This is a genomic window from Deinococcus aquatilis DSM 23025, assembly GCF_000378445.1.
GTDB lineage: Bacteria > Deinococcota > Deinococci > Deinococcales > Deinococcaceae > Deinococcus > Deinococcus aquatilis.
Map to the genome: position 1 here is coordinate 1 of NZ_KB899705.1, position 57,671 is coordinate 57,671.

General features: G+C 62.3%; 51 protein-coding genes. 21 read left to right on the plus strand and 30 right to left on the minus strand.

What is annotated here, in order from left to right; all coding sequences use genetic code 11:
* A partial coding sequence (locus tag F561_RS0107935) for a helix-turn-helix domain-containing protein (RefSeq protein WP_019009421.1) occupies positions 1-221 on the minus strand: 221 nt, incomplete at its 3' end.
* Between the two features lie 128 nt (positions 222-349).
* Here F561_RS0107935 and F561_RS0107940 point away from each other — a divergent pair.
* Positions 350-781 carry a M67 family metallopeptidase gene (locus F561_RS0107940; RefSeq protein WP_245556470.1) on the plus strand — a complete coding sequence of 144 codons (432 nt, stop codon included), beginning with the start codon at positions 350-352 and terminating at the stop codon, positions 779-781.
* 57 nt (positions 782-838) lie between these two features.
* Here the strand turns inward: F561_RS0107940 and F561_RS0107945 are convergent, their stop codons facing one another.
* The 3 genes from F561_RS0107945 to pulA all read right to left on the minus strand — a co-directional run bounded on the left by F561_RS0107945 (position 839) and on the right by pulA (position 5,455).
* A complete protein-coding gene (locus F561_RS0107945) occupies positions 839-1,795 on the minus strand; it encodes a nucleoside hydrolase (protein ID WP_019009423.1) in 957 nt (318 codons plus the stop codon).
* Between the two features lie 26 nt (positions 1,796-1,821).
* Positions 1,822-2,328: a hypothetical protein gene (locus F561_RS0107950; protein WP_019009424.1), complete on the minus strand. Its 507-nt coding sequence runs from the start codon at positions 2,326-2,328 to the stop codon at positions 1,822-1,824.
* Between the two features lie 82 nt (positions 2,329-2,410).
* Positions 2,411-5,455: a pullulanase-type alpha-1,6-glucosidase gene (gene pulA, locus F561_RS0107955; protein WP_019009425.1), complete on the minus strand. Its 3,045-nt coding sequence runs from the start codon at positions 5,453-5,455 to the stop codon at positions 2,411-2,413.
* Positions 5,456-5,614: 159 nt separating this feature from the next.
* On the opposite strand from pulA, the gene F561_RS0107960 reads away from it, so the two are divergent.
* Positions 5,615-5,863, plus strand: coding sequence for a hypothetical protein (locus F561_RS0107960; RefSeq protein ID WP_019009426.1), 249 nt, complete (start codon positions 5,615-5,617; stop codon positions 5,861-5,863).
* Between the two features lie 128 nt (positions 5,864-5,991).
* On the opposite strand, the gene F561_RS0107965 is transcribed toward F561_RS0107960, so the two are convergent.
* Entirely contained in the window at positions 5,992-6,324 is a 333-nt protein-coding gene (locus F561_RS0107965) for an FKBP-type peptidyl-prolyl cis-trans isomerase (protein ID WP_019009427.1), read from the minus strand.
* 145 nt (positions 6,325-6,469) lie between these two features.
* Here F561_RS0107965 and lepB point away from each other — a divergent pair, with 145 nt between their 5' ends.
* Positions 6,470-7,072 carry a signal peptidase I gene (gene lepB / locus F561_RS0107970; protein ID WP_026298702.1) on the plus strand — a complete coding sequence of 201 codons (603 nt, stop codon included), beginning with the start codon at positions 6,470-6,472 and terminating at the stop codon, positions 7,070-7,072.
* A gap of 143 nt (positions 7,073-7,215) precedes the next feature.
* On the opposite strand, the gene mnmE is transcribed toward lepB, so the two are convergent.
* Positions 7,216-8,538 (minus strand): tRNA uridine-5-carboxymethylaminomethyl(34) synthesis GTPase MnmE, encoded by a 1,323-nt coding sequence (gene mnmE / locus F561_RS0107975; protein ID WP_019009429.1) that lies wholly within the window; start codon positions 8,536-8,538, stop codon positions 7,216-7,218.
* Positions 8,539-8,655: 117 nt separating this feature from the next.
* Between mnmE and F561_RS0107980 the strand changes: the two genes are divergently transcribed.
* Positions 8,656-9,933 (plus strand): vanadium-dependent haloperoxidase, encoded by a 1,278-nt coding sequence (locus F561_RS0107980; protein WP_019009430.1) that lies wholly within the window; start codon positions 8,656-8,658, stop codon positions 9,931-9,933.
* Between the two features lie 423 nt (positions 9,934-10,356).
* Here the strand turns inward: F561_RS0107980 and F561_RS0107985 are convergent, their stop codons facing one another.
* Positions 10,357-11,022 (minus strand): DUF4258 domain-containing protein, encoded by a 666-nt coding sequence (locus F561_RS0107985; RefSeq protein ID WP_019009431.1) that lies wholly within the window; start codon positions 11,020-11,022, stop codon positions 10,357-10,359.
* A 373-nt stretch (positions 11,023-11,395) separates the two neighbouring features.
* Here F561_RS0107985 and F561_RS0107990 point away from each other — a divergent pair, with 373 nt between their 5' ends.
* Positions 11,396-12,259 (plus strand): GNAT family N-acetyltransferase, encoded by an 864-nt coding sequence (locus tag F561_RS0107990; protein ID WP_026298703.1) that lies wholly within the window; start codon positions 11,396-11,398, stop codon positions 12,257-12,259.
* A 2-nt stretch (positions 12,260-12,261) separates the two neighbouring features.
* Positions 12,262-12,678, plus strand: coding sequence for a hypothetical protein (locus F561_RS0107995; protein ID WP_019009433.1), 417 nt, complete (start codon positions 12,262-12,264; stop codon positions 12,676-12,678).
* An 18-nt stretch (positions 12,679-12,696) separates the two neighbouring features.
* Here the strand turns inward: F561_RS0107995 and F561_RS0108000 are convergent, their stop codons facing one another.
* Complete coding sequence (locus tag F561_RS0108000) at positions 12,697-13,347, minus strand: DUF305 domain-containing protein (RefSeq protein ID WP_019009434.1); 651 nt, start codon at positions 13,345-13,347, stop codon at positions 12,697-12,699.
* Positions 13,348-13,473: 126 nt separating this feature from the next.
* On the opposite strand from F561_RS0108000, the gene F561_RS0108005 reads away from it, so the two are divergent.
* Together F561_RS0108005 and trmFO are read left to right on the plus strand one after the other, a co-directional pair.
* On the plus strand, positions 13,474-14,283 hold the full coding sequence (locus F561_RS0108005) for a YdcF family protein (protein ID WP_019009435.1): 810 nt from the start codon (positions 13,474-13,476) through the stop codon (positions 14,281-14,283).
* Positions 14,284-14,371: 88 nt separating this feature from the next.
* Entirely contained in the window at positions 14,372-15,784 is a 1,413-nt protein-coding gene (gene trmFO / locus F561_RS0108010) for a methylenetetrahydrofolate--tRNA-(uracil(54)-C(5))-methyltransferase (FADH(2)-oxidizing) TrmFO (protein WP_019009436.1), read from the plus strand.
* Positions 15,785-15,875: 91 nt separating this feature from the next.
* Here the strand turns inward: trmFO and F561_RS0108015 are convergent, their stop codons facing one another.
* Entirely contained in the window at positions 15,876-16,682 is an 807-nt protein-coding gene (locus tag F561_RS0108015) for a MerR family transcriptional regulator (RefSeq protein ID WP_019009437.1), read from the minus strand.
* A gap of 111 nt (positions 16,683-16,793) precedes the next feature.
* Between F561_RS0108015 and murD the strand changes: the two genes are divergently transcribed.
* Positions 16,794-18,137, plus strand: coding sequence for a UDP-N-acetylmuramoyl-L-alanine--D-glutamate ligase (gene murD, locus F561_RS0108020; protein WP_019009438.1), 1,344 nt, complete (start codon positions 16,794-16,796; stop codon positions 18,135-18,137).
* Positions 18,134-19,252: an FtsW/RodA/SpoVE family cell cycle protein gene (locus F561_RS0108025; RefSeq protein WP_019009439.1), complete on the plus strand. Its 1,119-nt coding sequence runs from the start codon at positions 18,134-18,136 to the stop codon at positions 19,250-19,252. Before murD ends, F561_RS0108025 begins: the two co-directional genes overlap by 4 nt.
* A 34-nt stretch (positions 19,253-19,286) precedes the next feature.
* Here F561_RS0108025 and F561_RS0108030 read toward each other — a convergent pair whose 3' ends face one another.
* Complete coding sequence (locus F561_RS0108030; protein ID WP_040380187.1) at positions 19,287-19,883, minus strand: antibiotic biosynthesis monooxygenase; 597 nt, start codon at positions 19,881-19,883, stop codon at positions 19,287-19,289.
* A 172-nt stretch (positions 19,884-20,055) separates the two neighbouring features.
* Positions 20,056-22,212 carry a glutamine synthetase III family protein gene (locus tag F561_RS0108035; protein WP_019009441.1) on the minus strand — a complete coding sequence of 719 codons (2,157 nt, stop codon included), beginning with the start codon at positions 22,210-22,212 and terminating at the stop codon, positions 20,056-20,058.
* A 480-nt stretch (positions 22,213-22,692) separates the two neighbouring features.
* Between F561_RS0108035 and glnA the strand changes: the two genes are divergently transcribed.
* From glnA to clpB, 8 genes are all read left to right on the plus strand, one after another.
* Positions 22,693-24,066, plus strand: coding sequence for a type I glutamate--ammonia ligase (gene glnA / locus F561_RS0108040; RefSeq protein WP_019009442.1), 1,374 nt, complete (start codon positions 22,693-22,695; stop codon positions 24,064-24,066).
* 541 nt (positions 24,067-24,607) lie between these two features.
* Positions 24,608-25,762: a branched-chain amino acid ABC transporter substrate-binding protein gene (locus F561_RS0108045; protein ID WP_019009443.1), complete on the plus strand. Its 1,155-nt coding sequence runs from the start codon at positions 24,608-24,610 to the stop codon at positions 25,760-25,762.
* Between the two features lie 451 nt (positions 25,763-26,213).
* Entirely contained in the window at positions 26,214-27,227 is a 1,014-nt protein-coding gene (locus F561_RS0108050; RefSeq protein WP_026298707.1) for a branched-chain amino acid ABC transporter permease, read from the plus strand.
* Entirely contained in the window at positions 27,224-28,852 is a 1,629-nt protein-coding gene (locus F561_RS0108055; protein ID WP_019009445.1) for a branched-chain amino acid ABC transporter permease, read from the plus strand. Before F561_RS0108050 ends, F561_RS0108055 begins: the two co-directional genes overlap by 4 nt.
* On the plus strand, positions 28,849-29,691 hold the full coding sequence (locus F561_RS0108060) for an ABC transporter ATP-binding protein (RefSeq protein ID WP_019009446.1): 843 nt from the start codon (positions 28,849-28,851) through the stop codon (positions 29,689-29,691). The genes F561_RS0108055 and F561_RS0108060 overlap by 4 nt, the downstream gene beginning before the upstream one ends.
* Positions 29,684-30,436 (plus strand): ABC transporter ATP-binding protein, encoded by a 753-nt coding sequence (locus tag F561_RS0108065; protein WP_019009447.1) that lies wholly within the window; start codon positions 29,684-29,686, stop codon positions 30,434-30,436. The genes F561_RS0108060 and F561_RS0108065 overlap by 8 nt, the downstream gene beginning before the upstream one ends.
* A 167-nt stretch (positions 30,437-30,603) precedes the next feature.
* Positions 30,604-31,575 (plus strand): lipocalin family protein, encoded by a 972-nt coding sequence (locus F561_RS0108070; RefSeq protein ID WP_019009448.1) that lies wholly within the window; start codon positions 30,604-30,606, stop codon positions 31,573-31,575.
* Positions 31,576-31,684: 109 nt separating this feature from the next.
* Complete coding sequence (clpB, locus tag F561_RS0108075) at positions 31,685-34,243, plus strand: ATP-dependent chaperone ClpB (RefSeq protein WP_019009449.1); 2,559 nt, start codon at positions 31,685-31,687, stop codon at positions 34,241-34,243.
* Positions 34,244-34,300: 57 nt separating this feature from the next.
* Here clpB and F561_RS28745 read toward each other — a convergent pair whose 3' ends face one another.
* From F561_RS28745 to F561_RS0108090, 4 genes are all read right to left on the minus strand, one after another.
* Complete coding sequence (locus F561_RS28745) at positions 34,301-34,675, minus strand: DUF6232 family protein (RefSeq protein ID WP_157451661.1); 375 nt, start codon at positions 34,673-34,675, stop codon at positions 34,301-34,303.
* A 35-nt stretch (positions 34,676-34,710) separates the two neighbouring features.
* Complete coding sequence (gene radA / locus F561_RS0108080; RefSeq protein ID WP_026298709.1) at positions 34,711-36,063, minus strand: DNA repair protein RadA; 1,353 nt, start codon at positions 36,061-36,063, stop codon at positions 34,711-34,713.
* A gap of 32 nt (positions 36,064-36,095) precedes the next feature.
* A complete protein-coding gene (locus F561_RS0108085) occupies positions 36,096-36,386 on the minus strand; it encodes a DUF2087 domain-containing protein (RefSeq protein WP_019009451.1) in 291 nt (96 codons plus the stop codon).
* Between the two features lie 118 nt (positions 36,387-36,504).
* Complete coding sequence (locus tag F561_RS0108090) at positions 36,505-38,742, minus strand: ATP-dependent Clp protease ATP-binding subunit (protein ID WP_026298710.1); 2,238 nt, start codon at positions 38,740-38,742, stop codon at positions 36,505-36,507.
* Between the two features lie 338 nt (positions 38,743-39,080).
* Here F561_RS0108090 and F561_RS0108100 point away from each other — a divergent pair, with 338 nt between their 5' ends.
* A complete protein-coding gene (locus F561_RS0108100; protein ID WP_019009454.1) occupies positions 39,081-39,338 on the plus strand; it encodes an NADH-quinone oxidoreductase subunit NuoE family protein in 258 nt (85 codons plus the stop codon).
* Positions 39,339-39,722: 384 nt separating this feature from the next.
* Here F561_RS0108100 and F561_RS0108105 read toward each other — a convergent pair whose 3' ends face one another.
* The 11 genes from F561_RS0108105 to F561_RS28750 all read right to left on the minus strand — a co-directional run bounded on the left by F561_RS0108105 (position 39,723) and on the right by F561_RS28750 (position 48,982).
* Positions 39,723-40,097: a hypothetical protein gene (locus F561_RS0108105; RefSeq protein ID WP_019009455.1), complete on the minus strand. Its 375-nt coding sequence runs from the start codon at positions 40,095-40,097 to the stop codon at positions 39,723-39,725.
* 87 nt (positions 40,098-40,184) lie between these two features.
* A complete protein-coding gene (locus tag F561_RS0108110; RefSeq protein ID WP_019009456.1) occupies positions 40,185-40,862 on the minus strand; it encodes a glycosyltransferase family 2 protein in 678 nt (225 codons plus the stop codon).
* A 159-nt stretch (positions 40,863-41,021) separates the two neighbouring features.
* Complete coding sequence (locus F561_RS0108115) at positions 41,022-42,140, minus strand: M50 family metallopeptidase (protein ID WP_019009457.1); 1,119 nt, start codon at positions 42,138-42,140, stop codon at positions 41,022-41,024.
* Positions 42,137-43,315: a 1-deoxy-D-xylulose-5-phosphate reductoisomerase gene (gene dxr / locus F561_RS0108120; protein WP_019009458.1), complete on the minus strand. Its 1,179-nt coding sequence runs from the start codon at positions 43,313-43,315 to the stop codon at positions 42,137-42,139. The genes F561_RS0108115 and dxr overlap by 4 nt, the downstream gene beginning before the upstream one ends.
* Before the next feature lie 138 nt (positions 43,316-43,453).
* Positions 43,454-44,284 (minus strand): phosphatidate cytidylyltransferase, encoded by an 831-nt coding sequence (locus F561_RS0108125; RefSeq protein ID WP_019009459.1) that lies wholly within the window; start codon positions 44,282-44,284, stop codon positions 43,454-43,456.
* A 128-nt stretch (positions 44,285-44,412) separates the two neighbouring features.
* On the minus strand, positions 44,413-44,964 hold the full coding sequence (gene frr / locus F561_RS0108130) for a ribosome recycling factor (RefSeq protein WP_019009460.1): 552 nt from the start codon (positions 44,962-44,964) through the stop codon (positions 44,413-44,415).
* Positions 44,965-45,141: 177 nt separating this feature from the next.
* On the minus strand, positions 45,142-45,852 hold the full coding sequence (pyrH, locus tag F561_RS0108135; protein WP_026298711.1) for a UMP kinase: 711 nt from the start codon (positions 45,850-45,852) through the stop codon (positions 45,142-45,144).
* A gap of 107 nt (positions 45,853-45,959) precedes the next feature.
* The gene (gene tsf / locus F561_RS0108140) at positions 45,960-46,763 is read right to left on the minus strand and encodes a translation elongation factor Ts (RefSeq protein ID WP_019009462.1); all 804 of its coding nucleotides are present in this window, start codon (positions 46,761-46,763) and stop codon (positions 45,960-45,962) included.
* A 151-nt stretch (positions 46,764-46,914) separates the two neighbouring features.
* Positions 46,915-47,709 (minus strand): 30S ribosomal protein S2, encoded by a 795-nt coding sequence (gene rpsB / locus F561_RS0108145; RefSeq protein ID WP_019009463.1) that lies wholly within the window; start codon positions 47,707-47,709, stop codon positions 46,915-46,917.
* A 305-nt stretch (positions 47,710-48,014) separates the two neighbouring features.
* Positions 48,015-48,686 carry a YczE/YyaS/YitT family protein gene (locus tag F561_RS0108150; RefSeq protein ID WP_019009464.1) on the minus strand — a complete coding sequence of 224 codons (672 nt, stop codon included), beginning with the start codon at positions 48,684-48,686 and terminating at the stop codon, positions 48,015-48,017.
* 65 nt (positions 48,687-48,751) lie between these two features.
* Entirely contained in the window at positions 48,752-48,982 is a 231-nt protein-coding gene (locus F561_RS28750) for a hypothetical protein (protein ID WP_157451663.1), read from the minus strand.
* Positions 48,983-49,178: 196 nt separating this feature from the next.
* Here F561_RS28750 and ychF point away from each other — a divergent pair, with 196 nt between their 5' ends.
* Both ychF and F561_RS0108160 read left to right on the plus strand, forming a co-directional pair.
* The gene (ychF, locus tag F561_RS0108155) at positions 49,179-50,276 is read left to right on the plus strand and encodes a redox-regulated ATPase YchF (RefSeq protein WP_019009465.1); all 1,098 of its coding nucleotides are present in this window, start codon (positions 49,179-49,181) and stop codon (positions 50,274-50,276) included.
* 266 nt (positions 50,277-50,542) lie between these two features.
* Positions 50,543-51,340 carry an AAC(3) family N-acetyltransferase gene (locus F561_RS0108160; protein ID WP_019009466.1) on the plus strand — a complete coding sequence of 266 codons (798 nt, stop codon included), beginning with the start codon at positions 50,543-50,545 and terminating at the stop codon, positions 51,338-51,340.
* A 105-nt stretch (positions 51,341-51,445) separates the two neighbouring features.
* Here F561_RS0108160 and F561_RS0108165 read toward each other — a convergent pair whose 3' ends face one another.
* The 4 genes from F561_RS0108165 to gyrA form a co-directional block, all read right to left on the minus strand.
* Entirely contained in the window at positions 51,446-52,426 is a 981-nt protein-coding gene (locus F561_RS0108165) for an NAD(P)/FAD-dependent oxidoreductase (RefSeq protein WP_019009467.1), read from the minus strand.
* Positions 52,427-52,540: 114 nt separating this feature from the next.
* Positions 52,541-53,917 (minus strand): FAD-dependent oxidoreductase, encoded by a 1,377-nt coding sequence (locus F561_RS0108170; RefSeq protein WP_019009468.1) that lies wholly within the window; start codon positions 53,915-53,917, stop codon positions 52,541-52,543.
* A gap of 307 nt (positions 53,918-54,224) precedes the next feature.
* Positions 54,225-54,848 (minus strand): helix-turn-helix domain-containing protein, encoded by a 624-nt coding sequence (locus F561_RS0108175; RefSeq protein ID WP_019009469.1) that lies wholly within the window; start codon positions 54,846-54,848, stop codon positions 54,225-54,227.
* Positions 54,849-55,224: 376 nt separating this feature from the next.
* Entirely contained in the window at positions 55,225-57,654 is a 2,430-nt protein-coding gene (gyrA, locus tag F561_RS0108180; RefSeq protein ID WP_019009470.1) for a DNA gyrase subunit A, read from the minus strand.
* Positions 57,655-57,671: the final 17 nt, after the last annotated feature.

Sequence of the window (57,671 nt, forward strand, 5' to 3'; positions counted from 1 at the left end):
AGGCCGTCCTGTGCGTAGCGTTTGCGATTCTCCTGGACGGTTTTGACACTGATGGAGAGGGTTCGGGCGATCTCGACGTCATTCTGCGCGGCACCCTGTTCGTTCGCCATCAACAAGAGACGGGCACGCACCACCGCCTGAACACTGCGGATGCCGGTGTGGACGAAGCGGTCGAGCTCAGCGTGCTCTTCGGGCGTCAACCGCACAGGAAAACGTTTCATGCCTCATGTTATCGGTGGACACTCACCCTAATCGGTTGACGATGTACTAGTCCAAAGCTCAGGGACAATCCACCAACCGTCCCGATTCCACCCCCTCTTCAGTACAAGTGCTCTAAACTGATCCGAACTTGACCGATTCCGTTGTCCCTGTGCCCACCGTCTTCCACCTTCCCCGTGTGTTGGAGGGTGCGCTGTGGGCACACGCCCGCCGTGATGCCCCCGCCGAATGTGTAGGTGCGGTGGGCGGCCATGAGCGCCCAGACGGGCTGCACGCCCTGACGCTCTATCCGCTGCCCAATATCGCCCCCGATCCGGCGCGGCAGTATCTGGCCGATCCGGGCCACCTGCTGCGGGCGTTCAGAGCGATGAAGGCTGGGGGCCTGAGCCTCGTGGCGCTGTACCACAGCCACCCCAACGGCCCCGCCACCCCCAGCGGCACCGATACCCGGCTGGCGGCCTATTCGGTACCGTACCTGATTGCCGACCTGCATGGTGGGTCGCTGCTGGCCTACCTTCTGCCCGAAGTAACGCCCATCAGGATCGTGTCGAAATCCGTCTGAGCTTCTTCTTGGCGGCCAGTCGCGTTGACAGCCAAGCTCGTTGAGAGGCAGTTTCCGTCAGGGCAGCCGCGCCACCCGCTCCAGCAGCAGCGCAAAAAAGGCCGGATCATCCATGTCCATGCCGACCCGTACGCGCTCTTCTGGGCCGGGCTTGCCGTACAGGTCGCACACGGTTCGGCCAAAATTCAGGCCGTCCTGGGTGTCCACTTCCACGCGCATGGGCCGGAAGGTAAACAGATCAGGGCGGATGACGGCGGCCACTGCCACCGGGTCGTGCAGCGCCCCACCGTTCAGGCCGTAGCGGGCGCGGTAATGCCCGGCATAAAACGTCAGAAGCTCGGCGCACACGGCCCCGGCACGGTTGCCCAGCGCGTGCAGGGCGGCAACGCGGTCGGGCGTGGCGATAGACTGCATGGTCAGGTTCAGACCCACCATCCGCACCTGTGCGCCGGAAGTTAGCACCACATGGGCAGCGTGTGGATCGGCCAGCGCATTGAATTCGGCGGCGGGCGTGCGGTTGCCGTGCGCGGTGCTTCCGCCCATCCAGACCACCTCACGCACCTTGGCGGGCAGGTCGGGGGCCAGCCGGAAGGCGAGCGCCACATTGGTCAGCGGCCCAGTGGCGATCAGTGTGATTTCTCCGGGTCGGGCACGGATGGTCTGGATCATGTACTCGGCGGCGTGCAGGGTTTCCGGTTCACGCAGCGGTGCGGGCAGTTCGGCAGCGGGAAGGCCCGAGTCGCCGTGAACCGCCGCCGCTGTGACGGCCTCCCGGACCAGTGGGCGGTCGGCCCCAGCGTAGTGAGGCACCTGATGGCCTGCCTCGCCTGCCAGTGCCAGAATCACGCCCGCGTTGTGGCTGGTGCGCTCCAGCGGCACGTTGCCATGCACGCTGCACACGCCCAAGACCTGCACCTCTGCGGGGCTGGCAAGGGCCAGCATCCAGGCCACGGCGTCGTCCAGGCCGGGGTCGCCGTCTAAAATGATGGGTGTGGGGTGGCGGGGAATGGTCATGAACGGATTCTAGAGATCAAGAACCGTCAAAGGTCGTCGCCCCCTTGACTGAGTGCCTCCAGCCCGCCCAGACCGTACTTGTTCAGCAGGGCGTTGATGGCGTCCAGTTGGGGCCAGGGCACCGTTTCCGGCGGTAATTCCCCAGTCTGTTTCAGCGCCGATTGCCACATGCTGAAGAGGCTCTCCAGCAGAGAAGTCGGCCCACCGAACTCGTGCCAACACTTCAGCCCCGCCTGCACAAATTGAAGTTGCAGGGTCAGCACTTCCAGCGGCGCGGCGACTTTGGCATAGGCGGCGATGGCGGCCCGCGCTCCACCGGTTTTCAGCGTGGGCGTGCGCCTGCCCAGCGAAAAGGCCCGCGCTATTTCAGCCTCGGCTTTGGCCCGCAACTCGGAAGTGTCGTTGTCCAGCAGGGCGGTCAGCAGGCGCTTGTTGTCGGCGCTAGCCCTGAAGAGTTGTTCGATCAGGCCGCACAATTCCGGGCCGTCCATGTCTTGCAGACTGCGCCGCAAAGCCGTCAGGGTCAGGGGCATAGGCTCAGCATAGAGAGGAAGGACGGAACGGAAAGCCGAAGCCTCCGCCGCCGTCCTCCCTCATCTCCTCAGCTGCCGTGTTTTACTTGCCGACAAACACCGCCGTGGTCAGGCCCGGCACGCTCAGGCTGCTGCCCGCCACAGTGCTGGTTTTCACCACGCTGTCGGTGCTGGCGGCCAGGACCGGGTGCAGGCTCAGGTTCAGGCCCGCCAGCACCGGATCGCTGAACTTGACCGTCTGACCGCTGCCGTTAAAGACGACGACCACGTTGCGGTAAGGGTTGGCCGTGTTCACGGTTCCGGTCAGGCGCATCACGATCAGGCCGGGGGTCTGGGTCGGCCCGGTATTCAGGAAGGTCAGGCCCTGCTGCACCTGCGCCGCCGTCTCCATCCGGAACAGGCTGGACGAATAGCGCACCCGCAGCATGTCGCGGTAATGATCGAAGGCACGGGCGATTTCGGCGGCAGGGGGTTTCAGGGCCGGGTTGCCCAGCAGCGGGCGGTAGAGGTTCCACTGGTCTGCATTTTTCTCGGCGGGGGGCAGGCCCTTGCCAAAGCCGTTGCCCGCGCCTGTGAAGTCCAGCGTATTGAACCAGTCGCCGCTGTTGTAGCTGTCGGTGTCAAAGCTCTTGGAGCGCAGAATTTCATCGCCCGCGTAGCTGAAGGGGAGTCCCTGCCCCAGCAAGATCACGCTGTTGGCAAGGTTCTGCATCCGGGTGCGCTGGGCGGGTGTGGCCCCTGCCGGAGCCTTCAGTACCACGGCGTCGTAGAGGGTCTGGTTATCGTGGGCGCTGGCATAGTTGATGGTTTCGCGGGGGCTGGCAGCGTATCCGGCAGGCGCTCCGTTGTAGTTCACGTTGCCGCCTGTGGTCTGCTTGCCCAGCGCACTCGTGAAGGTGAAGTCGCGCAGGTTTCCGCTGAGGCCCACCCGCACGAGGTCTGTGAGTTGCAGGGCCTTGTTGCGGTCGGTGTTCTGGGGCTGCCCGTTGGGCAGGGTCGCCAGCCCGGTGGCAAAGCCCTGATCTTGCAGACCGCCAAACGGATTGCCGCCGCGCACCGCGTCCCGAATGCGGTCATTGAAGGTGCCGATCCCTTGTCCGTACAGATTGATCTGGGTGGCATTCACGCCGCGTTTGTTGCCCTGTACCTCTCCAAAATCCCATCCCTCGCCGTAGAGGTAAATCTGCTTGCCGTCCACGCCGTCTTTGGGCAGCGTGAGGGCGTCCAGCGCGGCGCGGGCGGCCTTCATGTCGGCCACCAGATGATGCCCCATCAGGTCGAAGCGGAAGCCGTCTACCCGGTACGCCTTCGCCATCAGCACCAGCGAATCCACCATCAGGCGGCGCATCATGGCGTGTTCGGTGGCGGTATTGGAGCAGCAGGTGGAGTTTTCCACGCCCCCGTTCACATTCAGGCGGTGGTAATACCCCGGCACGATCCGGTCAAGCACGCTGCGGTCATCTTGCCCGCTGGCTGCCGTGTGATTGAACACCACGTCCTGCACCACGCGCAGGCCCGCCGCGTTCAGCGCCATCACCATCGAGCGGTATTCGCGGGTCCGTTCTGCCGGATTCACGGCGTAGCTGCCTTCCGGGGTCATGTAGTGGTAGGGATCGTAGCCCCAGTTGTAGGGGTCGGCGTCCTTGATGGCGGTCACGGCGGCCTGCTGCCCGTCGCTGTTCGGCGGCAACTTGCTCAGATCGGGCGTGGCTTTCCACTTGGTTTTGTCTTCTTCAATGGTGGCAATGTCGAAGGTGGGCAGCAGATGCACGGCCTTCAGGCCCGCGTCGGCCAGGGCTTTGAGGTGCTTCATGCCGTTGCTTCCCGCCTGCGTAAAAGCGAGATAGGTGCCGCGCTGGGCGGCAGGTACGCTGGCATCTGCGGCGCTGAAATCACGCAGATGCAGTTCGTAGAAGCTCAGGTCGCTGAGGGAACGCAGCGCGGGCTTTTTCAGACCATCCCAGCCCGCAGGCTTTTGCGCGGCGTCGTTCAGGTCGGTCAGAAGACTGCGTGTGGAGTTCAGGCTCAGCGCCACCGAATAGGGATCGGTGACCAGATTGGTTTCTATTTTGCCCGTGCTGGGCGCGTAAACCTTGACCTCATAGCGGTAGCCGAGGCCCTTCCAGTTGGCCGCGCCCACCGCCGTCCAGACACCGCTCGCGTCGCGGGTCATCGGGAGGGTGCGTTCGTTGCTGCCGTCTGCGGCACTCAGGCGCAGTTTCACGTCCTGCGCGGTGGGTGCCCACAGTCTCAGCGTGGGTTTGGCCCCCTGCCAGGTGGCTCCCAGCGGGCCTGCGTAGGTGTACAGGTCGTCCAGTGCCCACGCGGTTTGCACGCCTGTGGCGTCGATCAGGGTGCCGTCGGGCAGGGCGCTGCTGACCGCCACCTGCCCGCGCAGTGCTGCGCCCACCCTGGCCCGGTCTTCCTCGCGCACTTGCAGCAGCGCGTATCCGGCCAGATAGGGGGCTTTGGCCTTCAGCGCCGCGCTCAGGCCACCCTCTACCGGGTTCAGGGTCAGGGTGCTGCCGCCGTCCACGCCCGCCGGGGTCAGTTTCAGGCTGGCATCTGCCGCCGTATGCAGGGTCAGGAAGGCTCCCGGCTGCACGAATTCAGGCTTCACGGCCACCAGATCGCGCCCCAGCATGATCGCCTGCTGTTTGCTCAGGTCGCCCACCACGCGCACACTGGTATCGGGGCGGGTGGTATTCACCGCCGCGTTGCCACTCACGATCCACGCCTGATTTCCCGCCGCGCTGCCAAGTGTCTGGTCGGGGCCGGGGTCTTTGTCGTCTCCCTTGTGCACAATAAAATTCAGTTTGCTCCAGCCTTCTCTCATAGGCACGTCCCAGTAAACGCCAAAGCTGTTTTTGCCCGTCTGGGCCAATGGCGCAGTCCATTCGGTGGGTTTGGTGGTGTCTTCCCAGATATGCAGGCCCCACCCTTCATATTTGCCGTCCGGGCGGTAGTAATTGATTCGGGCGGTGTTGGCGGGCACTGGCGTGTCGCTCAGGGGGGCAGTCTGGGCCAACAGTTGCGCCGTCACCTGTGCCGCGCCGCTGGGTAGGGAGGTTTGCGCCGCCGCCGAAGCAGCCAGCGCGAGCGTCATCAGTGTTGCCAGTCGTTTCATGTGTGCCCAGAAGTGTAGCGGTTCCAAATCGTCCGAGTCACCAAAAAGAGCGCGTTAAGCTGGCCTTTATAGAGCTTTTTGCCCTGGATTTTCCGCTCTCCCAACCTGGCTTTACGTACAACACACGCACCCGCCCGTGCCCGGTTCTAGGCTGGCCCCATGACCGGACATACCAGCAACGAGCAGATGGGCCTGACCATCGAGGGCGACGCGCCGCAGGAACGCAGCACCGATTCGGAAAGTGCGACCCGTCCGCCCATTCCCAACGATCCCGCCGAACGCGCAGGCGTGGTGCAGGACAGCCCCGGCACCACCGAAACCAACGTGATGTTGGGCGGCAATCTGGATGAGCAGGGCAATTACCGCTCTGAGAGCGACTTGGTGGAAGACAGACCAGCAGACGAGTAGGGGCTGGGTCGGCGGCGCACTCGTAACCCTCAAGGCCCTACCCTTCCAGACCAGAAATCAGAACTGAAAAAGGCGCTGGGGCCAAAAGCTCCAGCGCCGCAGTACGACCAGTGATGGTCAGCTAATTTTCAGCGTACGTCCACCAGTTCTACGTCGAATACCAGTGTCGCGCCGCCAGGGATAACGCCGGGAACGCCTGCGTCGCCGTAGCCGAGGTGGGCAGGAACAGTCAGGCGGGCTTTGTCGCCCACGCGCAACTGGGCAATGCCCTGATCCCAGCCGGGAATCACGTAGCCCACGCCCAGCGGGAATTCGATCGGCTCGCCTCTGTCGCGGGAAGAATCGAACTTCTGGCCGTTTTCCAGCGTGCCGGTATAGTGCACCCGCACCATCTTGCCGGGTTGAGCGGGCGTGCCTGTGCCCTCTTCGTATTTGTCCACAATCAATTCCTGAGCCGTCATGGGGGCCAGCCTAGCGTCCGAAGAATCTATGCCCCCCAAACCTGAAGCGGGCATGAAGAAAAACCACCTGTTCAATTAGAAGGCCGGGTCATTCTCTCTCATCTTTGCCCCACTGCTTTCCAGGCTCATCTCTGCCGCTGCTAGCATGGCCCGCGTGACATCTGCATCTTCTTCCCGCCCTGGTTCCGGGATGCGGGCTTTTGTCCGGGTATGGCTGCTGGGAGCGCTGCTGCCCGTGTATCTGCTGACCACCTTCGTGGGCACCTTTGCCCGTGTGGACGGCGAAAGTATGGATCCTACCCTCGCAACGGGCGACCTGCTGCTGCTCCTGAAGTATCCGCGCTGGTTACGGGCCTGGGGCCTGCCGACGCCCTATCCACGCCGGGGCGACCTGATCATCTTCAAAGCACCTGCCGACAGTCCCTACGCTTTTGAGACCGTCTGGGGCATAGAGCACCGCCCATACAACGTCAAGCGGGTCCTGGCCCTGCCCGGCGACAGTGTGTCAATCCGGGACGGAATCCTGATCGTCAATGGCCGGGCACTGGCCGAAAGTTACGCCAGCGAGGGCTTTATTGCAGATCAGGACGCCCAGACGCTGCCCCCCGGCAAACTGTGGGTCATGGGCGACAACCGCCGAATCGGGGCCAGCCTGGATTCCCGCGCTTACGGTTTAGTTGATCTGAAAGATGTGGCTGGGCCAGCCAATTTCCGCCTGTGGCCGAAGCCGGGGCTGGTGGGGCGCTGAGGCTGTGGACCGTGGATCGTGGATCGTGGATCGTGGATCGTGGATCGTGGATCGTGGATCGTGGATCGTGGATCGTGGATCGTGGATCGTGGGGGATGTGAAATGAATCTTTAGCGTTTGCCCCACACCCCACAACCCACACCCTATTTCCCTACACAGAAATTCCGAAATACCGCGTCTATCACGTCTTCCTGTACGTCCCGGCCTGTCAGATCGGAGAGGGCGCGTAAACCCTCTTCCAGTTCGTATCCGGCCAGATCGTCGGGCAGATTCACGGCGGCCTGGACGTGTTGCAGTGCGCGGCGTGCGGCGTCGGCCTGACGTTCGGTGGTCAGCCACGCCTCGCCGCGTGCCGCGTCTCCGATCAGGGCCGCGTGGACGGCCTCCCGCAGCTCGGGAAGACCTGCGCCTGTCACGGCGCTGACGGGCAGGCAGGCGGGATCATGCCACGCGGCAGGGAGGTCGGCTTTGGTCTGCACGCGCAGCACCCGCGCTCCATCCGGCAGGGCGGCGGGCAGGGCTTCGCGGGGTTCGCTGCCGTCTTCCAGGGCCAGCACCAGATCGGCGCGTTCGGCCAGTGCATGCGCCTGACGCACTCCCGCCGCCTCGATTTCGTCGGCGGTGTCGCGCAGCCCCGCCGTGTCGATCAGGGTCACGGGCACGCCTGCCAGTTCCAGACCCGCTTCCAGATAGTCGCGGGTGGTTCCGGCAATCGGCGTCACAATCGAGCGTTCGTAGCCCAGCAGTGCGTTCAGCAGGCTGCTTTTGCCCGCATTGGGCCGCCCGATCAGGGCCAGGCGTGCGCCCCGTGCCGAGAGTTGGCCTGCCCGTGCGCTCTGCACCAGCGCCGTCAGGTCGGCCTCGGCGGCGGCCAGCGGCGCGGCGCGGTCTTCGTCGGGGACGCCTTCTTCGGGGTAGTCCAGCATGGCCTGAATGGCGGCCAGCGTGCGCGTGATGTTGGCCGCGATCCGCGTGACCCGCACGCCCAGCGCCCCCGACAGCCCCAGACTGGCCTGCCTGCGGGCCGCGTCGGTGTGGGCTTCGACCAGTCCCAGCACGGCTTCGGCCTGCGCCAGATCCAGCCGTCCGGCGAGGTAGGCCCGCAGGGTAAATTCGCCGGGACGGGCGGGCCGTGCGCCCAGTTCCAGCGCCCGCGCCAGCACCCGCGCCAACACCGCCGGGCTGCCGTGCGTCTGAAATTCGGCCACGTCCTCGCCGGTATAGCTGCGTCCGTCGCGGAAGATCAGGCACAGCCCTTCATCCAAAATTTCACCGTCTGCGCCCACGAGTTGCCCGAACAGAAAGCGCCCGCCCGCCGTGCGTGAAGGCCGCCGCCTGCCCACGAAAGCCCCGTCGGCCACGGCCAGCGCCTGTGGCCCACTGACGCGTACGATGCCCACGCCCGCGCTGCCGGGGGCGGTGGCAATGGCAGCGATGGTATCGGTCAGTCCAGAACGAGAAGTCACGCGGGGCAGGCTAGCAGGCCTGAGGCTGGACAACAGGGCGCAGGCTTCCACCCGTTAAATGAAGACCGGAGGCCGAACGAAATGAGAAAAATTGTACACAAATGGTAATTTGGAACCATGAAGCGCCCCGTTCTTTCCCTGCTCTCTGTGGTGATGCTGCTAGGCCCGCTGGCGACAGCCCAGACCTCTGCCCCGCTCCCGGCCAACAGTGTGCCGACAGTGGAAAACACACCTCAATACAGCGGGCCGGAAGATGTGGCTCCCACCAGCCGGACATTATTGGCGTACGCCGCCCATCCCAATATTCAGCGCCGCCTCAGCCGGGTGCCTGCCGGAACTCCGACTCCACTCAGTGCCAACCTGGTGCGCGGAATCAATGCAGATACGCTGGCGCTGATCCGGGCACGCCGACTGAATCCGGTCCGGGCGGCGCGGGCTCTGGCCCTGACGCTGGCAACGGTCAGCGACGTGCAGACCATTGTGGACAGCTCTGGCCGCGCCCTGAACACCGACGCGGTGGCGGCCATCGCCGCGCAGCACCTGCAAAGTTATCTGTTTCCCCAGGATGCGGCGGCGCTGGAACGCGGCCTGCAAGAGCGGCTGGCCTCGCTGCTGCACGGAGCGAATGAGCAGGCGGTCGCAGACGTGATTGCGAACTGCGTGCTGTTGTTTGCGCGGGCCGACCATGCCGACCGTCCGGTGGCGACCCGTGCGGCAGCCAGTGCACAGGGCAAATGGCAGGCTCTGGCCGGGCAACAGGCGATGGAAGTGAACTGGGGCTGGGTCAGCCCGATTGCCATCAGTGCGGCGACCCTGCCGCAGGTCACGCCGCCGCCTGCCTGGAATGCGCCAGCCTTCGCCGCAGACCGCGCCCAATTTGCAGCTCTGCAAACTCGTCTCACAGAGGCAGACCGCGCACTGGCGCTGTACTGGGCCGCCGGAGCCGGAAGCGTGACCCCGGCGGGCATGTGGCTGGAGCGGGCCGCCACGCTCACCAGTCGGTACGCCCTCAGTGGCCCTGAGACCGCCCGTGTGCTGGCCCTGACCGCCGTGACTGCTCACGACGCTTTCATTGCCTGCTGGAGGGCCAAATTCCAGTATGTGGTGGCTCGCCCGCAACACTGGATGTCGGGGGCAGAGGCGGTTCAGGCAGGCTGGAAACCGCTGATTGCCACGCCCCCTTTTCCCTCCTATCCCAGCGGCCATGCCTCCGTCAGCGGCGCATCGGCGCGGCTTCTGGCCGCCTTCTTTCCCGGCGAGGCGGCCAAACTGACCAAGGACGCGCAGGACGCCGCCTACAGCCGGGTCGTGGGCGGTATTCACTGGGCCATAGACGGTTCCGCTGGACTGGAGATGGGCGCACGGGTCGCTGAAACGGTGTTGGCTGGGAAGTGAGCGGGCTGGAATCACAATGAACTCTGCCGAGGAAAAGAGCTGGCAAAAGACCCCAGGATGTAATCCCCTGCCGTCCAACCACTGTCCTTGCAGAGAAGCGGCGTATTGCTGTTACGGCTTGCTGTCACGGCGAAGGCGTTGATTCTGACTCCTGTTTGTATTTGCCATCCAGATTTGATTTCCGACCATCCGGGAAAGCGCCGCCAAGGTCGTCCATCGTCGTCAGCCCTCGCCGTGAACGGACGCCCAGAAGGACGCCACTGCTCCTGTACTTCCTGTCACTTGGCCCACTCTCACAATTTGGTATGAGGCGGTAGATCAACCCTGCTGCCGCCGCACAGCGGAAGGACCAGAGCAACAAGTCTCTGGCCCTTCTGTGTTCGCGCTTCTGTGTTCACGGCCTCCGTACCCCACGGCCACATGCTAGGCGCTCCGTTTCCACTTCCCTTTGCTGCGGTGGCCTGCGCGGTTGCCGACCTGCGCGGTGCGGCTGCGAATCTGTTCGTCGTCGTAGCGCAGCATGACGGCCAGGCGGGCGCGGCTGATGATGTGATGCGGATGCTTGGGCACGAAGGCCGTCACGATGTCCAGCACGGCGTCTTCTGACCCTCCATGCCCAGAACTGCGGCCATATGGATGCTGCACCACCACATGCAGCGGCAGGGCCACACCGCACGCCTCGAAGTAGCCGCACACCAGCCAGCGGCGGTCTTCGGGATACACGGCCCGCACGCGGCCAGCCAGCAGCACCTGCATGATGTCGTGTTCCAGAAATCCCTCGGCGCGGGCGTGGCCGATGGCATGGGCGCACACATGATAATGGCCCTCATATACGGCTTCACGCAGTCTGGCGTGGGCGCGGGCCAACGAAAAATCATCGGTCGCCACGCCTGCCAGATCCACCTCGCGCTGAGGTTTCACGGGCTTGGCACTCAGCTGTGCGGGCCGTACCGGAACGGGTGTGGGCGCACGGCGGGCCGCTTTTTCGGCGCGGGCCAACTGAGCGCGGAGAGTCAGCAGATCGGTGCCGCCCTGCACTTCTTTGGTGGAACTGGGTGGAGCAGCAGTTCCTGTACGGTCTGTGCCCACACGGTCTGGACGCGAACGCTGGGAACGCTGGGGGCTGACGGGCCTGCTGGACTGTTTTGTCACGGCGAAACCTCCCAAAGCTGTCTGTTGCCCCGGCTGCCTTCTCGGTTCTGGGGGAGATCCGGTCAATATGTCGTCCTGACCACCCTCAAAAAAGAAAAGGCCCCTCAAACACGGCTTCGTGTTCGTGGGGGAGGCAGGCGACGTACCCTATTCAGGGCATAAGGAAAGTGTAGCACGGCCCCGCCCGGCGCGGCGTGACTTGCTTGGCAGACAGGCGGGGCGCGGAATTCCTAGGCTGAGGGTGTTCACCGTGCTTCCGTTTTCCGCACTGTTCTTCGCTTCCCATACGCTGTTCGCCGGAGGAACGCCCATGATTCGCCCCATGCAGACCACCGATACGCCCGATGTGCTTGCGCTGCTGAACTGGATGGACGATGCGCCCCACCGCGAGGTCTTTGCACCCGACGCCCGCACTGCCGCCGAACTGCACCTGGAGTGCGAAGACAGCACGTGCCTGGTGGATACGGACGACGAGGGCAACGTGCTGGGCTACTGCGCGGTGTCGCCCTTCCGGGAAGGAGTGGTCATAGAAGGCCCGATCTCTGAGGGCGGGCATACGGCGGCCCTGCTGTCCCGCGCCGTGGCCCACGCCGAAGGTCTGCCGGTGTACGCCTTCTGTGCCCTGGACAATGTGCCCGTGCGCGAGGCTCTGGAAAAGGCGGGCCTGACGCCCATGCACACCACCGATTTTTATTCCGCGCCTCTGAGCCGCCTGACGCCTGCGGCCCGCGCTCCCGACGGGCACACCATTTCGCGCCACCTGCCCCAGACCGAATACATGGCGCTGTACCGGGCCAGCGAGGATGGTTGGGCCGGGCGACTGGACTGGACACCCGACGAGTACCGCGCTCATTTTCACCGCGACGATGTGCGCCTGATCGCCCTGATGAAAGAGGGCCGCCCGGTGGGATTTGCCGAACTGGAGCTGAATACGGAAGCCACCCGCGCCGACCTGACTTATCTGGCCGTCCATCCCGCCGAGCGCGGCCAGGGGTACGGGCGCACGCTGCTGGCCCTCGCTGCCGCCGAAGCCGACACCCATCCGGCGCTGCGTACCCTGCGTGCCCGCGCCCATGACCATGCCCGCGCCGCCCGCGCCCTGTACACCCGCGCTGGCCTGAAACCCTGCCGCAGCATCGTCACCTACCTCAAGGATTCGGACGAAGAAGCCTGAAGTTGACGGGCCTGGTCTGGCTGGCGCTGGCTGTTGTCATGTCTGTGTTTGGCCTGCGCCGGGTCGGGCGGCACAATTCTCCGGGCGGGCAGGGGCTAGGCTCGGCCCCTATGGGAAAGAAGGATCGGCACACCCCGCGCATGGCGTTCGTGACGCTGCGTGACCTCCCCGGCACCCGCATCATGTTCTGGGTGGTGGACGAATGCCCGTATTGCGGCGAGCGCCACCTGCACCCGGCAGGCAACCTCCGCACCGCCGACCCCAGCGACCGCCTCGGAGAGGTGCCCGCCGTGTGCGATCCCACCCGTGTGTACGAACTGGCCCTGCCGCCGCGCCCCAAAAAGAAGGCAGGCAAAACCGAACGCCGTCGCGAACGCCAGGGCGGAAAACGGGACGTCATCGACGACGACAAGTGGTAAGGGTCCAGGGGTGAGGGGCTAGGGGTGAGGAGATGTGCCGCCCATGTCCATCCCGTCCATACTGCCTGCTGCTGAGGGCGCGGGCAACGCTTGCCCCCCTCTGGTCTCCAGCAGAGAGGTCATCAGGCGGATTTCTGCGCCCTGCGTGGCGTTGATCTGGCGGGCCAGTGCCAGCACTTCCGGGCGCACCTGCCCGGACAGCACCGGTTTCACCATCGCCACTGCCCCCTGATGGTGGCGGATCATGAGCTGCAAAAACTCCCGCTCGGCCTGTGCTGGCGTGCCCGTATCGAGGTTGTTTACCTCGGCAGGGGTTGCCATGCCCATCGCCGCTGCATGCTCGGCGCTCATGCCCGCGCCGCCCCACGGCAGGCCCCAGAGCGTCAGCCAGCCCCGCATCTGCCCGATCTGCTCCTGTTGAGAGAGCTGAATATCCAGCGCCAGAGAACGCAGAGTGCGGTCGGTGCTGCGGTCACGGATGCGGGTCGCCATGTCCACGGCCTGCGTATGGTGCTGGATCATCTCGCGCACAAAACGGGTTTCGGTACTGGATTCGCCGGGTTTGGCAAGGCGGGGAGCCAGCAGCAACAGTGCGGCGAGCAGGGCGGCCAACACCAGCGCAGAGGCGGCCAGTACACGGGGAGAAATGGACGGCGCACGGCGAGTCATTGGCCGCAGTATAGGTTTGATGCTGGAGGATCACTGAGACGCTTTGCCCCTTGAGTGCCCTGTCCGGCTACACTGCCCCGCGTGAACAGGGGCCAGAATTCAGAACGAACCGGAACAAATGAGCGTATGAGGGGCGTACTGGGCGGAGCGGCCATTGGCTGCGCGTTGGCCGTTCTCGCCGCGTATCTGGGCGAAATCCGTGCGCCCGTGCTCCTGCTGCTGCTCTGCATTCTGGTCTGTGCGGGCTTGGGTGCATTTCGTCTCCCGCGCCGCGTGCTGAAAGTGGGTGCAGGCCTGCTGGCGGCCCTGTGCGCCCTCTGCCTGCTGACGCCAGTGCTGCGTGCGCCGTTGGCGAGCCTGACCGAAAACGCTGCGCCCGCCGACCTGAACACGGTGAAGGCTGATGCGGTGGTGGTTCTGGGCGCGGGCGTGTGGTGCGGCACGGGGGCGCTGGAACCATCCAGCCTTGCCCGCCTGCTGCGGGGGCTGGAGCTGTGGCGGGCAGGCTTGGCCCCCATTCTCACTGTGTCTCAGCAATCGGGCCTGATCGGGCCACAGGAGTGCCCCAAACTCAGCGATCTGGAGCGGGCGTCCATTCGTGATCTGTACCCGAACAGCGGCCCACGGGTGCTGACCCTCACCAACGTGACCACCACCACCGACGAGGCGGCCCGTGTACGGGAACTGGCCCGGTTGCGCGGCTGGAAAAGAATTCTGCTCGTCACCTCTCCGTCTCATTCGGCCCGCGCTGCCCGCCTGTTTCGTGCCCAACTTGCGCCGCTTGGCGTCACTGTGACCAGCGCCAACGCCCCCGAAACCCGTTTCGATACCACCCTGCCCCTGCCCTCAGATCGGCTGGCGGCCCTGCGCGTGCTGCTGTATGAGGGCCTGTCGCGGGTGAAAGCGGCGGTGGGGGGCACGCCGGAGCGGAAGTAGGACGGAGGTGGGCCAGCGTCGGCGCGGCTCCGACTGTGGTTCCTACGCCCCACTTTGTCCTCCTCACATCCCCTACACTGGCCCTCTGATGAGCAGTCCTGAAGCAGCGAACATTCCAACCATCACAGTCGTCGGCGCGGGTCTGGCAGGCTCCGAGGCGGCGTTGGCGGCGGCCAGCCTCGGCGTGCGCGTGCGCCTCTATGAGATGCGGCCCACCCGCATGACCCCCGCGCACCGTTCGGGCAACTTTGCCGAACTGGTCTGTTCCAACAGCCTCGGCGGAGAGGGCGAGATGCAGAGCAAGGGCATGTTGCAGGCCGAACTCCGCAGCGTGGGCGGGCAGATCGTGGGCGCTGCCGATGCCTCGCGCCTGCCCGCCGGAAACGCGCTGGCCGTGGAGCGCGACGAATTTAGTGGCCGCGTGACCGATCTGGTGCGCCAGCATCCGCTGATTGAGGTGCTGGGCGAGGAAGTCACCGCCGTGCCGGAAGGCATCACGGTCATCGCTTCCGGCCCGCTCACCTCAGACGCGCTGGCTGCCGACGTGGCCCGCCTGACCGGAAGCGAGCGCCTGAGCTTTTATGACGCCGCCGCCCCCGTGATCGCCGCCGAAAGCATTAATTTTGAAGTGGCATGGAAGGCCGGACGCTACGACCAGAGCGCCGACTACATCAACTGCCCGTTTACCAAAGACGAATACCTGACCTTTTTTGGAGCCTTGGAGCAGGCCCGCGCCCACACCCCGCACGACTGGGAAAAGCTGGAATTCTTTGACGGCTGTATGCCCATCGAAGAAATCGCGCGGCGCGGCGTGGATACCCCCCGATTTGGCCCGATGTCGCCCAAGGGATTGGACGATCCCCGCACCGGGCGCTGGCCCTACGCCGTGGCCCAACTGCGTCAGGAAGACCGCGAGGGCCGGATGTGGAGCCTCGTGGGGTTCCAGACCGGCCTGAAATGGGGCGACCAGAAAACGGTGGTCAACCTGATTCCCGGTCTGGAAAACGCCGAAATCGTGCGCTACGGCGTGATGCACCGCAACACCTACCTGAACGCGCCGCAGGTGCTGGAATCCAGCCTGCAACTCCGCGCCGACCCGACCAAACTGGTGGCGGGCGTGCTGGCCGGAACCGAAGGCTACCTGGAGAGTGCGGCCACAGGTTGGCTGGCCGGAATCAATGCCGCTCGCCTCGCCCTCGGTCAGCGGGCGCTGACGCCGCCTGCCGAATCCATGCTGGGCGGCCTGACCCGCTACCTTGCCAGCGCCAATCCCAAGGGATTCCAGCCCATGAACGTGAACTGGGCCTTGGTGCCCGAACTGCCTCTGCCCGAAGGCAAGCGCAAGTGGGGCAAACGCGAGAAGCGCCCCTTCATGTTCCGGCGCGGTCTGGACGCCTTTATGCAGTGGGCCGCAGAAGAAGCGGGCCTGAGCGTTACGCCTCCGCCCGTGCCTCATGCTGACGCGGAAGCGGCCCCAGAACTTCAAGCCGTGACACGCTAAGGGCGGAGGGAAGCCCAACTGCTTCCAGAAGACTGTGATTTTCCTTTGCCAGAGTCGGAGTTGGTAAAGGGTCGGAGTCGGCAAGCCGCCGTCAGTGTCTTTCCTCCGGCTCTTCCAGAAAGAACGCGATGTCCGTCTCGTACTCGTCCGGGTTCGGGGTGTGTGGAACGCTCTTGACATAGAATTCGGCGGTCACTCCCGTAATTCTGAGTTCACGCCGCAGCGCCTCCTCGACCAACGCCGAGTACGCGGCTCCCGTTTTGTCATAGGAACCCACGAACCGCCCGATCAAGGCCCAGCCTCCCTCGAACGTCCTGACCTCTATTCGTCCCTCACCTTTGACCGGCCCCGCGATGGGCAGGCAGACTTCCACCAGACTCCCCTCACCCTGGTCGTCGTTGTCGTGTACGAAAAAGCTTGGACCGTCCAGTGAGTAGCCTCGGGCCTTGGCGTGCATCATCAGCTCCCGCAACGCTTCGGGAATGACCTCGTAATTTGGGGGCTGAAGACGTGTGCGGATACTGAGAGTCTGGTGGGCGGGAAGCTGTTCGGTGCGGTACTTCATAGGATTCTCCTGAAGATAGGTGCGCAGGTGCAGAAGAGAGTGCTGGCGGTGCTCGATCTCAGCGCTCAGCCGTTGTTCGTGCCTGACCCATACCTCCTTGGCGTGGCCTGGATGGTCGATCAGGTTCCGAATTTCGTCCAGTGGCAGGCCCAATTCGCGCCAACGGCGGATTCGGACGGCCAGGTCGATTTGAGCGACGCTGTAGTAGCGGTAACTGGTGAGGTCATCGACATGCGCGGGGCACAGCAGATTGATCTCGTCGTAGTACCGCAGCGTTTTTGGAGACAAACCGGTCAGGAGAGAAAATCGGGAAATGATCAGGCGACCTCGCATACACAGCTACGCTAAGCGTTCCAGCAGGAGGAAGGTCAAGAGCTGCCCCAGCACCGGACTGCTCCCGCCTCACACGCATTCCCTCCCCGATTTGCCTTATGGTAGGGCGCAATGGACGGGCAGCGGGCGGGGCAAGCAGAGTTGGGGCGGATACTGATTTACGGTCTGGGGCGCAGTGGGCGCGGCGTGGCGCGGTTTTTGGCGGCAGAAGGCTTGCAGGCCGACTGGGTAGACGCCCGCCCCGGCCCCGAGGATGCGGCGTTGGTGGCCGATCTGGGCTTTGGCCCCGGCGACCTCGCGGGCGTGTATTCCACGGTGGTGGCCGCGCCTGGCGTACCCATTGACCATCCTGATCTGCTGGCCCTCGCCGCACGCGGGGCGGAAATCATTGGAGAAGTGGCATTGGCCGCTCGCCTGCGCCCACAGTTGCCCATGATCGGCATCACGGGCACGGCAGGAAAGGGCAGCACCACCGTGCTGGTGGCCCACCTTCTGCGGGCCTGTGGTCTGGCGGCGCTGGAAGGCGGCAACATAGATCCCCCGCTGCTGGACGTGGTGGACCGGGCCGAGGTCGCGGTGGTGGAACTCTCCAGTTTTCAGTTGGAGCGCGTGCCGGGGCTGCGGCTTCCGGTGGCTGTCATCACCAATCTGGGCATAGACCACCTGGATCGCCACCGCACCGAGACTGCCTATCACGCCGCCAAACTGAACATCACGGCAGGTCAAAGCGCAGACGATGTGCTGATCGTGCCCGCTGGATTACAGGTGCACACGCAGGCACAGCTTCACGCCTTCTCGCCGGATGCACTGACCCTCGCAGATGGCCGCACCCTGTTGCCCCTCACCGACCTGCCCGAAGGAGTTCATCCGGCCAACGCCGCCGCCGCGTTGCTGGCTGCCGAAGCCATGCTGCTGCATCTGGGCCGACCCGTAGACGCTGATGTGTTGGCGGCGGCTCTGCGTTCGGCCCAGCCCGTGTCGGGACGCTTTGAAACGGTGGCCCGCATCGGCAACGTGCGCTTTATCGAAGACAGTATTGCCACGCGCACGCTGGCTGTAGAAGCTGCGCTGTTGCGGGCCGCGCCTCCGATTGCGTGGCTGGTGGGTGGGCGCGACAAGGGCGCGGATCTGGCCCCGCTGCGGGCCGCCGCACAGGGCCGGGTGGTGCGGATCATTGCCTTTGGCGAGGACGGTGAAAAGATGGCCCGCGAACTGGGCCTGCCTTTTGAACTGGTGGAGGGTGAGGGCGGCGACGAGGTGCTGCTGAACGCCGCCCGCGCTGGCTTGAGTGCCCTGCGGGAGCTGGGACAGGACACGGGCGGCACGGTCTTGCTGGCTCCCATCGGCACCAGTTTCGACTTATTCAAGGATTACAAGGCACGTGGCGAAAGCTTCAAGCAGGCGGCGCAAGTTCTAGCCGCTTCAGCCGCTCAACTCGCAGAGGCCCGCGCATGAGCGTTCAGCTTGTCATTGCGCAGGTCTTGCTGATGACTCTGGGGCTGATGGCGGTAGCGGCGGCCAGCCCCGAACTGATTACCGACCATGCCAGCAAAGCGGTCATCGCGTTGCTGGCGACCTTTGCGGTGGCCCGGATGCGCCCCAAAACACTGCTGAAACTGGGGCCTTGGGCGTGGGGTTTTACGCTGGTCTTGCTGCTGCTGGTGCTGTTTATAGGGGTGGGAACGCAAACCAGCCCTGGCACGCGCCGTTGGCTCGATTTTGGCCCGCTCCGCTTTCAGCCTTCCGAGTTGGCAAAGTTGGGCCTCGTGCTGCAACTGGCGTCGTTCTTTTCTCGTCGGGGCGTCCAAAACAAACTGCTGAGCGCATCCTTCATGATCATCATTACCACTGCGCTGATCATCTTTGAACCGGATTTAGGCACCAGCGTCCTGACGTTCGGCCTCGGTATCATCTTGATGTACGCCGCTGGCGTCAGGATTGGGAATATCAGTGGTCTGCTGCTGGCACTGGGGCTTCTCGCCATTCCTTTTTTAAACTACTACCTGGAAAAACATCCCTATATCCGCGAACGCTGGTTTGGTCATCAGTCGCGGGGAGACGACGAAACTTTGTCTGTTGGCCTGGATCAGATCGGCATGGCGCACCGTGATCTCACCTCGGGTGGGCTGTGGGGGCTGGGGCCGGACGGCCCGCGTTACTCCTACTTCGCCGCCCACACCGACATGATCGTGGCGACGGTGGGCTTCAGCAGCGGGCTGCTGGGCGTGGGGATGCTGCTGTTCGCCTACTGGCTGATCGTGTCTACGGCCCTCCAGGTATCGCAACTCGCCACCCGCATTCGCCCCATGACCCCCGAAATTCACGGGGCCAGCATCCTGGCGACAGGCAGCATGTTTATGATTGTGGGTCAGGCCTTCGTGAATCTGGCGGTGGCCGCCGGAATTTTCCCGGTTACAGGGGTGCCGCTGCCGCTGGTCAGTTACGGTTTCAGTTCCATGCTGACCATGAGCATCGCGCTGGGCATCATCCACGCCGCCATGCGGGAAGTCCGCCGCCACCTGCCCGCCGAAGACGCGGCGACCGATGTGCTGGCGGTGCCCGCCGACTGAGCTGGGCCAATTCCGGGCCAGTCCTCAGAACCGGTCAGCCCTGAGCTTGTGCCGGATAGAGCCAGCGCCGCAGCATGCGGGACAGCAGGGGCAACACGGGCCAATTCAGGAAAATGGTGGACGGCACCACCGTACTCAGAATGGCTGCCCACCACGGCCAGCCCTTTGTGAATGGCCCGAGCAGCAGCGTAAACAGCAAGATCAGGGGATACACGCCCACGATGCCCACCAGCACATTTTTCCAGAGGGCCGGAGCGGGGGCGCGGGCGGGGCGGTCAAACCATGCCTCCAGCCCCACCGATTCGCGGTAATCCACCTCACCCGCCGTAAATTGCGGCAATTGCTCCAGCGCCCGCGCATATTCCGCCGAGGCCCGCCACGCGGCCAGCGCGTCCGGTGAGGCGAAGCGCACCAACGTCACGTACTCAGGCACCGGGCCGGAGGTGTCGCGCAGTACATGCAGGCCGATAAATCCAGGTTGAAGCCGCTGTAAGGCGTGCAGTTCCCGCGCCCACGCCTCATATGCGGTCACCTGCGAAGGCCGTACCCGCTCTGTGACCACCAGTGTCACGCCGTCCAGGCGACGTGGAGAGGCGGAATCGGTGGGGGAGGGGGAGGAGGCGTCCAACATAAGGGAAACACTGTACACCAAGTGAGCGAACGGGAAAAAGACGGGCGGAAAGTTGGGAGACTCTAGCCGCCGCAAGAGGTCGCGCAGGCCATTCAATACAAAGAAGAGGCCAGAACACCAATGGTTCCGGCCCCTCATGTGTGGCTTTCTCAGCCGTTAGACGTTGTCTCCCTTACTTCACAAACAGCATCTGACGGTAGGTGGGCAGGGGCCAGTGCTTCTCGGCCACCACCTTTTCCAGTTTGTCGGCGGCCACGCGCACGGCGCTCATGGCGGGCAAGACATGGTCGCGCATGTGGTGGGCCTTTTCATGCACTTCTTCGCCGCCCAGCGCCTGATTCTGGGTGTACAGCGACCCGATGGCGTCATAGAGTTCGTCGGCGGCGGCTTCTACTTCGGCAATCACGCCTTTCACGGCCTTGCTGCTGCCTGCACCGTACAGGTCTTTGAGGTACTTCACGCTGGCCGGAAGAATCATGGCGCGGGCGATGTACTCGGTGGTTTCGCCCTCGATGTTCACGGTCTTGAAGTAGATGTCGTACATGATTTCCTGACGGGCCGCCAGTTCACGGTCGGTCAGTACGCCGTACTTGCTGAACAGGTCAGCATTCTTGGCATCGGTCAGATGTTCGATGGCGTCGAGGCTGGTCCGCAGGTTCAGCAGGCCGCGCACTTTTTCGGCTTCCTCGTGCCACTCGGAGCTGTAGCCGTCGCCGTTGAACACGATGCGCTTGTGCTTGGTGTAGGTGGCCTTCACGATCTCGCCTACAGCGGCGTCGAGGGCCAATCCGCTGTCCAGTTTGGCCGTCAGTTCGGCGGTCAGCGCACTCACGGCGTCGGCCACGATGGTATTCAGCACCGTGATAGGCATAGAGATGCTCTGGCTGCTGCCTGCGGCGCGGAACTCGAATTTGTTGCCGGTGAAGGCGAAGGGGCTGGTGCGGTTCCGGTCTCCGGCGTGGCGGGGCAGGGGTGGCAGCACGCTGGAGCCGAGGCCCAGCAGTCCGGCTTCTGGGCCACGTCCGCCCTGACCGCTTTCCAGACGGTCGAAGATTTCGGTCAGTTCGCTGCCCAGGAAAATGGAAATGATGGCGGGCGGCGCTTCGTTGGCCCCCAAACGGTGGTCGTTGCTGGCACTCGCCACGCTGATTCGCAGCAGGTCCTGGTGCTCGTCCACGGCCTTGATGACCGCCGAGCAGAAGAACAGGAATTGCAGGTTCTTGTCGGGCGTCGCGCCGGGTTCCAGCAGATTCTCGCCCTTGTCGGTCGCCATGCTCCAGTTACAGTGTTTGCCGCTGCCGTTTACGCCTGCAAAGGGCTTTTCGTGCAGTAGGCACACGAGGCCGAATTTACGGGCGGTGTTCCGCAGAACCTGCATGATCAGTTGCTGGTGATCGGCGGCCACATTACTGTTTTCGTAGATCGGTGCGATCTCGAACTGGCCGGGAGCCACCTCGTTGTGGCGCGTTTTCACGGGAATGCCCAGCGCGTACATCTGCGTTTCGGCGTCGGTCATGAAGCTCAGCACGCGGTCGGGAATGGCCCCGAAGTAGTGGTCTTCCAACTCCTGCCCACGCGGAGGCGTTGCGCCGAACAGTGTGCGGCCCGTCATCACGAGGTCGGGGCGGTTGTAGAAGTACTCCTCGGCAATCAGGAAATATTCCTGCTCTGCGCCGAGGCTGCTGCCCACGCGGGTGCCTTCGCTGGCTCCGAACAGGTGCAGGGCGGGCGTCACGGCCTTGTTCAGTGCCTCGGTCGAGCGCAGCAGCGGCGTTTTGTTGTCCAGCGCCTCACCGGTCCAGGAGGCGAACACGGTCGGAATGCACAGGGTCGCGCCGTTGGCGTGCCGCATGAGAAATGCGGGGCTGCTGGGGTCCCACGCGGTGTATCCACGCGCCTCGAAGGTGGCCCGGAGGCCCCCGGAGGGGAAGGAACTGGCGTCGGGTTCGGCCTGAATCAGTTCGGTGCCGCTGAAGGTGGCAATCGCAAGGCCGTCTCCAGCGGGCGACACGAACGAATCGTGCTTCTCGGCGGTCGATCCGGTGAGGGGCTGGAACCAGTGGGTGTAGTGGGTTGCGCCTTTTTCCATCGCCCAGGTTTTCATGGCGAGTGCCACGGTGTCGGCAATGCTGGGGTCAAGCTTGTCGCCGCGCTCCAGCGTCGCCTGCAGGCTCTTGTACACGGGCTTGCTCAGGCGGGCTTTGAGTTGATCCAGTGTCAGCACGTCGCTGGCAAACACCTCGGTCACGATCTGCTGGGGGGTGGCGTCTTGTGAGGCGTCGGTGCGCCAGTTGCGGGCGGCGGAAATCACGTCGTAGTCGTGGTTCATGGAGTCTCCCTGTGGATCGTGTACTCGCTGGATTGGTCTTCTGCGTTCGTCCTCGTCTGCGTGCCGGAGGCATCCCTGCTTCTCCTACCCGCAGACGCCTCAGCCCATCTGATGAACGCCTGACACTGCCGCCAAGTATAAGAGCGCTCTTCACACGTGGTCAACGTGAGACTGTACAAGTTGCACATCTGAGCTGTACATGCCGCCAATCGCGCCAGATAATATGCAGATTGGTCTGTTCTTTTCGGTTTTTTGTCTCATCCTGGGCAGACAAGCCGTGAATCCTTCAACTTGCCTCACTTCTCTGCTCCCGTATGGCTGCCTGCCTCAGAATGACAGGGCTTTCAGAGGTCAGGCTGGTTCCACAGCTTGCATTTGGGCTGGTCGGCCCGCTACGGTCAGTGCCTCAGGTCCCTGCCGCCCCCATCTTCACTTCACTTTTCTTTCTGTTTCTGTCCTTTCGCCGGAGGTTTTGCCACCATGACGCCCGATTCCAATTTGCCTTCTGTCCACCTGCCCTCCGACCATGCCGCTCTGTTGGCCGAGATGGAGACGGCGGGCGTCAAATTTTTGCGACTTCAGTTCACCGATATTCTGGGAGCCACTAAAAATGTGGAAGTGCCTCAGTCTCAGTTTGAAAAAGCCTTGCGCGGTGACGTGACCTTTGACGGCAGCAGCGTGGAGGGCTTTACGCGCATCGAAGAATCCGACATGTTGCTGCGGCCCGATCTGGGCACCTTCCTGATCTATCCGCAGTTTTCGAGGGAAGAGGGCGAGCGTGGCAAGGTCGCCCGCCTGATCTGCGACGTCCATCTGCCGGACGGCACGCCCTTTGAAGGCGATCCCCGCCGCGTCCTGCGCCGTCAGGTGGAGCGGGCGCAGGCACTCGGCTTCGAGATGTTCGTGGGGACTGAACCAGAGTTTTTCCTGTTCGAGCGCACGGCCACTGGCGTGGGCAGCACCGTGACCCACGACCGCGCCGGATACTTCGACCTCGCGCCGATAGACAAGGGCGAGCGCATTCGCCGCGAAATCACCAACAAGCTGGTACAGATGGGCTTTGAAATCGAGGCCGCGCATCACGAAGTCGCGCCCGGCCAACATGAAATAGATTTCCGTTATGCACCTGCCCTGGAAACGGCAGACCGGATCGCCACCTTTAAATTCGTGGTCAAGCGGGTGGCGCTGGAATATGGCCTGCTCGCCAGCTTTCTGCCCAAGCCGCTACCCGGTGTCAACGGCAGCGGCATGCATTGCCACCTGAGCCTGTTCCGTGACGGTGTGAATACATTTGCCGACCCAGACGGCGAACACGGCCTGTCCAACACCGCACGTCAGTTTATTGCTGGCCTGCTGGAACATGCGGGCGGCATGACGGCCATCACCAATCCGCTGGTCAACAGCTACAAGCGCCTCGTGCCCGGTTACGAAGCGCCCGTGAATATCGCCTGGAGTACCAGCAACCGCAGCGCCCTGATCCGGGTGCCCACCAAGCGCGGCAATTCCACCCGTGCAGAACTGAGAATGCCCGACCCGAGCTGCAACCCCTACCTGGCCCTGGCAGCCATGTTGGCAGCGGGGCTAGACGGCATTGCCGAAAAGCTGGAGCCGCCGCCCGCTATTGCCCGCAACATTTACAAGATGACGGTGCGCGAAAAGCGTCACCACCGCGTACGCGAACTGCCCACCGATCTCCGGGAGGCCGTGGACGAACTGGAAAAAGACGAGGTGATCGCAGGCGCACTCGGTGAGCATGTGATGGATCATTTCGTGGAGGCGAAGCGGGCCGAATGGCGCGAATACAGCGCCACCATTCACCCCTGGGAGCTGAACCGTTATCTCGATCTGATCTGATACGGAATCGCGCTGAGGCGGAGACGAATTTGGCACGCACAGGAAGGCGCGGATCAAAAAATAGGGGAGAAGGGGGAAGTGGTTTCTTACTGGTCAGGCGTTCATAACGATCCCTGGCGGCATTTCGGTGCTCTCTCAGAGAAACGGGAATCCCCGGAGGTCGGCCTGTTCTGGCCCTGAGCAGGCCAATGCATAGAGCTGAGACTGAAGATTGACGTTCCGCAGCACTGTGGCTCAGGCCTGTCTCCGATGAGGGCCAACTTGCTGTGGAATTGACAGCCCACGTGCAGTCCATACAGAGTTTTGGGGGACCAACAGACTGTCTGTCCTGTCACTCATTTGCATCTAATTGCGCCCAGCTTGCATATTTAGGCAACATTTTGAGCCTTGTCTGACCGTTTTCTGAGTTTTGTTGCGGATTGCCGAGGGGTGAAAAGTGAGCAATGCATTGACTTCCCCTAAAGCCGTCTCTAGAATTGGGGTATCTCAACGCAACGCGTATCAGGCCCCGTGTCTGCAACGTACCAGTCCTGGAGGACGCATGAAGAAAACGATCCTGAGCTTGACCGTACTGACCGCCCTTGCCCTCGGCACCGCTAGCGCACAGACCACCATCAAGATCGCCACCCTGTCGCCCCTTTCGGGCGGTCAGAGCGACCTTGGCACGCAGATTCGCAACGGCGCGACGCTGGCCGTCAACGAGTACAAGGCCCAGTTCAAGAAGTTGGGCTTCGACCTCTCCCTGACCCCTTACGACGATCAGGCTGACCCCGCCACCGGCACCGCCGCCGCGCGTAAGATCGCCGCCGACCGTCAGATCCTGGCCGTCGTGGGCACCCTGAACAGCGGCGTGGCCATTCCTTCCAGCGCCGCACTGGTCGCCAGCCACGTGGCAATGGTCAGCCCCGCCAACACCAACAACCTCGTGACCGACCGTGGCCTGAGCAACATGAACCGCATCGTGGCCCGCGACGACGCGCAGGGTCCCGCCGGAGCCAACTTCATCATCACGACCCTGAAGGGCAAAAAGGTCTACATCCTGAACGACAAGACGGCCTACGGTGAAGGTCTGGCCGCCGAAGTCGAGAAGACCCTGAAGTCCAAGAGCGTGACCGTGGTCGCCAACGAAGGTACTGAAGAGAAGAGCGATTTCTCCAGCATCATCGCCAAGATCAAGCTGCAAAAGCCCGACGTGATCTACTTCGGCGGCATCTACAACCAGGTGGGCGTGTTCGTCAAGCAGCTGCGTGAAAGCGGCGTTGCCACCCCCATCGTCGGCGGCGACGGCCTCGACAGCACCCAGATCGCCACCATCGCTGGCAAGGGCGCGACCAACATTTTCTACACCACCGTCTCTGCTCCCCCCGAGTCTCTGCCCGCCGCCAAGACGCTCGCCGCGCTGTACCAGAAGACCTTCAACGCTCCGGTACAGGGCTTCGGCGTGTTCGGTTACGACGCTGCCAAAGTGGTGCTTCAGGGCGTTTTGGCTGCTGCACGCGCCAACGGCAACAAAGCCCCTACCCGCATCCAGGTTGAAACCGCCATCCGCAAGGGCAGCTTCACGGGCCTGTTGTCGGGCAACGTCAGCTTCAACAGCGTCGGTGACCGCAAGTCCGCCACCATCTACGTCATGAGCATCATGGACCAGCAGTACAAGCTGTCCACCACGGTGGCCGTCAAGCCTGTCAAGCAGTAATTCTCCAGTCGTTTTCTCGCCTGCACCACCGGGGGGCCGGGCCTTGCGCTCGGCCCCCTCTTTTAGAGCAGAGGCCCACAGAAGGTTTCAGAAGAGGGCTGCTTCGCTGTTCGACCTCGCTCTTCAGCTCGTGTCGGGTATGTCTGATGACTATCTGACCGGTTAACGGGGGTTGTTTCTTGTCGGTTATTCTTAAAATAGCTGATCATTTATACAGCAACAGCCTCCGTACCGATCAACTGTGGCCTTTTCTACACAAGCTCCGTCCTGACTCCTGGACATACGCGAAGATCATCCATCCGCGTTTGCTCTGAGGCGCGGTACGCTTTTGAAGACCATTCATTTCGAGCTTTCCGCTTCTTCTGTTCTCCGTAAGGCAGCCGCTGCCGTTTTTCCTGTGTCGGGCCTGCGTGTGGGCCGACTTTCCATGTATAAAAGGAGTTGAATCCCCTTGGACTTAGCCACACTCTTGCCATTTCTGGTGAACGTGATCGTCGGTGGCCTCGTGCTGGGCTTCGTGTACGCCATCATTGCGCTGGGTTACACCATGGTGTACGGCGTCTTGCAGCTCATCAACTTTGCCCACTCGGAAGTATTCGTCACGGGCGCGGTAGTGGGTTTCGAGGTCTTCCGTATCCTGGCCCCCAATCCCATGAACGGCTACCTGAAGCTCCTGATCGCTCTCGTGTCTGCCATGCTGATTTCCGGCGGCCTGAACGTGTTGATCGAGCGTTTGGCCTACCGCCCGCTTCGCAACGCGCCCAAACTGGTGCCGTTGATTACGGCCATTGGCGTTTCGCTCATTTTGCAAGACGTACTGCGCGTTATCGAAGGTTTTCAGGGGCGCTTCGACCTCACCTATACCCTGCCTGATGCCTTCGGGGTCAAGTTTTGTGCTGCTGAGAGCAGTTGTGTCGGCGTAGGCAACTTCCTGAGAACCATTGGTGTCGATCTGCAAGTCAAGGATGTCATCCTGATCGTGGTGGCATTGCTCAGCCTGACCGTGCTGAATTACGTGGTTAACCGCACGCGCCTCGGCAAAGCCATTCGTGCTGTGGCCCAGGACCGCGTGACTGCTGGCCTGATGGGCATCGATTCCAACCTGATGATCAGCGCCACCTTCCTGATCGGCGGTGCGCTGGGCGGCATCAGCGGCGTACTGTACGGCATGAAAGTGGGTACGCTGAATGCCTACAGCGGCTTTGAACCCGGTCTGGTGGCCTTTACCGCAGCCGTGTTGGGCGGCATCGGCTCTATTCCCGGCGCGGTATTGGGCGGCCTGCTCATCGGTGTGATCCAGAAACTCGTCAGCGTGATGTCGGTGTTGGGCGATCTGGTGGGCAGTAAAAACCTTGCCACCATCGACGATTCATATTCCAAGATGGGTGCCTTTGTCGTGCTGGTGCTGATTCTGATCTTCAAACCCACCGGGCTTCTCGGTAAGAGCAATACGGAGAAGGTATGACCGCCATCAATCCCACGCAGCCCAACCGGGCCAAGCCTGCGCCTGACCGCACGATTTTGCTGATTCTCTTCTTTGTCGTCACCAGTGCTCTGTTGCTGTCGTCGCACAACCAGGCAGTGTTGAATGGGTCGCTGGGTGGCCTGTTACGTAACCCCATTTTTGAAGCCCTCGTGGTGTCGTTGTTCCTGGCGAATGTGCTGTTCGCCTATCTGTGGCGGGCCGCGCCCTGGGCCAGAGCCCTGGTCGGAATAGGGAGTCTGCTGCTGGTCTTGCCGATGGCAGGCCGCGAAGACACCAGCCTGCTCGATCTCAGCATTCAGATCATGATCTTCTCGGCGCTGGCCCTGGGCCTGAACATCGTGGTGGGTTTGGCCGGGTTGCTGGACTTGGGTTACGTGGCCTTCTTCGCCGTAGGTGCGTATACCTGGGGTATTTTCGCCAGCCCCCGTCTGTCTTCTATCCTGAAGTATTACGGCGAAAACCCCGGCGCGACCAATGCCGCCACCCTCGCCATCGGTCTGTTCCTGCTGGTGGTTACAGCGGCCAGCATGATCTATATGCGCCGCATGAGCGATAAAACGGCTCCGACCCGCCTCAGCAGTTGGGCCTTTGGCCTCGCCAGCTTCGGCCTGTTGGCGGGCATCATCCTCACGGTGCGGGCCATTGCCGTCCTCGGCGCTTCCAACGCTGCGGGATTGGCGACCGGCATCGATTCCAACTTTTTCTGGTTGTTCCTGGCGCTCAGCATCATGGCCGCCGCCATCGTGGGTGTGCTGATCGGTCTGCCTGTGCTCAAGCTCAAGGGCGACTATCTGGCGATCATCACGCTGGGTCTCGGTGAAGTGATCCGCGTCCTTGCCAATAACCTCGACCTGTATACGGCAGGCTCGCAGGGCATCACGCCCATCAAGAGTGCGGCGGTGCCGTGGTTCAACTCTCTGGCAGGCTTCCTCGGATTCAGCGAGGATCAGTATTACCTGCTGTTCCTGTACGTGCTGGTCTTGGTGGTCGTGGGCGTGATTTTGCTGGTCAATGTCCGCCTGGACCGCAGCCGCATCGGGCGTGCCTGGATTGCTATCCGCGACGATGAAGTGGCGGCGCAGGCGATGGGCGTGCCATTGGTGCAGACCAAGCTGATCGCTTTTGCCACCGGAGCCAGCTTTGCGGGCGTCATGGGCATGATCTTTGCCGCCAAGCAGACCTTCATCAGCCCCGAAAGCTTCAACCTGTTCCAGAGCATCGGCGTGCTGAGCATGGTCATTCTGGGCGGCATGGGATCGTTCCCCGGCGTGATTCTGGGCGCGACGGTGGTCACGCTGCTGAACCTGCGGATTCTGCCCGGACTGGGCGAGGCCACCGCCAACATTCCCTGGATTCCACAGCAGGTCAACCCCGGTCAGCTGCAACGCCTCGTGTTCGGCGTGATTCTGGTGACCATCATGTTGCTGCGGCCAGAGGGCCTGTTGCCCAACAAGCGGCGTGTGCTGGAACTCCACCACGATGAAAATCAGGAAGATGACAGCGCCGAAGGCAATGCGGGCGCCCTGGGTACAGGAACCGGCGACGTGTACAGCCCTGGCAAGGCTCCCACCAAGGAAAATGACCGTTCAGGAGGTGCCAAGTGACCGCCTCACTCTCCAAAAGAAATCCCGCTTCCAGCAGCAATATTCTGGAAGTGGAGAACGTCACCAAGATTTTCGGCGGTCTGACTGCCGTCAACGACGTGACCATGAATATCCCAGACCGCTCGATCATCAGTGTGATCGGGCCGAACGGGGCAGGCAAAACCACCTTCTTCAACATGATCACGGGCATCTATACCCCCACAAAGGGCACCATCCGCCTTGCCGGACGTGAAATGGTGGGTTTGCGCCCCGATCAGGTGGTCGAAGCTGGCATTGCCCGGACCTTCCAGAACATCCGGCTGTTTTCTACGATGTCCAGCGAAGAAAATATTATGGTGGGCCGCCACGTTCGCCTGAAAAGTAGCTTTCTGGATGCCGTGTTGCATACCAAGAAGTTCCATGAATCCGAATCTGAGGCGCGGGAAGCCGCCCGCGTGATGCTGGATTTCGTGGGCCTGAGCAAGTGGCGCAACGAACTGGCGACCAACCTGCCCTACGGCGATCAGCGCAAACTGGAAATCGCCCGCGCTCTGGCAACCACGCCCAAACTGGTGCTGCTGGATGAACCCGCCGCAGGCATGAACCCCCGCGAAACCGAAGACCTGAAAGCCCTGATTCGCCGCATCCGTGACGATCTGGGTGTGACAGTGTGCCTGATCGAACACGACATGCGCCTCGTGATGACCCTCAGTGAATACATCACGGTGCTGGATTACGGCTCCAAGATCAGTGAAGGCCTGCCTCATCAGGTCCGCAACGACCCCCGCGTGATGGAAGCGTACCTCGGGCGCGGCGCGGCGGCAGGCGAATACGGCAAGGAGGCCACCCCCAATGCCTGAAGCTACCCTGCACAGAACTCCCACCACCACAGAAATGCTGGCCCTGACCGACGTTCACACCTATTACGGTCATATCCACGCCCTCAAGGGCATCAGCATGACTGTAAACGAAGGCGAAATCGTGGCATTGATCGGCGGGAACGGGGCGGGTAAAACGACCACGCTCCGCACCGTCAGCGGCATGATGAAACCCAAGCACGGCACGCTGACCTATCAGGGCCAGAACGCCGCCGGAATTCCTGCTCACATCATCATGGGGCGCGGCATGAGCCATGTGCCGGAAGGCCGCCGGATTTTCAAAGACCTGACGGTCCGCGAAAACCTCGAAGTGGGCGGCTATACCGTGACCGACAAGGCGCTCATTGAGCAGCGAATTCAGGAAGGCTTCGGCTTCTTCCCGCGCCTCAAAGAGCGTGAGCATCAGTTGGGCGGCACCATGTCGGGCGGCGAACAGCAGATGCTGGCAATTGCCCGCGCCCTGATGGTCAACCCCAAATTGCTGCTGCTGGACGAACCCAGCATGGGTCTCTCGCCGCTGTTCGTGGAAGCCATCTTCGACATCATCGTGAAGCTGAACCGCGAGCGTGGCATGACCATCTTGCTGGTCGAGCAGAACGCGAATATGGCCCTCGAAGTGGCCCACCGCGCCTACGTGATGCAAACCGGCGAAATCAAGCTGAGCGGCAAAGCCAGCGATATCGCGCAGGATGAGAGCGTGCGGAAAGCGTACCTGGGTGACGATTAAACAGGTTCTGGGTTAGAGGCCATGCGCCTTGAGCCATTACAACCAACAGGGGAAGAGGGCCGGAGCTGATGCTTCGGCCCTCTTTTCTGGTTTTTCTTTTCTGGTTTTTGGCCCAGTTCCGTAGGCAAACGTACTCAAGCGCCGTGCTGACCCGCTAGGCTGGAACTGTGAAAAAAGCTCTCTTGCTGGCGGTGTCAATCATGCTCTCGGCCTGTGCGCCTACCCAGACCACCTTCGACCCGCGTGTGCAGCCGCTTGCCACCGATCTGGGGCCGCACAATTCCCTGATGGAATGGTGGTATGTCAGCGGCTCTTTGCCCGAAGAAGGATTGGCTTTTCACTGGGCGCAATTTCAGGTGAGGCCGCCGAATGTGCCGCTGCCCATCATGATTTCGCATGTGGCCGTCACTGACCTTCAGACAGGCAAGGTGACGTTCATAGAACAGAATCCGGCGATTGGCAGTGGTAGCGCCTCTTTTCCGCCCCTTAAATTGACCAATGGCGGCTGGACCTTTCAGCAAAATGGCAGTGCCTTCGATCTGAAGGCGGGGCCACTGAACGTCCGCCTCACGCCGCAAAAAGGCCCGGTCATTCATCCTCCCGGCTACAGCGGTTCGCCCGAAACCGGGTATCTGTACTATCAGGGCATCACGCGACTGGCGCTGGAAGGCCAGATCAACGGCCGCACCGTGAAGGGCGAGGCGTGGTTGGATCACCAGTGGGGTAACCAAATTCCGGGACAGGCGGCGCTGTGGGACTGGATGGCCGTGCAACTCGCGGGCGGCGAAGAATTGATGGCCTACCGGATACGGACGCCGCAGGGCCAGCAGATGCAACTGATCGGCAGCATCGTGGATAAGGCGGGCGTGGCGCGGGCAGCCACCAACCTGACGCTGGAGCCGGGGCGCACCTGGACGGGCAGCGGGGGCCGGGTCTACACCCTGTCCTGGCGCGTGAAGGCCGACGAATTTGACCTGACTGTGGACGCCGTACACGACGAACAGGAACTGCTGAGCCGCAGCACCAACATCGCCTACTGGGAAGGGCCAGTGAAGGTCAGCGGCACCTGGCGCGGGCAGCCGGAAACGGGCAAGGGCATGATGGAAATTGTGGGCGGTTCACTGAGAGGGGGCCGGTAACACCATCAAATCAAATTTAACTATCAATAAACTTGACATAACCACACTCAAGTTCCAGAATAGACCCAGATAGATCTCACTCTAGACCGTACTCTCTGGGGGTATCACTTTGAATCCTGAACGTTTTACCGAGGCCAGCGCGGGGGCTGTGGCTGCTGCACAACAGTTGGCCCAGAACAACCAACACCAGACCATCACGCCCGCGCATGTGCTGCGAACCCTGACCGACAACGACACCGCTTCCCGCGCCCTGACGCTGGCAGGCGGCGACCTGAAGGCCATTCGCACCGCACTGGACGCCGAAATTGCCAAGTTGCCCCGCGTGCAGGCAGCGAACGACAGCCTCTATCTCGACCCCGCCCTTGACCGCGCTTTCCGGGCCGCCGAAGCCGAAGCCACGGCGCTGGGCGACAGTTTTATTGCCGCCGACGCCCTGCTGCTGGCCCTGCGCGGAGAATCCAAAATCTCGGTGCTGCCGAAAGTAGCCGACCTGAAAACCGCCGTGCAGCAGCAGCGCAAAGGAAAAACCGTGACCAACAAAACCAGTGAACAGCAATTCGATGCCCTGGAGAAGTACGGCACCGACCTGACCCAGCGTGCCCGTGACGGCAAATTCGATCCCGTGATTGGCCGCGATGAAGAAATTCGCCGCGCCATGCAGATTCTCCTGCGCCGCACCAAAAACAACCCGGTGCTGATCGGGGAACCGGGCGTGGGCAAAACCGCCATTGCCGAGGGCCTCGCCATCCGCATCGTGAAGGGCGACGTGCCCGAGGGCCTGCGGAACAAGCGCATCGTGTCGCTGGAAATGGGGAGCCTGCTGGCCGGGGCCAAGTTTCGGGGCGAGTTTGAGGAACGGCTCAAGGGCGTCATCGATGAAGTGATCGCCTCGGCGGGCGAAGTCATCCTGTTTGTGGACGAGATTCATACCATCGTGGGGGCGGGCAAAACCGAGGGCAGCCCCGACGCGGGCAACATGCTGAAGCCCGCCTTGGCACGCGGCGAACTGCACCTGATCGGCGCGACCACGCTGGGCGAATACCGCGACATCGAAAAAGACCCGGCGCTGGAACGCCGCTTCCAACCCGTGTTTGTGGCCGAACCCAGCGTAGGAGACACCATTTCCATTCTGCGCGGTATCAAAGAGCGCTATCAGGTACACCACAACGTCGAAATTACCGACCCCGCGCTGGTGGCCGCCGCGCAACTCAGCCACCGCTACATCACGGATCGGCAGTTGCCCGACAAGGCCATCGACCTGATCGACGAATCTGCCGCCCGCCTCAGAATGGCTCTGGAAAGCAGCCCCGAACGCATCGACCAGTTGCAGCGCCGCAAACTGCAACTGGAAATCGAGCGCGAGGCCCTGAAACGCGAGAAGGATCAGGATTCTCAGAACCGCCTGCTGGATATAGAAAGCAGCCTGCGAACCCTGACCGACGAACTGGGCGACGTTCAGGCCCGCTGGGAAGGCGAGCGGCAGGAAGTGGCCGTATTGCGCGAGAAACGCGAGGCGCTGGATCAGGTGCGAACCGACATCGAGAAGGCGCGGCGCGAGTACAACTTGCAGCAGGCCGCCGAGCTGGAATACGGCAAACTGCCCCAGCTAGAGCGCGAGGTGCAGGAGCTGGAGCGCAGGCTCAAGGGCGCGGAATTTGCCCACATGGAAGTGACCGAAGAAGATATCGCCGCTGTGGTCAGCCGCTGGACGGGCATTCCGGTCAGCAAACTGGTAGAGGGCGAGCGCGAAAAGCTGTTGCGCCTCGAAGAGCAGCTTCACAACCGCGTGATCGGGCAGGACCGCGCCATCGTCAGCGTGGCCGACACTATTCGCCGCGCACGCGCTGGCCTGAACGACCCGAATCGCCCGCTGGGATCGTTCATGTTCCTCGGCCCCACTGGGGTGGGCAAGACCGAACTGGCCCGCGCCCTCGCGGAATTCCTCTTCGATTCCAACGACGCGATGGTGCGGCTGGACATGTCCGAATACATGGAGAAGCACACGGTGGCTCGCCTGATCGGAGCGCCTCCCGGCTATGTGGGCTACGAGGAAGGCGGCCAACTGACCGAGGCCGTGCGCCGCCGCCCCTACGCCGTGCTGCTGTTCGATGAGATCGAGAAGGCCCACCCAGACGTCTTCAACGTGCTGCTGCAGGTGTTGGACGATGGCCGCCTGACCGATGGACAGGGCCGCACCGTGGATTTTCGCAACACCCTGATTATCCTGACCAGCAATGTGGGCAGCCCCCTGATTCTGGAAGCGCAGGCCAGAGGCGAAGACGCCGACGCCATCCGCGACGCCGTGCTGGGCGAATTGCAAAGCCAGTTCCGCCCCGAATTCCTGAACCGTGTGGACGACATCATCGTGTTCGATGCCCTCACCGCCGCCGACCTGCATAAGATCGTGGATATTCAGTTGCGTGGTCTGGTGGGCCGCCTCGCAGAACGCCGCGTGACGATGCATCTCAGCCCCAGCGCCAAGGATCAGTTGGCCCGCCTCGGCTACGATCCGGCCTACGGCGCACGCCCGCTGAAACGCGCCATCTCCCGCGAAATAGAAACGCCGCTGGCCCGCGAAATCCTGCAAGGCAGCCTGCCCGACGGCAGCGTGCTGAACGTGGATTTCAGAGATGGACGCTTCAAGTTTGAAACAGGAGTTTTGAACTAGAATAGGGGAGAAGGATAAAGAAGCCGCCGCCTGATGCTTGGGCGGCGGCTTCTTTATTCAATTGTTTTGGCTGATGGCTTTTTGTACCGTTTCGACAATTTGGGAAACGCGTTTTCTGTCTCGGCTTGCAAATATAGATCTAGTCAACGAATCGAAATCAACCACAATAGAGTAGATTGGTTTCGCTACAGACCAAACAAAGTAGGAGATAAGTATGATGCCTAGCATTTTTATGGTAGTTGCATCCATAGCTAAAATGTAAATACAACCTACTGCGAGAAAAATCCAATCACTTGGCGATGGTTTATGCTTGATTGTGGTGGCGGCAGTCAAATCTCTGATTAAGACAGTCTTATTTTTGAATACAAATCTAGTACGACTGATTTGCACCTCTGAATCCTGATACAACAAAGGCTCTGCTGCACTAGACATGTCAATACAATAGCAGTTAAAAGCCTAAAAGAAGCCTACTTTTGACCTCCGCTCCAGACAGCCTTCACCGCTTCCTCCACACTTTTCACGCCCACGCGCCCATCCAGCCCCGGCGGAATCACAAGCTGCGTGTAGCCTGCGCGTCCGGCTTCCTCGGCGCGGCGAATTGAACCCTGCGTGCTGCGAACCTCGCCCGCCAAGCCCACTTCCCCGAATACAGCCACATTTCCCGGCAGGGCGCGGCCCACCACTGCCGAATACACGGCCAACGCCACGGCCAGATCAAGGCCCGGATCGGTGACTTTCAGGCCGCCCGCGAGGTTCACGTAAATATCCAGCCCGCCCAACGTGAGGTCAAGGCGGCGTTCCAGCACGGCCAGAACCACGTCCACGCGGCGGGCATCAAGGCCCACCACCACGCGGCGGGCGTTGGGGTAGGGGGTTTTGGAAGCCAGAGCTTGCACTTCCAGCAGCATGGGGCGCTGACCGTCTATGGTGGCGGCCACCACCGACCCCGGCACGCCCACGGGCCGCTCGGCCAGAAATGCGGCGCTGGGGTTGTCCACGGCGATTAAGCCCTCACCGCGCATCTCGAACACGCCCAGTTCTCCAGCCTGCCCGAAGCGGTTTTTCACGCTTCTGAGCAGCCGAAACGCGCCCACCGTTTCCAGAAACACCGTGGTATCCACGATATGTTCCATGACCTTGGGGCCAGCCACCGTGCCGTCTTTGGTGACGTGACCCACCAGCACGGTGGCGGTTCCGGTTTCCTTGGCGGCGCGGGTCAACATAGAAGTGCCGTCGCGCACCTGTGCCACGCCGCCCGGAGCGCCCTCGCCTTCTACCGTCACGGTCTGAATAGAATCCACGATGCACAGCGCGGGCTTGTGCTCGTTCATCAGGGCCGCAATGTGTTCGGCGCGGGTGTCGCGGGTCAGTTGAATATCGCCGGTCACGCCGAGGCGGTCTGCCCGGAGTCTGATCTGCTCCAGCGATTCCTCGCCCGCCACATACAGCACGCTGCGCCCGCTGCGGCTGAGGCTGTCGGCCACCTGCAACAGCAGGGTACTTTTGCCGATGCCCGGTTCGCCGCCCATCAGGGTCACGCCGCCTGCCACCAGACCGCCGCCCAGCACGCGGTCAAGCTCGGCAATGCCCGATGAGGTGCGGGGTTCCTCGCGGCGCCCCACGGTACTCAGCGCCGTCAGTTTGCCTCCGCTGACGCCGCCGTAGCCGCCTGCCCCGCCCGCTCTGGCCTTGCCGCCCACCACACTGGGCACTTCTTCCTCAAAAGAATTCCATGCCTGACAGTTGGGGCAGCGTCCCAGCGATTTGGGCGAGGAATAGCCGCAGGAGTTGCACACGTAGCGCGTGCTGACTTTAGCCACGGCAGCTTCCCCCAATTTTATGGACTGGGCGCTTATTCACTCGGGGTCAGTGCGCCGGGGCGGGCATCGGCACGCCAGTACAGCCCGTCACGGGTGGCGAGGTAGTCGCCTTCCACCAGTTCGGTCAGAAACACGTTCAGGTCTTCGGCGGTGCTGTGGTCGCCCAGAATCTTGTTCACCTGCTCGGCGCTGTACGACACGCCGGGTTCAAACAGGCCCGTGAAGTAGTCCAGAATAGCCAGCTGGTGGGCGCGGCGGCGATCCGAGGGCCAGCCGGTGATGCGTCCTCGTTCGTCCTGAAATGCGGCGATACTTTTCGTCATAACCTCCATCCTATTGCATGAGGGCCGGGAAGACTGGGCAAGAAGTGGGAATATCTGGCTGGGGGACAACAGCGCGGGGCCACTGACTGAAGTGGCCCCGCGCCCAACTGAGTTGCCTTTAAGCCAGAATCTGCGGCGGCGCAGTCGTTCCGCGCTCAAATTGCAGGCCGTCTGTGCCCAGCACCACGCGCAATTCTTCGCCCGTGCTGCCGATCAGTTCCATTGCCAGTGGGTCTTCGATTTCCTCGCGCACCAACGTTCGCAGTTGGCGGCTGCTGCCCACCGCGTGTTTGGGGCTGCGGGCCTTGAGCTTTGTCACCAGCCACGCGGCAATGGCCGGGTCAAAGGTCACGGTCAGTTCACGGCTCGCCAGTTCTTCACGCATTTCGCCCATCAACTGCTGGGCCACGCGCACCAGTTCTTCTTCTCCGAGGGGGCGGAAACGGATCACTTCGTCAAGGCGATCCAGAAACTCGGGCGTGAAAATCTGGCGCAGCGGCGCATTGTTGTCGGGCGTAATCGGGCTGAAGCCTGCCGTGGGATTCACGTTGAAGCCCGTGTTGCTGGTCATGATCAGAATGGTGCGGCGGAAATCCACGGTGCGGCCCAGTCCATCGGTCAGGCGGCCATCGTCCAGCACCTGAAGGAAGGTGTTGTACACGTCCGGGTGGGCCTTTTCGATCTCGTCCAGCAGGATCACGCTGAACGGTTGTCGGCGCACGGCTTCGGTGAGGCGGCCACCCTGCTCGAAGCCCACGTAACCCGGAGGTGAACCGATCAGTTTGGAGATGGAATGGCCTTCCTGAAACTCGCTCATGTCTACCCGGATCAGGGCGCGTTCAGAGCCGAACAGGGTGCGGGCCAGAGCCTTGGCAAGGTGCGTTTTGCCCACCCCGCTGGGGCCGACGAACAGGAAGCTGGCGGCCACGCGGGCACGTCCACCCAGACCCACGCGGGCGCGGCGCAGGGCCGAACTCAGGGCACGGATGGCGTCGGGCTGGCCGTATACCTGGTCGGTCAACTGGCCTTCCAGATCGCTGAGTTGTGCTGCCGATTCTTCGGTATAGATGCCGCCCATCGAGTTGATCACGCTTTCGATGTCGTCGCGGGCCACCATCGGCTCACCGTCTTCGGTTTCCGAAACAGGGATGCCCACGCTCATATTCAGGCGCACCCGGCTGGCGGCTTCATCGATCAGGTCGATGGCCTTGTCGGGAAAGTTGCGCCCCGGCAGGCTGCGTTCACCGATGCGTACCGCCAGTTCCAGCGCGGCATCGGGAATCTGCACGCCGTGATGTTCCTCGTAGCGGCTGCGGAGGCCCCGTAAGATCTGTAGCGTCTCGGCGGGGCTGGGTTCCAGCACGATCACGGGTTGGAAACGGCGTTCCAGCGCGGCATCTTTTTCGATGTAGCGGTGGTATTCGCCCGTGGTGGTCGCGCCGATGACCTGAATTTCGCCCCGGCTCAGGGCGGGCTTCAGGATGTTGGCGGCGTCGAGGGTGCCTTCTGCGCCGCCCGCGCCCACCAGGGTATGCAGCTCATCGATAAAGGCCATGACCTTGGCGTTGCGAAGTTCTTCGATGATCTGCCGGAGCCGTTCTTCAAACTCGCCCCGGTATTTGGTGCCTGCCACCACGCCGCTCAGGTCAAGGCTGACCAACCGGACGCCGTGCAGGTTGGGCGGAGTGCGCTTCTCGTGAATAGCGAGCGCCAAGCCTTCCACAATCGCGGTTTTGCCCACGCCCGGATCACCGATCAAGACCGGGTTGTTTTTGGTGCGGCGGGTCAGGATCTGGGTCACGCGGCGAATTTCCTCGCTGCGGCCAATCACGGGGTCGAGTTTGCCTTCGCGGGCCTGCTTGGTCAGGTCGCGCCCGTATTCGTCCAGAAAGGGCGTGGCAACAGGTTTGGCTGCCTTGCCGCTGCCTGCCTCGCCCTGCGCCAGTACCCGCCAGCGGATGGTATCCACGTCTTTGGTCAGTTCCTGCAAGATGCGGAAGGCCACGCCGTCGCCCTCGCGGATGATGCCCAGCAAAATATGCTCGGTGCTGGTCACCTGTGCGCCGAGGCTGCGGGCTTCGGCGCTGGCAAGCTCCATGACCCGGCGGGCGCGGGGCGTGATGCTGGGGGCGTCGTTCAGGCGGTTGCCCTCGCCCCGGCCAATAATTTCCTCGACCCGGCGGCGCAGGCCATCCAGGCTGGCGCTGAACTCGGTCAGGATGGTTGCGGCGGTTCCGCCCTCACGCATCAGGCCAAGCAGCAGGTGTTCGGGGCCGACCATGGCGTGTCCCAGGCGGTTGCCTTCCTCGCGGGCGTAATGGAATACAAGTCGGGCGCGGTCATCGTATCTGTTCATGGGCTACCCCCGGTCTGGTACCTACTCGGCGCTGTGGGCGCAATGCTCGGCGCAAAACAAATGCAGGACAAGTGCAGAGACGCGCGGGCAGAAGACGTTCAAAAGCTGGTCTTGAGGGTGGTGAGGGAGAAGTGGACTGCTGGTTCAGAGTCTAGAGTATCGCTGCTTGCCTACATGAGGCGCGGCCAATCTCACGATTCTCGTTCCATGTTCTGAAATACCCCTGTCGCCCCCCCAGTTTTCGCGTTTTGCCCCGGCTTGGGCTAGCATGATTGCCGCCCTGTGCGGACGCTTTACCTTATCGGTCAAGTGCCCCGCAGCCCGAAGGAGACCTGCTCTTGCCCGTCATTCGCCTCGAACTTTGTACAGAGCACATCAGCATAGACCAGCGTGAAGCCCTCCTTGATGCCGTGTGGGACACGCTACGCATCAGCCCCGGCATGGTCAGCGCCAACGGCAATGTGGAGCTGGCCCTCAAGCAGTGCGGCGCTGGGGTAGACCCTGCCGACGCGCCCTTGGTGCGTGTAGATGGTCAGGAATACCGCAACGTGACCCCCGCCCGCCTGCTGACCCTCTTGGGGCGTTGGGTTCGCTAGAAACCCTACCTGCTGGAGATCCTGTCTATGCACGTGCCGCTGACTCCGGGGTGTGAGTGAACCCCGAGCCAGCGGTTTTCGTGTCGAAATTCTGATACTTCATCATTTCTGGGCCATTCCGCTCTGGGTCAGCGCATTCCTGGCCCTCAAAGCAAGCTGTCTCCCGGAAACCCCCTGTTCTATGGATTCCGATCGAAAGTCCTCTATATGGGCTTTCAATCCGACTTGCAAAGCTCTGCGGAGCAGCTCTGCGAGTGCGAAGCAGAGCAAAGCGAGTGGGAAAGAATAGGGACTCCGCGTTATGGCGCTGCAAGCGGTGTTTCGGGGTTGTGGCGGAACGAAGTGGAATCCGTATCCGTCAGCGCGAGGGCTGCGATCGACATTTTAGCGGGCGCTGTTGCGGCTTTCTTTGAGGTCGATGACGCCTGTAAAATGATCGAACTCCACGTTCAGTCGGTATTTGCCACTATCGCCCTTCCCCAACACCTGAAGCGCCCACTGGCCTTTGGGACAGGCCTGTCCGGCGATCTGCGTGCCTCTGGGATCAAAGAGGCGCAGCACGGCGCGGCCACTTGAGGTGCTGCATGTGCCGCTCACGCCCACCGATTGGCCGGGTTCAAAAACATCGAAGACATAGTTGTTTTCTCCCTGGGCATTTACCATTCGCGTGGGTGTCAGGGTGACGTAGCCGAGGCGCAGCCCAAAGAAGAAATAAACCAACCCCAAGACCAGGACAAGCACAACCAACAGAAAACGCATCGCGCTATTGTACGCGTCCCAACCATTGAAGACCCTTAGACTGTGGGGCTGCCCCCATTGTAGGAAGGCAGAAAATTCATGGAGAATTCAGGGGCCGTCGCGCTTCTTCCTCACCCGGTAGGTCAGGAGGTCGGCGTACATCTTGGTTCGGGCCTGCGCACCCTTCCAGAAACCGCGCTTTTTTTCCTTGACCACCTGCGCCACGTTCGGCAGTTCCACGTAGTCCCAGTGTGCGCCAGTGGTTTTCAGGGCGTCGGTGATGGGCGGTTCGGGCCAGCGTTCCTCGCCCAGCCGGGGCACGGCCAGCAGCCAGGCCCGGCGGCAGGCCCGCTGACCGCTCAGATGGGGCGTCAGCTTGTTGCCCCAATCACTCACGAAGCCGCCGCCCTCAAAGACGCCGATGGTCATGTCCAGCGAGCCGCTGATCACAGGTTGCAGCAACAGATCCAGATGCTCGCGGGTCAGGCCCACCAGATCGGCGTCCAGCATCACCACGAATTCGGCCCCTGTCAGTTCCAGCGCCGCTTTGAGGGCCGGGCCTTTGCCCACATTCTGGGCCAGATCCAGCACCCGCGCCCCCGCCTCCCGCGCCACTGCCGCCGTCGCGTCGCCGCTGCCGTCCGAGACCACCACCACTTCGGGGGTCAGGGTCAGGGCCACGCGCACCACTTCGGCCACCGTGTCAGCCTCATTGAAGGCAGGAATAACGACAGCAACCTGCGTGGAGCTGAACCGTGCGGAGTGGGCTGGAGCGGGGGCCGTCATTGCCCTTATGGTAAGGGAAAGGGTGAGGGGTGAAGGGTCAGTGGTCAGTGAAAAAGGCAGAAGCAGTGTCTGAAATGGGGTATTTACCCTTCTTACCTTCTGACTCTGGACTGCTTTGATCCAGCCCACTCACCACTACCCACTCACCACTGACCGCTTCTAGAAAAACCGGCTCACGTCTCGCACCACCACGAAGACCATCAGCAGCATCACGAAGGCAAAGCCCGCCACATTGATCGCCTGTTCCTGTGCCAGCGTCAGTGGGCGGCGGCGCACGGCTCCGATCAGTACCAGCAGAATGCGCCCGCCGTCCAGCCCCGGAATTGGAATCAGGTTGAAGAAGGCCAGCGACAGGTTCAGCAAAATGGCGACCTGCACCAAAGCCCAGGGACTCAGGGCGGCGGCGCGACTCACGATTTCTGCCGTGCCAATTGGCCCACTCACGTTTTCATCCCGTGACAGATCCAGCGTGATAAAGCGGCCAAACAGGTTTCCGAAAGCCCGCAGAATCTGCGGCACTGCCTCTCCGGTGGTGCGGATAGAGGTAGCGAAGGCGACAGGTAAGCTGGCGGCCTGCACATCCGGGCCGTACTGAATGCCCAATTTTTGGGCCACGCCGTTGACGCGGGCTGTCCAGTCGAAGGCCACCTCGCGCACGGCTCCGGCCCGTTCTACCGTCAGGGTCTTGCGGCCATCTTGCCCCAGCGTGGCCCGTACGCCTTCCCAACCCGCCACCACGCTTCCGTCCACGGTCTGCGAATCGGGAATATCCCGCCCGTTGATAGCCGTAATCACGTCTCCGGCCTGAAGGCCCAGTGCCAGAGCGCGGGAGTTGGGCAGCACGGCTTCGATCCGGGCGCGGTCTGGGGCGGGCACACCCTGCGACGTGAATGTGACGGTCATCAGTACAATCGCCACCAGCAGGTTCATGAGGGGGCCAGCCAGCAGAACGGCCACCTTGCCCCAGGCAGGCAGCCCCGCAAAGCCGCGTGTGGGCTGGCGGTAGCTGCCGTCCGGTTCTTCGGTGGGGGCCATGCCGTCAATCTCCACGTAACCGCCGATGGGCAGCAGACTGAGCCGCCACTCGGTCCCGCGCCACGCCCGCCGCCCCAGCACTGGCCCCATGCCGATGCTGAACGACTTGACGGCCACACCCTGCCAACGGGCCAGCGCGTAGTGCGCCAGCTCGTGCAAAAAGGTGGCGATACCGATAATCAGAATGGTCCAGATCAGGCCTAGCGGCGTGAGGGCGGCGGCAATGCCTTGAATAAAGCTCATCGGTTCAGTCCTCCCTTGACCAGCTCGTGCGCCCGTGCGGTGGCCCACGTCTGCGCCTGCTCCAGCGTGTCCCACGTCAGCACTCCGGCGGGTGTTTCGTCCAGCACACGCTCGATCAGGCGCGGAATGTCAGTAAAGCCGATTTGCCCGGCCAGAAATGCGGGGACGGCCACTTCATCGGCGGCGTTCAGGGCTGCGGGAAGTAGGCCGCCTGCCTCGCCTGCCCGGTAAGCCAACCCCAGACAGGGAAAACGGGCGTGATCCGGCTCCCGAAATTCCCACGTCCCGCGCAGGGGCCAGCCCAGATGCCCTCCCACCTCTGTGCCGCGCCGCGCTGCCCGAACGTCGCCGGGGCGGGTCATGCCGTCCGGGGCCGCGTCTATGGCGTAGGCAATCGCCAGGCGCATATCGGCGGGGCCAAATTGCGCCTTCAGGCTGCCGTCGCGAAACCTCACCGCCGCGTGCATCAGGCTCTGGGGATGCACCACCACGCCCACCTGACTCAGCGGGAGTCCGTATAGGCTGGCGCATTCCATGACTTCCAGGCCCTTGTTCATCAGGGTGGCCGAATCGATGGTGATTTTCTGACCCATGCTCCAGGAAGGGTGCTTCAGCGCCTGCTGGGGCGTCACGCCGCTCAGGTCATCGGGGCCGTCTCGGAAGGGGCCGCCGCTGGCCGTCAGGATCACCTCGGCCACGTCACTGAGGGCCTCTCCGGTCAGGCACTGATACACGCCCGTATGCTCGGAGTCGATGGGTACCACGCGCCCGCCGCCACGCGCCGCTGCGGCCCAGATCAGGTCTGCCGCTGTAACCATCGCCTCTTTGGTCGCCAGTGCCACCGCTCGCCCCGCTTCCAGCGCCGCCCGTGTGGGGGCCAATCCGGGAAGGCCGCTCATGGCATTCACCACCACATTTGCGGGAAGCGTGGCGGCTTCGGTAGGGTCGGCTATGATTTTAATATCAGGGAACTGGACGGAAAAGCGGGCCAGAGCCTGTGCATACACGCTGTTGTCCACGCTGACCACAGCGGGCTGCCACTCGGCCACCTGCTGGGCCAACAATTCCAGATTGCGCCCGGCGGCCAAGACGCCCACCGTCCAGCCGCGCTCCCGCGCCACGTCCAGCGTCTGCGTGCCTATGCTTCCGGTACTGCCCAACACGGTGAGATTCATCGGAGTACAGCATGCCGCAAAAGGCGCGGCGCGTGAGAGGTGAGTGGTGAGTGGTCAGTGGGAAAAGACAGACATGAGGCTATTGTTCTGCGGTTTTGACCTTCCCACTCACCACTACCCACTCACCACTGACGGTTTTTATCCCACCGACATGCTGATATGCAAAAACAGATAAGTCACTGGAACCGCGAACAGCAGGCTGTCCATTCTGTCCAAGAATCCGCCGTGACCGGGCAGGCTCGTGCCGCTGTCTTTGGTTCTCAGGGCGCGTTTCATCAGGCTCTCGCTGAGGTCTCCGAGTTGGCTGGCACTCGCCACCAGAATGGAATACAGCAGGGCGTCCAGCGGCGACCAGATATGGGTCAGTTGGGTCATCAGCAGCACGGTCAGAAAGCTGAGGAGCAGGCCGCCCAGTGCGCCTTCGATGGTTTTGGCCGGGCTGACTTCGGGGGCCAGTTTGCGCTTGCCAAAAAAGTAGCCCACAAAAAAGCCGCCCACATCCGCAGAAATGGTCGCCATCAGCGGCAGGGCGAAATACAGCAGTCCCAGTTCGGCGTTGGGTGTGTAGCGCAGCAGCAGAAAATAGCCCAGCAACCACGGAATGTACAGCAGCCCGAACAGCGAGTACACGACGCGTTCCAGTGGGCGTTCGCCGGGGCGCATGACTTCCATGACCAGCATGTAGCCCACAGCAACCGTCAGTACGGCCTCGCGCCAGGAGCCGCCCGGCCAGGGTGCCTGCGGCCACATGGGAAGGCTCGCCACGATGATGGCCGCCGCGAACACGCCGAGGCTGACGCGCCGCACGTCGATGTCGTTGCGGTCAAGCATGCGGATGTACTCGAACAGGCCCATGACCGAGAGGAACACCAGCGCGGGCAACAGTGCCCACCACCCGATCCAGACGATCACGCCGACCACCGCGAAGCCGACCACCGAGGTCAACAGGCGCGAACCCAGCGTCTCCATCAGAGGACTTCCATCACAGGGCTGCCATCAGGTACGGGTGTCCAGAAGCGGCTTGATAACAATGCGCCGCCGGAAGGCCCGGCGGTCACGCGCTGCACGTCTTGGCAGGGGGAGAAGGAGCGGCAGGCTCACCCGAGGATTTCCTGCTCCTTCTTGGTAAACGTGGATTCCACGCGGGCAATATATTCGTCGGTGATCTTCTGCACCTCGACTTCACCGCGCTTGATCTCGTCGTCGCCCACGCCCTCCATCTTCTTCACTTCGTCCAGCGCGTGCTTACGCAGGTTCCGCACCGCGATACGGGCGTCTTCGGCGTAGTTTTTGGCGTTCTTCACAAGGTCTTTGCGCCGTTCTTCGGTCAGCATGGGCAGGCTGATAAAGATGGTGTCGCCCTTGTTGTTGGGGTTCAGGCCCAGATCACTGTCCCGGATGGCCTTCTCGATCGGATTCAGTGCGCCACGGTCCCACGGCGCAATAACGAGCGTGCGGGCGTCGGGCGTGGAAATACTGGCGACCTGATCAATCGGCACCGTGGATCCGTAATAGTCCACCACGATCTTCTTGAGAATGCCAGGGTTGGCGCGGCCCGTTCGCAACACGCTGAGGTTGTTTTCCAGCGCCTCGATCGCTTTGGTCATGCGTTCACGGGTATCGGACTGAATGGTTTTAAGGTCTGCCATGAGTGAAATCTCCTAAACAGGTGCAGGCTTGGGAAAGCAGAAAGCGGGCAATGAGGCGAATCTTACGGAGAAGCGCCCCGGACGGCAATGGCTGGATTCTACCGTGATGTCACACAGATGTGCCCTTTTGCAATCTTTTGGCTTGAGCTGCCGCGCTTCAAAATCGAGGTAAGAGAATTACAGAGTCTGAATCAGGGTGCCTACGCGCTCACCCGCAAACAGGCGCTCCAGGTTGCCTGTTTCAAACAGATCGAACACCACGATAGGAAGGCCCTTATCCATGCACAGCGTGATGGCGGTGGCGTCCATGACTTCCAGGCGCTGCTCCACCACATCCATATGGGTCAGGGTGTCGTAGCGTTTGGCCTCCTGGTTTTTGCGGGGGTCGGAATCGTACACGCCGTCCACCTTATTTTTCGCCATCAGCACGACTTCTGCACCGATTTCCAGCGCCCGCAGTGTGGAGGTGGTATCGGTGGTAAAAAACGGCGCCCCGTTGCCGCCACCAAAAATCACCACGCGGCCTTTTTCGAGGTGGCGCATGGCGCGGCGGCGAATATACGGCTCAGCTACGGCAGCCATATGAATGGCGCTCATGACGCGGGTGGGCTGTCCGGCAGTTTCCATGGCGTCTTGCAGGGCCATCGCGTTCATGACCGTGCCCAGCATCCCGATGTAGTCGGCGGTGGCGGCGTCCATGCCTGCGCCGTTGCGTGCGCCGCGCCAGAAGTTGCCGCCGCCGATCACGATGGCAAGCTCGATGTCTTTGCCTGCAATCGCTCCGGTCAGCAGCCTCGCCAGCCGCGCTGTGGTATCGGGGCTGATGCCAAAGCCGTTTTCGTCGGCCAGAAACTCTCCGGAAAGTTTGAGCAATACACGTTTGAACATGAAACACCTCGCAGGGTAGGCAAGAAGGACAGCAAACAGAAAAGCGCGGGTCAGGCGGTACAGCAAAAAGGAGCGGCTTTCATGGGCCGCCCCTGCTGACTGTCTGCTTAAGAGCTGATCTCGAAGCGGACGAACTGCTTGACTGCCGCGTCTCCGAGGTACTGCGCTACCGTCATGCTGTTGTCCTTCACGAACTTCTGCTCGGGCAACACTTTTTCTTCGTAGAACTTGCCGATCTGGCCGCTCACGATCTTGTCCACGATCTGCTGAGGCTTGCCTTCGTTGAGGGCTTTGTTGGTCAGGATTTCGCGCTCTTTTTCGATGTCGGTGCTGTCCACTTCATCACGCGACATGTACTGAGGACGCTCGGCGGCCACGTGCAGGGCCACGTCTTTGGCATGGGCTTCGCTGCCGCCCGCCACGCGCACCAGCACGCCGATCTTGCCGTTGCTGTGCACGTATCCGGCCAGGGTTTCGCCTTCGGCGGCTTCGACGTAGGCCACGCGGCTCAGCACGAGGTTCTCACCAATTTTGCCTGCGGCGGCGGCCACAGCCGTGCCCACGGTTTCGCCGTTCAGGTCAGTGTTCTTGAAGGCTTCCACATCGCTCGTGCCTGCGGCGAGGGCGGCCTGTGCCAGCGACTGCACGAGGGCCTGAAAGTCGGAGTTGCGGGCCACGAAGTCGGTTTCGCTGTTCACTTCCACGATGGCGGCCTTGTTGCCGTCCACCACAAAGCGCACCAGACCTTCCTTGGCTTCACGGTCACTCTTCTTCGAAGCCTTCACGATGCCGCGTTCACGCAGCAGGGCTATGGCCTTTTCTTCGTCGTTGCCCGAGTCCGCCAGCGCCTTCTTAACGTCCATCATGCCCGCGCCTGTCAGTTCGCGTACTTTCTTAATTGCTTCCATCATGATTGGTTCCTCCGTAAATTATTGTTGTGTGGGTCGGCAGCATGGGTTCCTTGCTGTCCGTCCATAACGACGTTCAACCACTTGACTTGACAATAGGGGCGAATCCGAACCATTGGCCGGACACGCCCCCACCTGTGTTCCGGTTCTAAACTTAGCTGCGGCCCTGGCTGCTGGTCAGTTGGCTGGTGTCGCCTTCTGCGCCGCTCTCGGCTGCGTCCATTTCGGGGGTGCTGCCTTCCACGCGCTCGCCGCTCACGTCTTCGCCGCCGCCGCGTGCTTCCACGAGCAGGTCACCGATGCGGTGCGCGATCAGCTGGATGCTGCGGATGGCGTCGTCGTTGCCGGGCACGATGTAGTCGATGACATCGGGATCGGAGTCGGTGTCGGCCAGCGCAATCACGGGAATCCCGAGGCGGTTGGCTTCCTGCACGGCGATCACTTCTTTGGTGGGGTCAACCACGAAAATAGCGTCGGGCAGACGGGTCATCTTGCGGATGCCGCCCACGAAGCGCAGGAGGCGTTCACGCTCGGCGCCCAGCTTGATGCGCTCGGCCTTCAGGCGGTCATTGATGCGGCCCGACTCGAACATTTCGTCAAGTTCGTTGAGGCGGTCAATGCGGGTACGCATAGTTTTGAAGTTGGTGAGCATTCCGCCCAACCAACGGCTGGTCACGAAAGGCATACCGGTGCGGCGGGCCTCGAGTTCCACGATTTCCTGCGCCTGCTTCTTGGTGCCCACGAACAAGATGACGCCGCCGCGCTCTGCGAGTTCCTTGATGAAGTCAAAGGAGCGGTCGACCTGCTTGAGAGTCTTCTGAAGATCGATGATGAAAATCCCGTTGCGCTCGGCGAAGATGAAGCGCTTGAATTTGGGGTTCCAGCGCTTGGTTTCGTGGCCGAAATGTACTCCGGCTTCGAGCAACTGCTTCATGCTGATGTACGACATGTTCTCTCCTGAGCGTTACTAGACGGGCCAAGTTTGCGTTCCCCGTGCCAACCCACCGTCAGCCCACCACGCACGACCATTGTTCATGCAGGCGGTTTCGGTATCCGGGTCAGGCCCAAGCGCGACGCTCCAGCGCGGATGGGCAGGGTCACGGGCGCACCCAACGGGAGACTATATCAGACTTTGGGGTGTCAGAATCGGGGGTATCGGAACTGAGGTCAGAGCTTTGGCGGAGGCCGGTCAGACGGAAGCGAGACAGAAGGTGAGGGGCTGAGAAGCTCGGCGGCCCTGCACCTTCAGCCTGTTCAGTCGGCGGGTAGAGGTGTGACCGCCGCTGGAGGCTCTTTTCTCTGACCCAGCCCAAACAGGCCCAGGCCTGCGCTCATGGCTGGACCTATGGCGAGGGCAAAGACCAAAGTTCCCCACCCCACCGGGCCGCCCAGAAGCAGGCCAGTGCCCAGCACGGCTATTTCTACCCCCGTTCGGGTGCGCGATACAGGCCAGCCGTACACGCGTCGCAGTCCCAACGTCAGACCGTCGCGGGGGCCAGCGCCCAGCCCCGCTGCCACATACGTGCCAGTTGCCAGCCCCAACAGGGCCACGCCCAACACGAACTGTATCCAGCGCAGGCCCAGATTCTCCGGATTGGGGATCAGGGGGGCCAGCACATCCAGAAACGTACCGATCAGAAGGACGTTCAGCAGGGTGCCGGGGCCAATCTTTTCACGCAGTTTGAGAGCCGTAAATGCCACGATCACCACACCAGTCAGGATGCTGACCACGCCCACGCTGAGGGGCAGATGCCGCGTGATGCCCACATGCAGCACCTCCCAGGGCGCGACGCCGACGCGAGCGTCCAGCATCAGGCGCAGGCTCAGGCCGTACAGGAACAGTCCGAATATCAGCAGGGCGTAGCGCCCCGGCATGGGCAACCGCGTGAGGGCAACGAGGGGAGCGGGGCGGGTCACGCGGGCCACTGTAGCCCATCGGTCAGGGCGGACTCTGGAATCTCCTGCTGAACGATGAGCGGTAGGCGGCCCATCTACGGCTGGTCTTTTTTCTCTGGTAGGCCCTGTAAAGAGATGCCCCGAGGATTGCTGCCCTGATCCGAGTTGGAGTCAGGGGATTCCCTTTGACCTGTGGGCGAACTGGCCGGGCATTGCAGCGTAGACGGCGCACTGGCTGAAACCGGAGGTAACGCTGTGGTCAATGCTTCCCGAAGTACCCGCAGTTGCTCGGCGTTGGCGGCAGCGTGGGCAGCAGCGTCGGTCATGTAAGGCAGCGTAAACGGTGCGGTGCGGGCGCGTTGCTGCATATGCCGCAATGCCTTTTATCCAGGCGGCATCCAGGCAGAACGTGAAAGGCCCCGTCTCCCTGCGGAGCGCCATCCTTTACACTGGTAGGGTTGCCGCGCCGCCCCCGGTTAAAAAACTGGTCAGGCTGCGTGCGGAGAAAGAGGAGAGAACGTCATGGGCTTAGCAATTGGAATCGTCGGACTTCCGAACGTCGGGAAAAGTACGCTGTTTAACGCCATTACGCGGGCGGGGGCCTTGGCGGCCAACTACCCCTTTGCCACCATCGAACCCAACGTGGGCCGCGTCACCGTGCCCGATGAGCGCCTCTCGGCCCTGAGCCGCGTGTTTACCAAAGGCGAGCGCGTGCCGCCCATCATTCCCACCTTCGTGGAATTCGTGGACATCGCCGGACTGGTCAAGGGAGCCAGCCAGGGCGAGGGCCTCGGCAACCAGTTTCTGGCCAACATCCGTGAGGCCGACGCGATTGCCCATGTGGTGCGCTGCTTTGAAGACGGCAACGTGATTCATGTGGCGGGCCGGGTCGATCCTCTGGACGACATCGAAACCATCAATACCGAGCTGATTCTGGCCGACCTGAACGGGCTGGAAAAGCGCCTTGCCAACCTTCAGAAGAAGGCCAAGGGCAACGACAAGGACGCCAAGGAGCAGGCGGAACTGGCCGAACAGATTCTGGCGGTGCTGGGCGAAGGTAAGCCCGCCCGCGCCGGAACCTACGACGCGCCGATCCCCAAAGAGTTTGGTCTGATCACCACCAAGCCCGTGATCTACGTCGCCAACGTGGGCGAAGATCAACTGACCGAAGACAACGAATACGTGAATCTGGTGCGCGAATACGCCGCCCGCGAAGGCGCACAGGTCGTCAAGATCAGTGCCCAGATCGAGGGTGAACTGGCCGAGATGCCCGAAGACGAAGCCGCCGCCTTCCTGACCGACCTCGGCGTGGAGGAAAGCGGGCTGGATCAGTTGGTGAAAGTGGGCTACGAAACGCTGGGCCTGATCACCTTTATTACGTCCGGTGAAAAGGAAGTGCGGGCGTGGACAATTCGGCGCGGCGAAAAAGCCCCTGAAGCCGCCGGAGAAATCCACAGCGATCTGGAGCGCGGGTTTATTCGTGCCGAAGTGATCGAGTGGGAAAAGATGGTGGAGGCGGGCGGCTGGGCCAATGCCAAAAGCAAGGGCTGGGTCAGAACCGAAGGCAAGGAGTACGTGATGAAAGACGGCGACATCATGAACGTCTTGCACAACTCCTAAGTCACTGCCGGGTGATGACCGGGGAATCACCCCGAGCGAAGTGAGAAGGCAACAGTGGCTGGGGGCGGAAGAGGAGCGCTTCCGTGTGCGGTTCTCGAAAGTGCGTCACTGGAGCCGCTAGCCACTTAAACAAGCAGGAGCAAACCGGAAGGGGAGCGTTTGGCTTTGGCCTGCGCCTCCTTTTGTTTTGGTTCATGCCGGCTGTCGGGGTGCCCGCCGCACCGCAAAACCTATCCCTTCTCTCTGAACGGCGGTAGAATAAGAAGGTGCTGAATCTTTTACGCCGCCCCGCTACCTTGCCTGCCGAACTGGAAAATGGGCTGGCAGAACTGGGGCTGGACGGTTCGCAGCATGTGATCGTGCATGCCAGCTTGAAGTCGTTTGGCACGCTGGAAGGCGGAGCGCGGGCGGTGGTGGACACTCTGGCGGCCCGGACCGCTACGTTGGTGGCTCCTTCCTTTACCTACAACACGTTGCTTCGGCACGCGACTTCACCTGTCCACGCCCGCTTTCACCGCGACAGCCGGGTCAGCCGCGATATTGGCCGCATTCCGCAGACGCTGGTCGAACGTCCTGACGCTCTACGCTCCTTCCACCCCACCCTGAGTTTTGTGGCGCTGGGCACGGAAGCAGAACGGGTGGTGTCGTCCCAGACTTTGGCGAGTCCTTACCAACCTATCGGATCTCTGTACGATCTGGACGGCTACGCCCTGTTGATGGGTGTGGATTTCGGCAGCAACACCAGTGTGCATTACGGCGAGCATGTGGCCGGAATGCCGCTGCTGACACGCTATGTACCTCTGGGCGGCGGCGTGTTGCCCACGGCGTTTCCCAACTGCTCGGCAGATTTCGAGCGGCTGGCTCCACTGGTACAGGCGCGTTCGGCCCGCGTGGGTACCTCAGATTTGCGCCTTTACCGCGTGCGTGACCTCGTAGATGCCACAGTCTCCATGCTGACCCGTGACCCCGAGGCCCTCCTGTGTAGCTACAGCAGTTGCCGCTGTCAGGAAGTCCGGCGAATGGTGCGGGCCAGTGGCCTGACGCCCCGGCCTCACGGTCACTGAGAGGAGCAGAGTTTCTTTTGGTTCAGGGCAAAAGCTACGAGCGGTGAGCCATGAACTACAGAACGCAACAAAAAGCCGTTGTCTTTAATGGCCCACAGCCTGCCGCTACCGTTTCTCGCTGCTGTGCCCCGGCCTCACCCGCAGCGCGGCATTCACGTGATGTGCGGCGTGGTTGGCGGCCACTGCTGCCTGTGCAAAGGCCAGGGAGATCAATTTAAATTCACCGCTGCTGAGGGTCACGTCGCCCACTGCAAAGACACCCGGCAGGTGGGTCTGTCCACCGGGGCCGTCCAGTACATATTCGCCCTGCCAGTCCAGCGGCCAGGACTGAACAGGAGACAGATCGGGAAGGTAGCCGTTGAGAATCAGGACGGTTTCGGCCTGAACGCGCACGGTTTCACCGTCTACGGTCAGGTGTGCACCGCCCGGAACCAGACTCATCAGGATGGCCGGAGCCAAGACCTGAATGCGGCCAGAGGCACGGCACTCCTCCAGTTCAGCCAGTTCCTGAGGATCGCCCCGAAATCCGGCGCGGCGGTGCGTGAGGGTCACGGCGGCTCCGGCAGCGGCCAATTCCAGCGCGGCGCGGGTGGCCTGCGGAACGCCGCCTACAACCAACACATGTCGCCCCGCCAGCGTGCTGGGTTCGGGCAGGTCAGTTCGGACATCGGGGTGAGAGGCGGCCCCCGGCACCCGTGCCTCACGCGGCAACAAGGCCCCCATGCCCGCCGCCACGATCACCGCCCCGGCCTCGAAGGTGCCTGAATCGGTGCCCACCAGCCAGCCACCCTCACCGTCTGGCGTCAGGCTGCGGGCCACTTCATTCACGCGGATGTCCACGCTCAGCGTATCGAGCTGACCCAGAAGTCCAGCTACCACACCAGACGCCCGCGTGCTGGGCAGCCCCGGCACGTCGTACACCACCTTGTCGGGATAGAGGGCCATCAGTTGCCCGCCCACCTCTCCACGCGCTTCCAGCACCCGCACACTCAGGCCGCGCCACGCCGCATAGAAGGCCGCGTGCAGCCCGGCGGGGCCGCCTCCGATCACCAGAACATTGGAGCGCAGGGGTGGAATGGGGGACATAGGGGCAGTATGCCAGACGGGTCAGAGAGGAGATTGTGGAATGTAGAACGTGGATCGTGGGCAAGAGCCAGACCACGATCCACGTTCTACATATCCCTACATATCCGGCGCTGTTTACCGCTTGCGGTGGGTCAACATCTCGTGCTTATGAACCACCTTGGCACGCGGGCGGCCCAGCGTCTGCCCGCTCGACAGCTCGTGGGCGTCCAGCGCCTGCCAGTCGGCAAAGGTGTACACATCCACGCTCTTGCCTGCCAGTAGCGCGTCTACAGCCTCGGCGGTGGCCTGAGGCGCGGGGGTCAGCAGGCCCGCTGCCACGTCGCTCAGGAGGTGGGCCACGGTGTCGGTGGCGTCTTTGCGGTTGGTGCCCACCACGCCGCTCGGCCCCCGCTTGATCCATCCGGCGGTGTACTCACCGGGGCGGCCTTCCACGCGGCCCTCCACGTTGGGAATCACGCCCCGGCGCTCGTCGAAGGGCACTCCGGGTAGGGCCACGCCCTTATAACCCACCGAACGCAGCACCATCTGCACGGGCAGGGTTTCAAATTCGCCCGTGCCCACCGCGTTGCCTGCTTCATCTAGCGTGTTGCGCTCTATTTTCAGGCCCGCTACGTGGCCGTTGCCGTCGTCCAGAATCTCGGTTGGAGACACCAGAAAGCGCAGGTGGATGCGGCGGGGTTTGCCCTCCGGCGTGCGGCCCGCGAAATCGCGCAGCACTTCCAGATTCTTCTTCACGGTGTTGTCGGTGATCGCGGCTTCGGCGGCCTCGTCTACCTGTACCTCCTCGGGCTTCACGATGGGGTCGGCCTCGTGCAGCTCGCCAAATTCGCGCAGTTCCTTGGTCGTGAACTTGGCCTGTGCCGCGCCGCGCCTGCCCAGTACCCAGACGTCGCGCACGTGGCTCTGGGCCAGGGCTTCCAGCGCGTGCGCCGCGATGTCGGATTCGTGCAGCTCGGCCACTGTCTTGACCAGAATTCGGCTCACGTCCAGCGCCACATTTCCCACGCCCACCACGGCCACGCCGCCTGCCGTCAGCACCATGTCGCGGGCGGCGGCGTCGGGGTGGCCGTTGTACCAGGCCACAAATTCGGTGGCGCTCATGCTGCCGGTCAGGTCTTCGCCGGGAATCCCCAGACGGCGGTCACTGCTGGCCCCCACGGTATAGATCACGGCGTCGTAGTGGGCGCGGGCTTCCTCATGTGTCAGGTCGCGGCCAAATTCCACGTTGCCCAGAAAACGCACACGGGGATCACTCAGGGTCTTTTCAAAGCCCCGCGTCACGCTCTTGATGGTCAGGTGATCGGGGGCCACGCCGTAGCGCACCAGTCCGTAAGGGGTGGGCAGACGGTCAAACACGTCCACCTGCGCGGGCACCTGCGTTTGCTTGAGCAGGGCTTCGGCGGCAAAGACTCCGCTGGGGCCAGAGCCGATCACCGCCACGCGTAGGGGACGTTCGGGGCTGTACGCCGACTGGGAAAGGGTATCCGTCATACTCCCGAGTCTACGCATACTCTCTGCCGCTCTTCTGCCGGAAATCTGGACGAATAGTGTTACATGTACAGAAACAGCCCGGAGAGTTGAGAACGATTCCGGGTAAACCCCCCAGTCTGCTCCGCAGCCAGCCCCCTTGGAGGGGAGCGCAAAAGCTGTCGTTCCCACCTCTCCTGCGGAGCTTTGCAAGTCTAAGGGGGGGCGTTGCGGAGCAACGGGGGGGTTCACCCACAAGCTCGACTCACAATAAAAAACCGCCCAGCACGAAGCTTTGGCGGTTTGGAAGATTTTATTGGGAACTTTCTGATTATGCGGCGGCGATTTCTTGCAGTTGCTTTTCGTTCCGCAGGGTGATCTTGCCGTAGCCTGCGCTGATCACGCCTTCGCGGCTGAGTTCGCCCACGACCTTGGTCACGGTTTCGCGCACGCTGCCCACGGCGGCGGCCAACTCATCGTGCGTGGCGTAGATCATGGTTTCGCCGCTGTCGAGTTTGGTGGCGAGGGCGGTGTCTTTCAGCTCCAGCAGTTCTCCGGCAATGCGGGCACGCAGACGCTTGCCGACCAGACGGTAGATGCTTTCGTAGGCCCGCTCCAGGGTACGCACCAGATGGGTGGTGACAACCAAGTTGTCTTCGGCACTCATCAGGGCGGGGTTGATCACGTCCACGCTGCTGTCGGTCACGGCCTCGGCAAAGTAGGCGCGGTTCACGCCAGCAAGGGCTTCCTCGCCAAAGTACTCACCGGGCTTCACGTAGCGCAGGGTCAGGCCGTTGCCGTCGTCGTCCATGGTGTGCACGCGGATCAGGCCGCTGGCGACGCGGTACAGCATGTCGCTCTTGCCGGGGTACAGAATGACGGCTCCGGGGCGGTAGGTCACGGTATCGACAAAGGTGCGGTTATTGGTATTGGTTTTGTGGCTGGTCTGTGTCATGTGCGTCGCCTCCTGGCGGTAGGTTCGGATAAGGACGCTGAGGCGGGGCTTGCAGCCTTCCCAACGTTGATCACAGTGTAACCTAGAATCACATTTTTGTAAACAATTTTGTTTCTTTAATCAGTATTTAGCTTACGAAGTTGGGGGGAGAAGGGTGGTCGATTAAGTGACGTACTGCACGCTTGGAGCTTCATATTCTGTCTAGAGCAGAAACTCATGGGCCGCTCAGCCTGGATTTGGTGCCCTGGGCTACCCATTAACAGATAAGCAGACCAGGACTGACCGGATCGTCACTGAATGCTCGCAGTCTGTAGGCCGCCTATCAGAAGACGCCGCGCCTGACCTCGCGGGCCGGGCGCGGCGTCTTGGGTGTGCCTTAGAGTTCGTCTTCCTTGCGAACCGGGAAGGCGCTGATCACACGGTCTTTGTCCCCGATGTTGATGACCTTCACGCCCTGCGCGTTGCGGCCCGTGGTTCTGACTTCTTCTACGCGGGTGCGGATCACGGTGCCTTTTTCGGTCAGCACCATCAGTTCCTCGTCGCCTGCCACGCGGGCCAGCGTCACCAGTTTGCCGGTGCGCTCGGTCACGTCCAGCGTGATGACGCCGAGGCCGCCGCGGCCCTTGCTGGGGTAGTCGCCCGCCGGGGTGCGCTTGCCCAATCCAAACTCGCTGATGCTCAGGAGTTCGCTGGTTTCGTCGCCTCCGGGCACGAGCGCCATGCTCACCACCACGTCGTCTTCACGCAGGCGCATCCCGATGACGCCCTGTGTGGCGCGGCCCGTATCGCGCACCTCTGCGGCGTCGAAGCGCATGGCCTGTCCTTCACGGCTTGCCAGAACGATGTGGTCGCTTTCGCATACGATGCCCACGCCGATCAGTTCATCACCCGGTTGCAGGTTGATGGCGATCAGGCCCGCAGACGTGATGTTGCCGTAATCGGTGATCTGGGTCTTCTTGACGATGCCCTTGCGGGTGGCAAACACGAAGCTGCCTTCTTCTTCAAAGCCCTTCACGCTCAGCACGCTGGCGATGCTCTCCGTTTCGCGCAGGCTGGGCAGCAGGTTGCGGATGTGCGTGCCCTTGGCGTCGCGGCCCGCTTCCGGCAGATCGTAGATTTTCTCGTGGAAGACGCGGCCCTGATCGGTGAAGAACAGCAGATAATCGTGCGTGCTGCCCACGAACACGCGGGTATTGATGTCCTCGTCACGCAGTTTGCCGCCGCTGGAACCCCGTCCACCACGGGCCTGAGCGCGGTAGGCGTCCATATTGGTGCGCTTGAGGTATCCGGCGCGGGTCATGGTGATCACCATGTCTTCCACGGCGATCAGGTCTTCGCGGTTGATGTCCTCTTCAAGCAGGACGATGGTGCTGCGCCGCTCGTCGCCGTAGCGGTCACGGATGTCGCGGATTTCCTTCTTGATCTCGCGCCACAGCAGTTTTTCGTCGCCCAGAATAGAGCGCAGGCGGGCGATGGTGGTCTGCAGTTCGTTGAATTCTGCCGTCAGCTTCTCGCGTTCCAGTCCCACGAGGCGTTGCAGGCGCATATCCAGAATGGACTGAGACTGCACTTCGGTCAGGCCAAAGCGGGCCATCAATGCGTCGCGGGCCTCGGCTCCGGTGTTGCTGGCGCGGATCAGCGAAATCACTTCGTCGATATGATCGAGCGCCTTGATCAACCCTTCCAGCACGTGGGCGCGTTCTTCGGCTTTCTTCAGTTCGTAGGCCGTGCGGCGCGTGACCACGTCGCGGCGGTGAACGAGGAAATAACGCATGGTGTCGATCAGCGGCAGAACACGCGGTTCGCCGTTCACGATGCTCAGGTTGATGACCGTGAAGGTGCTCTGAAGCTGCGTGTACTTGTAAAGCTGATTCAGCACCAGCGTGGGAATCGCGCCGCGCTTGAGTTCGATCACGATACGGACAGGCTCTTTGCGGTCAGATTCGTCGCGCAGGGCGCTGATATCGGGAATCTTCCCGGCCTTGTACATCGCGCTGATGGTTTGCAGCAGGTTGGTCTTGTTGAGCTGGTAGGGAATCTCGGAAATGATGATCTGCGAGCGCCCATTCTTCTCGTCGATGCGGGCCTTGCCGCGCACCTTCAGGCCAGCGTGTCCGGTGGCGAACGCCTCACGGATGCCCTGCAGGCTGATGCGCCCGCCCGTGGGGAAATCCGGCCCCTTGACGTGCTCCATCATTTCATCCAGCGTGATCTGGGGATTGTCGATCAGGGCCAGCAGGCCGTTGCAGATCTCGGTGAGGTTGTGCGGCGGAATGTTGGTCGCCATGCCCACGGCGATGCCCGACGCGCCGTTGACCAGCAGGTTGGGAATGGCCGACGGCAGCACGGTGGGTTCGGTGGTGGTTTCGTCGTAGTTGGGCTTGGTATCGACGGTTTCTTTTTCGAGGTCGGCCAGCAGTTCCTCGGCCACCTTGGTCATGCGGGCTTCGGTGTAACGCATGGCGGCGGCCATATCGCCGTCCATCGACCCGAAGTTGCCCTGAGGATCGACCATCGGGTAGCGCATGTTCCACCACTGCCCAAGGCGCACCATCGCGTCATAGATGCTGGAATCGCCGTGAGGGTGATACCGCTTCATGACCTCGCCCACCACGCTGGCAGACTTGGCGTGCTTCTGGTTGGACATCAGCCCTTCTTGCAGCATGGCGTACATGATTCGCCGCTGCACAGGCTTCAGGCCGTCGCGCACATCGGGCAACGCCCGGTCCACGATCACGTTCATGGCGTAATTGATGAAATTGGTTTTGACTTCGGTGGTGATGTCAACGGGAAGAATTCCGGTCATGAGACTCCAATCTGCGC

Excerpts from the sequence above, each read along its gene's own strand:
- F561_RS0107945 (WP_019009423.1), bottom strand. The coding sequence starts at position 1,795 with ATGACCATTCCCCGCCACCCCACACCCATCATTTTAGACGGCGACCCC.
- F561_RS0107950 (WP_019009424.1), bottom strand. The coding sequence starts at position 2,328 with ATGCCCCTGACCCTGACGGCTTTGCGGCGCAGTCTGCAAGACATGGAC.
- pulA (WP_019009425.1), bottom strand. The coding sequence starts at position 5,455 with ATGAAACGACTGGCAACACTGATGACGCTCGCGCTGGCTGCTTCGGCG.
- F561_RS0107960 (WP_019009426.1), top strand. The coding sequence starts at position 5,615 with ATGACCGGACATACCAGCAACGAGCAGATGGGCCTGACCATCGAGGGC.
- F561_RS0107965 (WP_019009427.1), bottom strand. The coding sequence starts at position 6,324 with ATGACGGCTCAGGAATTGATTGTGGACAAATACGAAGAGGGCACAGGC.
- lepB (WP_026298702.1), top strand. The coding sequence starts at position 6,470 with ATGGCCCGCGTGACATCTGCATCTTCTTCCCGCCCTGGTTCCGGGATG.
- F561_RS0107980 (WP_019009430.1), top strand. The coding sequence starts at position 8,656 with ATGAAGCGCCCCGTTCTTTCCCTGCTCTCTGTGGTGATGCTGCTAGGC.
- F561_RS0107990 (WP_026298703.1), top strand. The coding sequence starts at position 11,396 with ATGATTCGCCCCATGCAGACCACCGATACGCCCGATGTGCTTGCGCTG.
- F561_RS0108000 (WP_019009434.1), bottom strand. The coding sequence starts at position 13,347 with ATGACTCGCCGTGCGCCGTCCATTTCTCCCCGTGTACTGGCCGCCTCT.
- F561_RS0108005 (WP_019009435.1), top strand. The coding sequence starts at position 13,474 with ATGAGGGGCGTACTGGGCGGAGCGGCCATTGGCTGCGCGTTGGCCGTT.
- trmFO (WP_019009436.1), top strand. The coding sequence starts at position 14,372 with ATGAGCAGTCCTGAAGCAGCGAACATTCCAACCATCACAGTCGTCGGC.
- F561_RS0108015 (WP_019009437.1), bottom strand. The coding sequence starts at position 16,682 with ATGCGAGGTCGCCTGATCATTTCCCGATTTTCTCTCCTGACCGGTTTG.
- murD (WP_019009438.1), top strand. The coding sequence starts at position 16,794 with ATGGACGGGCAGCGGGCGGGGCAAGCAGAGTTGGGGCGGATACTGATT.
- F561_RS0108025 (WP_019009439.1), top strand. The coding sequence starts at position 18,134 with ATGAGCGTTCAGCTTGTCATTGCGCAGGTCTTGCTGATGACTCTGGGG.
- F561_RS0108030 (WP_040380187.1), bottom strand. The coding sequence starts at position 19,883 with ATGTTGGACGCCTCCTCCCCCTCCCCCACCGATTCCGCCTCTCCACGT.
- F561_RS0108035 (WP_019009441.1), bottom strand. The coding sequence starts at position 22,212 with ATGAACCACGACTACGACGTGATTTCCGCCGCCCGCAACTGGCGCACC.
- glnA (WP_019009442.1), top strand. The coding sequence starts at position 22,693 with ATGACGCCCGATTCCAATTTGCCTTCTGTCCACCTGCCCTCCGACCAT.
- F561_RS0108045 (WP_019009443.1), top strand. The coding sequence starts at position 24,608 with ATGAAGAAAACGATCCTGAGCTTGACCGTACTGACCGCCCTTGCCCTC.
- F561_RS0108055 (WP_019009445.1), top strand. The coding sequence starts at position 27,224 with ATGACCGCCATCAATCCCACGCAGCCCAACCGGGCCAAGCCTGCGCCT.
- F561_RS0108065 (WP_019009447.1), top strand. The coding sequence starts at position 29,684 with ATGCCTGAAGCTACCCTGCACAGAACTCCCACCACCACAGAAATGCTG.
- F561_RS28745 (WP_157451661.1), bottom strand. The coding sequence starts at position 34,675 with ATGTCTAGTGCAGCAGAGCCTTTGTTGTATCAGGATTCAGAGGTGCAA.
- F561_RS0108085 (WP_019009451.1), bottom strand. The coding sequence starts at position 36,386 with ATGACGAAAAGTATCGCCGCATTTCAGGACGAACGAGGACGCATCACC.
- F561_RS0108090 (WP_026298710.1), bottom strand. The coding sequence starts at position 38,742 with ATGAACAGATACGATGACCGCGCCCGACTTGTATTCCATTACGCCCGC.
- F561_RS0108105 (WP_019009455.1), bottom strand. The coding sequence starts at position 40,097 with ATGCGTTTTCTGTTGGTTGTGCTTGTCCTGGTCTTGGGGTTGGTTTAT.
- F561_RS0108110 (WP_019009456.1), bottom strand. The coding sequence starts at position 40,862 with ATGACGGCCCCCGCTCCAGCCCACTCCGCACGGTTCAGCTCCACGCAG.
- F561_RS0108115 (WP_019009457.1), bottom strand. The coding sequence starts at position 42,140 with ATGAGCTTTATTCAAGGCATTGCCGCCGCCCTCACGCCGCTAGGCCTG.
- dxr (WP_019009458.1), bottom strand. The coding sequence starts at position 43,315 with ATGAATCTCACCGTGTTGGGCAGTACCGGAAGCATAGGCACGCAGACG.
- F561_RS0108125 (WP_019009459.1), bottom strand. The coding sequence starts at position 44,284 with ATGGAGACGCTGGGTTCGCGCCTGTTGACCTCGGTGGTCGGCTTCGCG.
- frr (WP_019009460.1), bottom strand. The coding sequence starts at position 44,964 with ATGGCAGACCTTAAAACCATTCAGTCCGATACCCGTGAACGCATGACC.
- pyrH (WP_026298711.1), bottom strand. The coding sequence starts at position 45,852 with ATGTTCAAACGTGTATTGCTCAAACTTTCCGGAGAGTTTCTGGCCGAC.
- tsf (WP_019009462.1), bottom strand. The coding sequence starts at position 46,763 with ATGATGGAAGCAATTAAGAAAGTACGCGAACTGACAGGCGCGGGCATG.
- rpsB (WP_019009463.1), bottom strand. The coding sequence starts at position 47,709 with ATGTCGTACATCAGCATGAAGCAGTTGCTCGAAGCCGGAGTACATTTC.
- F561_RS28750 (WP_157451663.1), bottom strand. The coding sequence starts at position 48,982 with ATGACCGACGCTGCTGCCCACGCTGCCGCCAACGCCGAGCAACTGCGG.
- ychF (WP_019009465.1), top strand. The coding sequence starts at position 49,179 with ATGGGCTTAGCAATTGGAATCGTCGGACTTCCGAACGTCGGGAAAAGT.
- F561_RS0108165 (WP_019009467.1), bottom strand. The coding sequence starts at position 52,426 with ATGTCCCCCATTCCACCCCTGCGCTCCAATGTTCTGGTGATCGGAGGC.
- F561_RS0108170 (WP_019009468.1), bottom strand. The coding sequence starts at position 53,917 with ATGACGGATACCCTTTCCCAGTCGGCGTACAGCCCCGAACGTCCCCTA.
- F561_RS0108175 (WP_019009469.1), bottom strand. The coding sequence starts at position 54,848 with ATGACACAGACCAGCCACAAAACCAATACCAATAACCGCACCTTTGTC.
- gyrA (WP_019009470.1), bottom strand. The coding sequence starts at position 57,654 with ATGACCGGAATTCTTCCCGTTGACATCACCACCGAAGTCAAAACCAAT.